We start from the raw sequence: 46662 nt of genomic DNA on the forward strand, positions 1-46662 counted from the left end.
ATTTGCCGGAATTGGCGTTTCTTATATTAGGGACTTATTTTACAGCCCCAAATAAGAAGAAAAAATTGAAGTATGTAAAACAAAAATTTGATATTGTCAATTATAATATCCGGATACTACTTCTGTACGTTAAATGCTCCCATACCCGGATAAACAGCTGCTGCGCCAAGTTCTTCTTCGATACGGAGTAACTGGTTGTATTTTGCCACACGCTCTGTTCTGCTCGGTGCACCGGTCTTGATCTGACAGGTATTTAATGCGACAGCCAGATCTGCGATTGTGGTATCTTCTGTCTCTCCGGAACGGTGCGAAGAAATGGCTGTGTATCCGGCTTTGTGTGCCATCTTGATTGCCTCTAAAGTTTCGGAAACGGAACCAATCTGGTTTAACTTGATCAGAATGGAGTTTCCGCAGCCAAGGCTGATTCCCTTTGCCAGACGCTCGGTATTGGTAACGAAAAGGTCATCACCGACAAGCTGTACTTTGTCCCCCAGCTCGGCGGTAAGCTTCTGCCATCCTTCCCAATCCTCTTCATCCAGTGCATCCTCTATGGAAATGATCGGATATTTCTCCACAAGCTTTTTCCAATGCTCAATCAGCTGTTCAGAAGTATATACGGTTCCGGCCTTTGGCAGTTTGTACTCGCCCTTCTTTCCTGTCTTCCACTCGGAAGAAGCGGCATCCATTGCAATCTTAAAGTCCTTCCCCGGCTCATATCCGGCTTTCTTTACAGCCTCAAGAATGGTCTCGATTGCTTCCTCATCCGATTTCAGTGCCGGTGCAAAACCACCCTCATCCCCAACGGATGTGGCAAGTCCTCTGTCCTTTAAAATAGAAGCCAGTGCATGGAATACTTCCGCACACCATCTGAGACATTCTTTAAAGGAAGGTGCTCCTACCGGCATGATCATGAATTCCTGTACATCCAGTCCGGAAGACAGTGCGTGGCATCCACCGTTTACGATATTCATCATTGGAACCGGAAGACGGTTCCCGGAAGTTCCGCCAAGGAAACGGTAAAGCGGAATATCCAGTGAAATTGCTGCCGCTCTGGCACATGCGCTGGAAACGGCAAGAATTGCATTTGCTCCGAGTTTGGACTTGTCCTTTGTTCCGTCCGCATCGATCATTGCCTTGTCAATTGCATAGGTATCGGATGCATCCATCCCCTGCAGTGTCCCGTTGATCACGGTGTTGATGTTTTCAACGGCTTTCTGCACACCCTTTCCAAGGTAACGGCTCTTGTCTCCGTCACGAAGTTCTAATGCTTCAAACTCACCGGTGGATGCACCGCTTGGTGCCATACCTCTTCCGATTGTACCATCTATCAATGTAACCTCTGCCTCAACAGTAGGGTTTCCTCTTGAATCCAAAATTTCTCTTCCAACTACTTTTTCAATCTCCAGATAATTCATTTTTTTGTTCTCCTTTCGATATGCGAAGAGCTCCTTCCGGAAGCGGTAATGGCGTCGTCTGTACTTCCGTTAAACACACTCAGCAGTTATGTGTTTGCGAAGGAGTCTTCAAATGATTTACACAAGGAAGTTAGTTGTATCTAACCCAAGAAAGATTATATCTGACATATTGAAAAATAGCAAGCATTTTTTCTGATAGTTTTTATCGGCTAATTTTAGTTAGTTGTATAATACAGTATGGCTTATATTTTCATATCGTGCCTGCATTGTCCTTTTCTTTTTAAATCTGGCGGATGAGATTTACCATCTCCACAGCACCCAGTGCACAATCATACCCCTTGTTTCCAGCTTTCGTTCCCGCACGCTCAATTGCCTGCTCGATATTTTCCGTTGTAACCACACCAAACATTACCGGAATTTCGCTCTCCAGGGAAACGGCAGCCACACCCTTGGATACTTCATTGCAGACATAGTCGTAGTGGCTTGTGCTTCCGCGGATCACAGCTCCCAGACAGATCACGGCATCATACTTTTTACTCATTGCCATCTTCTTTGCGATCAATGGGATTTCAAATGCCCCCGGCACCCATGCCACCGTAATGTCCTCTTCCTTCACATCATGACGCAGCAGGCCATCCATGGCACCGCCCAGCAGTTTGTTAGTGATAAATTCGTTGAACCGTGCGACGACGATTCCTACCTTCATATTGTTTGCTACTAATTTTCCTTCCAATGTACTCATAATGTTCATTCTCCTTTTCTTCATTTTAAAAGTTTAATACATGTCCCATGCGATTCTGCTTCGTTTTTAAGTAAAACAGGTCATACGGTGTGGCCTGCATCTGGATCGGCACGCGCTCTGTGATGGAAATCCCAAACTCTCCGAGCTGGTATACTTTGTCGGGATTGTTGGTTAAAAGCCGCATGCTGTGCACGCCCAGATCCTTTAAGATCTGTGCGCCGATGTAATATTCGCGCTCATCCCCGGCAAATCCTAAGGCAAGATTGGCATCTAAAGTGTCCATTCCCTGTTCCTGCAGTTCATATGCACGCAGTTTGTTGATCAATCCGATACCGCGGCCTTCCTGCCGCATATAAAGTAAAATCCCGCGGCCTTCCCTTTCAATCTGTGTCATGGCAGCGGCAAACTGCTGTCCACAGTCGCACCGCAGGGAGCCAAAGGTATCTCCGGTGAGGCACTCGGAATGTACACGGCAGAGTACATTTTCTCCGTCCCCGATTTCTCCTTTGACTAATGCCACATGATGTTCACCATTTAAACGGTTCACATAACCGTATGCCCGAAACTTTCCATACTTCGTCGGCATCTTTGTCACAGCCACACAGTCCACCAGCTTTTCATGGCATTTGCGGTATTCCTGGAGTGCGGCAATGGTAATCATTTTTATACCGTGCCTTTTTGCAAGTGCAAGCAGTTCCGTCGTGCGCATCATGGTGCCATCCTCGCGCATGATCTCACAGCAGAGTCCACATTCTTTTAAGCCTGCCAGGCGGCACAGATCCACGGTTGCTTCCGTATGCCCGTTTCTCTCCAGCACCCCGTTCTTCTTTGCCAGAAGCGGAAACATATGTCCCGGACGCCGGAAATCCTCCGGTTTTGCATCCTCTGCCACACAGCGCATGGCGGTCATGGAACGCTCGGCAGCGGAAATGCCTGTGGTTGTTTCCACATAATCCACGGAAACGGTAAATGCTGTCTCATGGTTGTCGGTATTCGTTTCGACCATCTGCGGAAAATGAAGCTTTTTTACATATTCTGCAGACATCGGCATACAAATAAGCCCTTTGGCATGCATTGCCATAAAATTGATATTTTCTGTTGTGGCAAATTCCGCAGCGCAGATAAAATCGCCTTCATTTTCACGATCTTCATCATCCGTGACTAAAATCAGTTTTCCGTTTCGTAATTCCTCAAGTGCTTCTTCAACCGTCGCAAATCCTTCCATTATTCTTTCCTCCTGTTTTCTTTGTTATAACCATTCAAAATCCATATTTTTCAAGAAACGCCTGGGTGATGTGGGTTTCCTTTTTTTCTTCCTGTGGATGAAGCAGTTTTTCCACATATTTTCCGATGATATCGGTTTCCAAATTTACCAGTTCTCCCTCTTTTTTGCTTCCAAGCGTTGTCACCTCTGCCGTATGAGGGATCATCGACACCGAAAAATCATGCGCAGTTACCGCGGCAACGGTCAGACTAATGCCATCGATGGTAATGGAACCTTTCTCCACCACATACCGAAGGACTTCCGGCGGCGCCTCCACCCGGATCCATATGGCATTGTCATCCTGCTTGCGCCCGGCCATCTGTCCGGTCGCATCCACATGTCCGGCTACAATATGCCCTCCAAAGCGTCCGTTTGCCGACATTGCACGTTCCAGATTCACAGGACTTTTTCTTTTGCACTGTGCCAGTGCCGACCGGTTTAAAGTTTCATGCATGACATCCGCAGTAAATCTTTCGTGGTCAAAGGAAGTGACCGTCAGACAGACTCCGTTTACCGCTATGCTGTCTCCGATATGCACATCCTCAAGTATCTTTCTGGCGTTAATCGTCAACACCGCAGAATGTGCGCCTTTTGCAATGTTTTCAATGGTTCCCATCTCCTCTATGATTCCTGTAAACATGATAATGGCCTCCCCTCTGTCGCCGGGTATCCCTCTATCAACCAGTCCGATCCCAACGCTGTAACTTTTGTCCGGCTTAATGTCACGGCCTCTGCAGGTTTTAAAAATCCCTGCCCCTCAACCGGGGTTTTGGCTGTTGCCCCGCCAAACAGCTTAGGCGCCACATATGCCTGCACCTTCTGTACAAGCCCAGCTTGCAGAGCCGACCAGTTTAAAGTTCCACCACCTTCGAGAATCACGCTGTCAATCTCCTGTTCTCCAAGCTGTCGCATCAGATCCCAAAGATCTACCTGCCCATCTTTTTCCGGTGTGACTAAAATCTGACATCCTGCCTCCACATATGGCATATGCATGGCTTCCTGCCGGTTACAGCTTGCTATAATCGTTGGAACTTCTTTTGCGGTACGCACAATCTGTGATTCTAATGGCGTCCGCAATGCTGTATCACAAATGATGCGCACCGGGTTTACCCCATTTTCTGTTTTTCCTAGCCGGCAGGTCAGCATCGGATCATCCGCAAGTACCGTTCCCACGCCAACCATAATGGCATGGTAACGGTTCCGCATACGGTGTACATGCGCACGCGCCGCTTCTCCTGTCACCCAGCGGGATGCCCCGGTATACGTGGCAATTTTTCCATCCAGTGTCATCGCATATTTTAAAATGACAAACGGAAGTTTTGTCTGGATATAATGAAAAAATACTTCATTCATTTCATCACATTCGTCCTGTAATACCTGTTCAGTCACTTCTACTCCATGTTCCCGCAAAATCCGGATGCCCTTTCCATGAACAAGTGGATTCGGATCTTTCGAACCAATCACTACTCTGCGAATTCCTGCGGCAAGCAGAGCATCGGTACATGGTGGTTGTTTTCCATGATGACAGCACGGCTCTAAGGTCACATAAATCGTAGCCCCTTCCGGGGATTGTATACAATTAGCCAGTGCATTCCGTTCTGCATGTGGCTGTCCGTAGTGTTCGTGATATCCCTCTCCGATAATTTTTCCATCTTTTACAATCACAGCACCTACCAGAGGATTCGGGGATACCTGTCCTTCTCCTTTTTGTGCCAGTGCTATTGCTCGGCGCATGTAATATTCATCTGTCATTTTTTCTCCTTTTTCATCAGTGATATGGCTTCGCCATACCACAAAAGCCCCAAGCAAATGCTCAGGGCTTCTTTTTACCGTGTTCTGCTGCCGGGGATATATTTTCAAATCCTTTTATTCATAGGAAATAAAAAATGCTCTGGAAATAAATTCCAGAGCAAACATTTCAATATCCACCACAACCATACACGGGTTCTTGTGTTTCTATCCTTTATCTTCTTTCATCCAGACTGTACTGTCGGCTTCGGAGTTTCACCGAATCATGCCTTGCGGCTCGTGGGCTATACCACCGGTAGGGAATTGCACCCTGCCCTGAAGATCTTTATAAAATTGTCTATGTATAAGACTATAATCTTTCTTTCCTTTTCTGTCAAGAGAATTTTTCTGGCTTTCTATACTGCCTCCACCGTATAATGGGCTTTCCAGATACCGCCCGGTGCAATCAGATTTCCCCACTCCCGATCTTTTAAATCTCCGGTAAAATCAGCACTGTCACAGCGTCCATACCATGGCTCTACACATATAAACGGTACATCTGCTCCCGCCGGTGACCAGACTCCAAACAATGGAGCATCCATCGTAACGGTCAGATAGGGATTTCCTTCCATGTCACAAAGAGAGACTTCATGCACATTCTGATTTTCAATCACAAGGGCATCATCATCAAACAGATGATCGGTAACTGTCAGATAACTATTTTTCAATTCATAATCCACAGTACCGTTTCCGACCAGACCATCCACAATCGTTGTACTTGTAAGCGGACCAGCTACATCAAAGCGGATTTTACAATTTTTCGGACGATTGAATGCCGGATGCCCGCCAATCGAAAACGGAAGTTCTTCCTCCGAAGGATTTTCCACCTGCCAGAGCACTTCCAGCTTATTTTCCTCGATGTGATATCCAATACGAAGGGTAAACGCATAAGGATATTTTGCCATGGTTTCCTCATTGGATTTTAATACAAACCAGAGCGTATCCTCCGTCTGAGAATCCAGCGTAAAATCCATATCGCGGGCAAATCCGTGCTGTCCCATGGTGTAAGTCTGTCCTTTGGTACGAAACTGTTTGTCTTTTACCGCTCCAACAAACGGAAACAGTACCGGTGAGGTGCGTCCCCAGAATTTTGGATCAGCTTTCCACATATATTCTTTTCCGGTATTTTTACGGACCAGAGATTTTAATTCTGCCCCATGTTCCTCCACTTCGATTGCAATGAGTTCATTCTCGAGCTTATGTCTTGCCATATGTTCCATCTCCTCTGATTCTATAAATTACGCGTTACCGCTTCACTTTTTCTCTCCCTGTCCATTTTATCTTATGCTATTTTACCGAGGTTTGTCAATGGACTGAATTTGCGAAGAAGTAGCAACAGATACTAAATCTTCAAGTGCAAGCACTCTGGGTTCCTCCGGATTACTGTCTCTGTTTACAATAGTGTTAATCTGCTTTGGTATATTTTTATTCACAAGCTCAGGGAAAACCACTCTGACATACATTCACTCCTTTACACTTTTGCTGATATACTTTTTCAGAATTACAGTTTATTCTATAATCTCCCAATACCCATTTTTCGGTGAACCATGACGAACCACAATATCTGATTCTTTCATTTTTTTAATATTATTTTCAACAGTCCGCCTAGATATATCTATTCTGTCTGCTATTTTTTTGACCGAAATATATTTATCTTCTGCTATACAATCTAGTATTTTCTCCTGAGTCTCCGTCAATTTCTGTGCTTTTTCTCTGATACGGACTTTATCTCCGAAATCATTTCCACCATTTACTCCACCATTTACTCCACCATTTACTCCACCATTTACTCCACCATTTACTCCACTATTTTCTCCACCATTTGCATTATGCTGCACATTCCTATATAAATTCACCCGAAACATATCATCAAATACTTCCACAGTCGGAACAGGCAGTCCATATTCTCCAGCAACACTTATAATTCTTCTGATGCCACTTCCCCACGCTTCTACCAGTCCCATCTGACCAAATATATTTGCAATCAGCTTGTTTCTAATCTTGGAATGACCTTTCATCACTTCCTCGTAGGTTAGTCCATTGTATAGTCCACCTGGAGATGTCACTTCTAAGCGATCATCATAAATTGCCACCTGTATGCAGGATTCATCTAACAGGTTTCTGTGACAATGTGCGTTGATTATCATTTCACGAATTGCTTCTACTGGGAGTTCATAGCTTTCCCGACGCACTAAGCCATCTATTGTCACTCCAAGTCTGATATTTCTCAAAACAAAATCAACCGCACTCTCTATCTGCTTGTATATCGGTCCAGTATATTCCCGTTTATCAAGAAAAACCGTTCTATCCGTTCCCTTGAATACGGCGCACTGCGTCTTTGCAAACGGAAAATAATCTGATGTTAGCAGCACATACGCATTTGATGCAAGCACATTGCCTTCGCTTTTCTTCAAAATTTTCCAATTAAACAACTGCTCTTTTCTTACATCATGCCCCGAAAGTCCTGCCTTCTTTCGGAAATCTTCAATATCCTTGCATAAAGACTGCGTTGCTTCTTCCGTCACTTCATATCCTACACAAGTAAGCTCATCCCAAGAAATACGGGCGCCTTCCATCTCCAGCTCACTTATCTTTTCCTGATGCGCATGTCTGGAAGTACCAGCCACACGAATATAGGTGCCTTTCGCCTTACCTTGGGCTTTAATATAATATGGTCGGTTTTTTCCTGCTTCCACCGTGATAACAATGACTGTCTTGCCATCAACCGTCTGCGGCCCAATGTCCGGTATGATCTGCGGTTCACAAGAATCTGATATAGCATTTGTCAAAGCGTCCATAGCTTGAAACAAACTATCATTGTCAACACCAACTACCTGATGTGTTTTATCATCAATACCTATGACCAGTCTGCCACCCTGTGTATTGGCAAAAGCCACAACTGTTTTCATATATTTTTCGCTTTTATCCGGTACAACTACCTTGTATTCAATATTCTTTGATTCGCCAGAAAACAGCTCATCTTTTGCCATAATGCTACCTCCAATTTTCTTGTTCTAATCTCTACTTTCATCTTATCAAGCAGATTATCCGCTGCATCCGGTGCCATCAGATCCTTTGAAATATAATGCACTATATCTCCGCCTTTAATTGATTAAAAGCCTCATCAACAGATACAGCATCAATTCTTTTTGCCTGTGCAAGTCCGGTCTGCATCATAGTATCAAATTCAGCTTGTGTTATAGAATCTCTCGTAGCAAGTTTATCCGGAATATCAAGTGAAAATGGTACTCGTGCTGTTACATTTGCAGTTTTTGTTGCCATAGTATGCACCTCCTATTTCCGATAGTGTTCCACCTTGTATGGCTTTTTACAACACAAATATTTTTTAACCAGCCATTTAAATGAGGAGTTTTCTCACCATCTTTGCATCAAAGGTAACAGTTTTCAGATGATCCACCTCAATCTGATACAGCGCATTTGCAGCAATATGTTCTGCCGCCTGCTCCAAATCACGGATTCCACTGGTACCCGAATACAGATCCACGATTGTATTTAATGCCTCATCTGTGATGATACATTCCTGTTCCTTTAAGCTCATGCGCTTTAATACCTTAGGCAATGCAAATTTTGAGAAGATAATCTTCTTTTCCTCAAACGTATAATCCGGGATATCAATTACCGCAAAACGGGACAGAATCGGTGCGCTGATCTGCTCCTTATCGTTTGCTGTGGCAATCGGATAAACACCGGATGTCGGGATCATACACTCGATATAGTTATCTGTAAATCCCAGATTATCCAGAAGTGTCAGTAAAACATCTGCCGGATTTCCGTTTCCTTTTCCAGAAGCTGCCTTATCCAGCTCATTGATAATAAATACCAGGCTTGACTCTCCTGCCATGGCAAATGCATCCATGATGATCCCTGGCTTTGCGTTAGCATAAATTCTCGAACTTCCGGTCAGCTGCTCCGGATCATTGATGGAACTCATATCAAGAGTTGTCCACGGAAGTTTTAAAATACGGGCAACTGCATAGGCAATCTGCGATTTTCCAGTTCCTGCCGGTCCCACCAGAAGCAGTCCGTATGCCGGAAGCGTATGTGTGCGGTTGATCTGAATGATCGTCTCAATGATTCTTTGCTTTACACGCTCCATGCCATACAGTTCCTCATCTAAAATCCGACGGGCTTCCTTTGGATCAATGGCCTCAAAATAATTGTTTTTCCACTGGATATTCATCATGATGGAAAGTGCACGCTGTGCATGACGCCGCTCTTCCGGAGACACTTCATTGGAACGTGCCACTGCTAAATTCCGGCGTGCCCACAACCGGATGTTATCCGGCATGGTCCGTCCTGCGCAGGTCATAAAATCGGTGATGCTCTGAATACTGGTGAGCTTCATATCATCGCCGTCTTCCTCCTGCTCCTCATCCACCGCTTCCTCACTCGGTGCACTGCTGGCAAACAGACGCTCCATCATAAACTGTAAAAAGCCATCTTCCGCGGAAAGCTTTTTTCCACCGCCAAAGGCAATTTCACGGATCTTATACACGGCATATCCATCCGGTGTGTTCTCTCCAGACAGCCGGACATTAATGTGGTTTTCCCCCAGCCAGCGAAGCAGATTGACAAAACGGGCATCCACCCGCAAAATATCCGCACATACAGTTCCGTCTTCCTGGGTAAACTCAAATGCTGTGCGCTTTGTCTGGTTCGTAAACACTCCGCAGGAATGATATTTCCACTGCTTTGCCGTATTATCTAAAACCAGAATCGGATATTTTGCACTTGCAGTGTTTTCATTCGACTGAAATGTTGTATAGGTACACTCACAAGCTTTCTTTTCTTCCGTTGTATTGCTGAAATCAAATACAGGCATATCTATCTCCCTTCTACATGATTTAAGGGTCAAAAACAGTTTTGACCCTTATCCTGCATAAACAATTCTGTTATTTTCTACGAAAGCAGTGCTTTATCACTTGCAAATTCCTCACCGCTTACTTTTTCAAACTGATGCAGCAGATCTCCGACCGTAAGTTTCTTTTTGTCTTCCCCTGCGATATTTAAAATAACTTTTCCTTCATGCATCATAATCAGACGGTTTCCATGGGCAATCGCATCCTTCATATTGTGTGTTACCATCATGGCCGTCAGATGATTCTCTGAAATGATCTGATCCGAAATCTCAAGTACCTTTGCGGCAGTCTTTGGATCCAGCGCAGCCGTATGCTCATCGAGAAGCAGAAGCTTCGGTTTCTGGATGGAAGCCATCAGAAGCGTGATTGCCTGACGCTGTCCACCGGATAACAGACCGACTTTTGATGTCAGGCGATCTTCCAGTCCAAGATGCAGGGTGGAAAGCATTTGGCGGTATTTTTCGCGTTCCGCTTTGGTAATTCCCCATCGCAATCCCCTGGATTTTCCACGTCTTGCTGCAATTGCCATATTTTCCTCAATGGACATTGTGGTAGCCGTACCGGTCATCGGGTCCTGGAACACACGTCCCAGATATTGTGCCCTGCGATGCTCGGATAACTTTGTCACATCCTCGCCGCCGATATAGATTTTTCCGGAATCTACCGGCCATACACCGGCTACGGCATTCAGTGTTGTCGATTTTCCTGCACCGTTTCCACCGATCACTGTGACAAATTCGCCTTCCTCAAGTGTCAGGTCGACACCGTCCAGAGCCACTTTTTCATTTATCGTACCCGGATTGAATACTTTCCGGATATTTTCAATTTTTAACATCTCACTCATCGGTTACAGCCCCCTTGTTGCTTTTTTCTTATTCTTCAGATATGGAATCGCAAGGAAAATTGCTACCACGATTGCTGAGAACAGTTTCAGATCATCCGATGGGAATTTCAGCCACAAAATGATGCTCAGCACAAGGTAGTAAATGATCGCTCCAACGATCACGGAAAACAACGTATATGCAAATGCCAGTTTCTTTCCTGCACACAGTTTTCCAAACAGTACATCTCCGATAATAACGGCAGCCAGACCGATAACGATTGCGCCTCGTCCCATATTGACATCCGCTGCACCCTGATACTGTGCATAAAGTGCACCGGACAGACCAACGAGTCCGTTGGAAATCATAAGTGCCAGTACCTTACAGAAGCTGGTATTGATTCCCTGTGCACGCGCCATCTGCGGGTTACATCCGGTTGCCCGGATGGAATGCCCCTGCTCGGTTCCGAAATACCAGTAAAGAATCGCCACGATCACTACCCCAAACAGGATACAGGTGGTAAATACTTTAATTTTTGCTGCTGTATCACCGGATACATAACGAAGCGATACCGCAAGGGAATATTTATCCACACTGATCGCCTGATTGGACTGTCCCATAATATTCAGATTGATGGAGTACAGTGCAATCTGCGTTAAAATTCCGGCAAGAATTGGAGGAATTCCCAGTTTGGTGTGCAGAAGACCTGTGACCATTCCCGCAAGCATTCCTGCTGCAAATGCAAAAATAAGGGAAACCCACGGATTCATATCACTGCGGATCAGCATAACCGCCACAGCTCCGCCGGTTGCAAAAGAACCGTCCACCGACAGATCCGCAAAATCCAGAAGTTTGTATGTAATATATACTCCCAATGCCAGAAGACCCCAGATCAGTCCCTGTGCAATGGAGCCCGGCAGTGCACGAAACAGCGCCAGCGGACTTAAGGAAGCAAAATAAGCAGATATTAACACGATACCCATCCCCCTTAATTATTCAGCCTCGATAGCCTTGTAATCATCCGGAATTTTAACGCCCAGCTGATCACAGATATCTTTGTTGTATTCTTTGGTTACGTTTGGTGCAGTCTCAATCTTCATGGTTGTAATGTCCGCACCGTTTACTAAAATGTCATATGCCATTTCACCGGCCTTTTTTCCGATATCATAATAACTGATGGAAAGCGTTGCCACTCCGCATCCTTTACAGATACCTTCCTCTCCGGCAATAATCGGAGTTCCTGCCGGAAGTGCGATATTGTTGATTGCTTCTGTGTTCTGTGCCATGGTATTGTCTGTCGGAATGTAAATGACATCTGCATACTCGGTTGCACTCTGTACCACAGAACCGATATCATTGGAATCGGAAGCGGTAAACTCTTTGTAGCTGATACCGTCCTCATCCAGGTATTTTTCAAACTCGGTTGCCTGATATTTGGAGTTTGCCTCTGCAGAGCAGTAAAGTATTGCGACATGCTTTGCATCCGGATAGAGCTCTACGAGCATATCCTCCTGCTGATCAAGCGGAGCCAGATCGGATGTACCGGAGATATTTCTTCCGGTTGTACCACTCCAGTCACTGATCTCCAAAGCCGTTGCATAATCGGTAACGGAAGTTCCCAGAATCGGAATATCGGTTGTCGCTGCTGCACATGCCTGTAAAGCAGTGGTTGCATTTGCAAGAATCAGATCCACATTGGAAGATACGAAATTATTTGCAATTGTAGAAGCATTTGCCTGCTCGTTCTGTGCATTCTGGAGATCAAATTTTACATTGTCTCCCAGCTTTTCCTTTAAGACATCCTCAAATCCCTGTGTTGCCTGATCCAGTGCCGGATGCTCCAGCTGCTGGCAGATTCCGATGTTATATACTTTACCGGATGCACCTGCACTCTGTGTCCCGTCTTTTGCTGCATCTGCGGAATTTCCACAGGCGCCCAGGGATACCATCATGGCTGCTGCCACAGCAACCGACATTGCCTTGTTTAATTTTTTCATAGTTGTTCCTCCATTTATATTTTATATAGTCAGATAGACTTTAAGCCGCTTCCCGTCCTACTGGAAAGCGGCTCGTACACTGCGTAATTACAGGAAAATATATTTGCAGATAAAAAGTACTGCAAGGATATACATCAGTGGAGTAATCTTCTTACGCTTGCCACAGATCAGATTGATCAGTACAAAAGAGATTACACCAATGGCAATACCCTCTGCGATACTGTACATTAAAGGCATCGCAATGAGGCACAGATATGCAGGAACTGCATCTGTCAGATCCTCGAAATCAACCTTTACAATTGCGGATACCATCAGGAATCCGACAAAGATCAGCGCCGGTGCTGTTGCAAAGCCCGGAATTGCCGTAAAGATTGGTGCAAAGAAAATTGCAAGCAGGAATAATAATCCTGTAACGATGGATGCAAGACCGGTTCTTGCACCAGCTCCGACACCGGCAGAGCTCTCTACGAATGTTGTAGTTGTAGACGTACCAAGGACCGCACCTGCAGAAGTAGCAATTGCATCTGCCATCAGTGCCTGCTTTACGTTCGGAAGTTTTCCATCTTCGTCTAACATGCCGGCCTTATCCGATACACCGATCAGTGTTCCGATCGTATCAAACATATCTACAAACAGGAAAGACAACATGACTACGATGAAGTTCATAATTCCGACTCCATGGAAATCTGCTGTAAAACACTGTCCGAACGTCTCACCAATCTTTGAAAAATCAGTCATGGCAAATGTCGGATACAGAGAATAAAATCCAGCGTCTGCATCGATACGGTAAACACCCGCTGCCTGACAGATCATTCCAAGAATCCAGGTAGCCAGAATACCGATCAGAATAGATCCCTTGACTTTTTTGATGTATAAAATTGCAGTAAGAAGCAGACCGATCAGTGCAAGTACTGCACAGATTCCTTCGGTATGCCAGTTATCTCTGAAATTTACATAAGATAACAATGTGGAATCGTTGTTTACAACGATATGTCCACCCTGCAATCCGATAAACGCGATGAACAAACCGATGCCGGCGCTCACACCTTTCTTTAATGTGGTCGGAATGGCATTGAAAATTGCCTCACGCACATTGGTAAGAGAAAGGATAATAAAGATAATACCTTCGAAGAATACTGCCATCAGGGCTACCTTCCAGGAATATCCCATATTTCCGCATACGGTAAATGCAAAGTATGCATTCAGTCCCATACCCGGTGCAAGTGCAAACGGATAATTTGCAAGGAGTGCCATTGCAAACGTACCGATAAAGGATGCCAGACAGGTTGCGATCAGCACTGCTGTCGGGTCCATTCCTGCCCGTGAAAGCAGGTTCGGGTTTACAGCCAGGATATAAGCCATGGTCATAAACGTCGTAATACCGGCGATCACTTCTGTTTTCGCTGTGGTATTGTTCTCTTTGAGCTTAAACATTTTCTCTAACATGTTCTCTCCTCCATATTTTATTGTTGTGTAAAAGCACCCTACTATTCTACCATAAAATAATTGAGAAATCCATTCAATTATTTATGTCTCCAGGTACTTCTTGAAAAGAGAACAAGCATCGGGAAAATTTCCAGTCTTCCGGCCAGCATGTCAAAAATCAGCACAAGTTTGGAAAACCAGGAATACACCGAAAAATTACAGGTAGGTCCCACCACATCAAATCCCGGTCCGATATTGTTAAAGCACGCAGCAACCGCAGACACATTTGTTGTCATGGACAGTCCATCAATAGAAATCAAAAGAAAACTTCCGACTAAAATCACACCGTAAGCCGCCAGGTAGGTATTTGTATTATTTAATACATCCTCCCCGATCCGGTTTCCATTCATGCGCACAACTTCCACACGCTGCGGGCTTAAAATTCTGCGGATATTTCTGCGCAGGTTTTTCAGAATCAGAAGAAGTCTTCCCATCTTAAGCCCTCCTGCCGTACTTCCTGCACAGGCACCGACAAACATCAGGCACAGCAACAGTGCTTTCGAAAATCCGGGCCACAGATCAAAGTCCGTGCTTGCAAACCCGGTCGTCGTCATGATAGAGGAAACCTGAAATGCCGCATGGCGGATGGTCTCTTCCCAGGAGCCGTACAGTCCCCGGACATTGAACGTAATTAAAAGAATACTGACTACAAATATGATGATATACAGCCGCAGTTCCTGATCTTTGAGCACTTCCTTTACATGCCGGACTAAAAGCAGATAATAACAGCTGAAGTTGATTCCAAACAAAAACATGAAGACCGTACATACATTCTGTATATATGGGCTGTATCCTGCAATACTGTCATTCCGGATTCCGAATCCACCTGTGCCGGCCGTTCCAAAAGCGGTACATACGGCATCAAAAACCGGCATTTTTCCCAACAGGAGAAACAGGAAATTGATGAATGTCAGCACCATGTATATGACGTACAAAATTCTTGCTGTTGTACGCATTTTCGGCACCAGCTTGTTCACATTCGGTCCCGGACTCTCCGCACGCAACAGATGCATGGTATACCCTTTGCCTCTCTCTCCGTTCGGAGAAAGTGCCAGAAGAAATACAAGTACCCCCATGCCTCCCAGCCAGTGGCTGAAACTCCGCCAGTACATAATTCCGGGAGAAAGTGCTTCCACATCTCCCAGAATCGAAGAACCTGTGGTTGTAAATCCCGATACAATTTCAAACAGGGCATCGACAAAGTTTGGAATTTCCCTGGAAAAAACAAATGGCAGACACCCGAAAAAACTGATTGCGATCCAGCTTCCGGCTACGCAGACCATCCCTTCCCTCGCAAAAAAACGACGGGTGGAATTTCTGCAAAAATAATACATTAAGGCACCGACTCCGGCAGTGATCAGAATGGACAGCCCAAACCCGTAAACTGCTGCCCGGCTTCCGGTATACAGACTGATTAAAAGTGCCGGAACCATAAACCCTGCTTCCACAATTAAGATCTGGGAAAGAAATTTTCCCATCATTTTATAATTCATAGCATCCTCACTCGAAAATATCATTCAGCTGCAAAAGTGTCATCCCGCCCTTTGCAACGATAATCACGGAATTTCCAGCCTCATACATGGAATCTCCGTTTGGAATCTCCGTTTTACTTCCATGGCTGATACATGCGATCAGTATATTGCGTTTCAGGCGGATATTACGCAATGGTTCCCCGATATGTTTTGTGTCGGCATCTACGACAAACTCCAATGCTTCTGCCTGTCCTTCTGCAATATTGTGCAGTGTCAGTGCTGCACCTGTTGTATTCTGCATGGCACGGACATAACGGACAATCGTATTGCAGCAGAGTTCTTTCGGGCAGATTACACTGCCAAGTCCCAGACTGTCCTGCATACTGTTATTCTCCATATGACCGACTTTCGTGATCACCTGCGGCACTCCACAGGTCTGCGCATACAGCGAAATAATCATATTCATTTCATCCATGCCGGTCATGGTCACAACGGCGTCACAATCATGGATGCCTTCACTTTCAAGCAGAAACTGGCTGCTGGCATCCCCATGTATGATACATACTTCCGGTGGAAGTTTACCGGATAGTTCTTCACAGCGCGCTTCATCCTGTTCGATCAGCTGTACACTGACGCCTTCTCTTGCCAGCCAGGTTGACAGATAATAACCGATTCTTCCGCCACCGCAGATAATTACACGCTTTGCCTTATGCGTGATAATGCTAAGATTGCGCAGAAGCTGTGTCAGCATCTCAGCAGTTGCCGTAATAAACAGATGATCACCCTCCCGGAGAATAAAATGTCCGGACGGAATCTCCACAACACCATCACGGCTCACTGCGCAGACAAGTACCTTGCATTTGACAACATTTTCCAGATTCATCAGTGCCACATCGCAGAGTTTACTGCCTTTTTGTATCCGCAGCTCCACGATTTCCACACGGCTTTTGGCAAATGTTTCCCTCTGCAGAAAGCCCGGATAGCGGATCAGCCGTTCAATCTCGCGCGCCGCCTGTTTTTCCGGATTCACCATAAGCGAAAGGGAATAGACATCCCGCATGGTAAAAATCTGCTTGCCGTATTCGGGATTACGGATTCTTGCAATGGTGTGAATTCTCGGATTCAGACCATGGGCAGTCATACCACAGAGCAGATTGACTTCATCCGAACTGGTGGCTGCAATGAGCAGATCCGCCTTTTTCACATCCGCACTCTCCAACACGCGCATGGAGGCACAGTTTCCCTGTACCCCCATAACATCGTAACGCTCCACACTCGAATCCAGCACACGCTGGTTCGAATCGATCAAAGTCAGGTCGTGTCCTGCCGCAGAAAGCTTCTGCGTCAGCGTGAGTCCGACCTTGCCATCACCGGCGATTATTATTTTCACAGATTTGTCCTCCGTTTATATTCTGTATTTAGACGTCCCACATTATAGCACATGGCATATAGAAATACAACCGAGGAGTTTTTGGTCTTTACTGCTTCTTATCCTCCTGATATTCCTCAAAACTGAGAATTACTTTAAACAGATCGCCGTCCATCTGCACCGCAAGATTTCCATGCATCAGCTCGGTCAGGCTTTTTGCGATAGAAAGCCCCAGTCCGTGTCCTTCCGTATTCCGGGAACTGTCTCCACGGACAAATCTTCCGAAAAGTTCCTCGCTGGTCATTTTCAGTCGATCCTTCGAAATATTGCGGAAGGTCATAATCACCATTCCGTGAAATTTTTCCAGCGTAACATACACACGTGTTCCCGGCTGTGCATACTTACATATATTTCCCATCAGGTTGTCAATGATCCGCCACAAATGTCTGCCATCCACATAGATTTCAACGGGTGGTTGCGGACATTCTACAACCATCTCCAGCTGATTTGCCTCTGCCTTTTCTGAAAATTCCCCGACAATCTGTGTCAGAACGACCGTTGCATCACATACTTCCGGATTCACCGGAAGATTTCCGGTAGATGCTTTGGATGCCTCCATCAGATCCTCAATAAGCTTTTTCAGACGGTTGGACTGTCGGTCAAGCACCTCAATGTACTCCCGCATTGTTTCACTCTCTGTCGGCTCCTTTTTGATCAGATCCACATAGTTGATAATGGAAGTAAGCGGTGTTTTAATATCATGGGAGACATTGGTGATCAGTTCGGTACGAAACCGCTCACTCTTCATTTTTTCTTCTACCGCCGCTGCAACTCCGGTCTGTACATTATTTAAGTTTTCCGCATGTGCACGCAGCTCATACATCATTTTTCCCGTATCAATCGGATGCGAATAATCACCTTTTGCAATCCGTTCCCCTCCGTCGAATATCTGTCGAAACTGCACCACAATCTTTAACAGTACGCCGTATTCCACAACTTTCCAGAGGAGATAGACCATGATAATTCCGCCATCCGCTCCGGCACACAGTAAAAGAAATGCTTCTATCAGGAAGACCACAAGAAATACAACTGTGACTTTTACCGTCATAGACAGACTTGCCAAAAGTGCCAGCCTGATTTCATGCAGTTCTCTTTTTATCCGGCGAAACGGGTTTAAAAGCAGACGCAAAAGCGTATAATGCCAGAATTTTCCTGCACGGATTCTTACAATGATACTGATCACATATTCATACACAATCAGCTCTGCCAATGCAAATGCAATTGCAAAAAATGAAATACAGAATACGATTCCTGCATTTTGCATAAGCAGATCTCCCATATAAAGGCATACCATACCGCAGCCCAAAAACGCAAGTCCTGAGATTCCTGTATAAATACCAAATGGTATACGATCAATCCTTCGAATCTGTACCGTATCAAACCCTTTTTTCCATCCTGCCGATACAAACAAAACGCCAAGCGAAACCAGCCATACAAGAGCGCTCAAAAGCAGCCACCACCCCGATGTCTTCCGCAGCTGTACCACAACGCCTGCAAGTGTGTGTGCTTTCTGGAAAAACTGTGTTTTCCCGGAATCAATCACGATATGGGTTTCACCTCCGACTTCCGGTGAAAACAAAGAGGATACCGTAGCTGTGCTTCCCTTCAGGGAATCCGCTGCCGTAAGATAAAGCGTATATTCCGTCGCCTCTTTCTCCTGATGTGGATTATAATAAATACGCCCCTGTTGATCTTCGTATGCAAATGAAAAATCCTGCCACTGGAATACCTTTGCTTTCGCATAGGTGTCCGCAATGGATTCCTGCCGGATCGGATAAATTCCATCCTTTTTTGACCATAAGTAACCTGCCTCTAACCCATCAAAATCAAACCGCAGTTCGGATGATTTTAAATACGGTTCGAGCTTACCTTTTTTCAGCTGTTCTCCATTTTCCGCGCAATATCTGCCACCATCGTCCGATTCCCGGTAAGTATATTCCACATACGGTTCAAGATCCGACTCCTCTGGAACCGCGGAAAAAGAAAAGGAATTGATCCGAAACAGGGTATCGCCCGCATAACAATAAATCACACCATTATCATAGATAAAATGATCCACCTGCGTATAATGCTTGACTTTTTGCATGTACTGTCCCCTGTTTCTCCCAAGCAGCATATCCCAGAAAGAACGATCATTGGTATGAAACTCATTTTCATCTGTAAATTTCAGCCAGGCAAGTGCATTTTCCTTATTTAAGGTACCGGTATTATTTCCACAGACAAGTTCGGTTTCTTTTCCTTTCGGCTTCTTTTTGACAAGTGAATAAACGATATTTCCGTCATCAAATTTTTTCAGGGCATCTGCTTCGTCCTGCTTTTTTGAAATGCCGGTAACCGCATCACCCATCCAGTACGCATAGCTTCTAAGCAGCTCTGTATCCAGTGTTTTTTCAATGTCTTTCTGTGAGCCCTGCAAATCACTGGTCATGCCTAATGTAACTGTTATCACACCGGTCACGGCCACAAAAAATCCGCTTACAATCGCAAGTACCATAGCCAGTAATCTGATGCCCTGCGATGATTTCCAGTTTTTGGACACACATTCCGGCTTTTTGGATTTTTTATCCTTTTTCTCATTCATTTTCTACATCCTCCATCTTGTATCCCCGTCCCCACACGACTTTTAAATAGCGTGGCTCCGCAGGATTATATTCCAGTTTTTCCCGAAGGTGCCGGATATGTACGGCTACCGTGTTTTCGACACCGCACGGGCTGCCTTTCCATACGGCCTCGTAAATCTGTTTCGGTGAATATACTTCCCCCGGATGTTCCATCAGAAGTTTTAAAATATCGTACTCTGTTCTGGTCAGATTCACAGGTTCTCCGTCCAGGGTGACTTCCTTTAATTTATCATCCAGCTCGATGCCGCCGGCGGACAGTTTTGTCCTCACCTTCTGTCCGCTTCCAAGCAGCATATACCGCCGGATCTGGGATTTCACTCTCGCCTGCAGTTCCACTGGATTGAATGGTTTCGTCACATAATCGTCCGCGCCCACGGTAAGTCCGAGTACCTTATCGGTATCCTCACTTTTGGCCGTCAGTAAGATCACCGGAACATTGGAAATTTCACGGATTTTGCACATCGCTTCTATCCCGTCCATTTCCGGCATCATAATATCCATCAGAACCAGCTGGATATCCTCCCGGTTTATAATTTTTAAGGCTTCCTTTCCGTTATAAGCCGAAAACACCTGGTATCCTTCACTTTTTAAATAAATCTGCAAAGCAGAAACAATATCCTTTTCATCGTCACAAACTAAAACATTATACATAAAAAAACCGCCACCTCGTATTCATGATTAATCATAGATACATTGTAGCGGTTTTTTTCTTAATTTCCAATGGGGCAAACCTTTAAGGTTTGCTTAAAATCAGGAATTATTCTTATTTTGATATCTTTTCTTCTTTCAGCCATGCATCAACGCTCTCATACAGACGCTGCATTCCATCTTCAACAACCAGCTTGGAGGTAGCCACATTCACGCGCAAAAATCCTTCGCCTCCCTTGCCATACTGATTGCCTCCGCTGACATACAGACCGCTGGTTTTGCGGATAAATTTTGCAAACTGCCGGCCACTCTCCGTGATTTTGCGGCAGTCCAGCCACATGAGGTAAGTAGCATCTCCTGCAACCGGATGGATGAGTGGAATTTTCTCCTGCAGAAATTCTGTCACATACTGCTTGTTCTTTTCCACATATTCCCGCAGCTCATCGAGCCATTCTTCCCCGTATTGAAAAGCTGCAATCGTTGCCTGAATTGCAAAAGCGTTCGGTTCTGCTACTTCGTCGGTGTTGAGCTGTCTCCACATTCTGTGATGCAGAATCGAGTTTTCTGCATAGACGGCAGCCGTCTGCAGCCCTGCCAGATTAAATGTCTTCGTCGGCGCAATGCAGGTAACACTGATGTCCCTGCAGGTATCATCCACAGAGGCAAACGGAATGTATTCTGTACCGGGTTTTGTCAGATCACAGTGAATTTCATCCGAGACAACAATGACATCATACTGCTTACATAATGCCCCAATCCTCGCCAGCGTCTCACGATCCCAGATGTTTCCTGCCGGATTCTGCGGATTACACAAAATCATAAGCGTCGTCTGCGGATCTGCCAGCTGCTGTTCAAGTTTTTCCCAGTCTATGCGGTATTCTTTTCCATCATAAAGCAGTTCATTTTCCACGACATTTCTTCCGTTATTACGAATGGAATTGAAGAAATTATTATAGACAGGTGTCTGAATCAGCACATTTTCTGCCGGTGTCGTCAGTTTTCGGACAGCAGAAGAAAGTGCAGGGATTACTCCCGTTGTAAAGATCAACTTCTTTGGGTCCATCCGAAAATGATGACGCTTTTCCCACCAGTTTACATAGCTGTCCGCCCATTCGTCCGGGATGACAGAATATCCATATACCCCGTGTGCTACGCGCTGTACCAGTGCCTCCTGCACTTCCGGCACCGTCTCAAAATCCATATCTGCCACCCACATCGGGAGTTCTTTGCGATCCACATCCCACTTGAGGGAATTTGTGCCTCTGCGGTTTGGTATTTTATCAAAATTATATTTCATAGTCATCAGGTCTCCTTTTTTCTGTCTCTCTATAATGCCTAATCATACCACTTCTGCATCATTTCTTCAATCATTGCCGTATCATCCGAAACAGAAAAAGAAGGGAAAAAACACCTCTTTTTCCGGTATTTTTTCCCTTCTTTTGTAAACAATCACCGGGCTGCAACAGTCTGTTTTCAGCCTTCGGTCTTTGTTGTGCTCTCTTTGGACTTATAATAATCCTCAAACTTCTGATTTGCAGCATCCAGGGTCTTCTGGCAGATGTCCGGAAGGTCTTTGCCCCATGCACCGGTTGCCTGTTTGAATCCCTTCTGCATGGCAGTCTGCATCTTCTTCATCTTTTCCACATCATCCCCGGCAAGGGCACTTGCAAAATCAAATAATCTCTCTGATGTCTGCTTTATACCGTAGTAACCATCCTCAGAAATATCCTTCTGTGCCTGTGCCTTGGTTGCTGCATCTACCGTGAAATCTCCTTTTGCAAGGAACTTCCATATATCATCACTGTTTGTTCCGTTTGCAACAGAAGCAGTAGCTGCCTGACCAGTCATCATTTTCTGCACGATGCTGATCAGCTGCTGCTGTCTGGACTGTGTATCCGCTTTCATCTGCTGTACGAGTGCTGCACGATCCTCAGCGCTCATCTTATTAATCGAATAGGTTGCTTTCTTATTGTCCTTGCTGCTGTCTGATTTATCATAGACTACACCGCTCTCATTTTTTTCTTCCGTCTTTGCCGTGGTGTCCTTCTTCGCAGACGTCTCATTTTTGTTCACCGCATCGTTTTTATAGGATGCATATACCTCTGCTTGCGCGTTTAACAAACCTGTTGTGTTTACACCCATACTCTCATCCTCCCTGAATTCTACCGGTCAATTCCATTTGTTTCCGGTTAAACTATTTTGGTATCTACTATAGGTATCGGTTCTTTTCACAGAATCTTTATAGTTTGCTTTATTTTTGTTTCACAGTGACACGATAGGTCTTTCCAACGGCAGATTTTGTTCTGGCCTTCACCATCACATAGAGTTTCTGCCCCTTTGCAGCTTTTACGGTAAACTTCTGTCCGGTCTGTGCATAATCTTCCTGTTTGACCAGCTTCTTTTTCTGATTATATACACACACATTCCAGTATCCGCTGTCAGGAAGGCTTACCTGTATGGTCACCTTTCCCTTCTTTGCAGCCTTATATACAAAATAATCTTTATCCTTTACCGCATAATTATTCGCACTACAGGTCTTATTCTTTTTTACAGTTGTAGCTGTGGCAAAAGAATCATTGTATTCCTGTTCCCAGTTATCAGCCTTGTACGGATTGACTGTCACCGTGTATTCGTGTCCGCACGCATAATCATTGATATTCCGTTCTACCTTCAGGTAAATCTCTTTGCCTTTCCGGAAACTGAGCTTTGCAGTGGAAATCTGCAGATCCTCCTCTGTTTCCACGGTCTGAAGCAGCTTCTTTTTCTCATCATATACGGAAAGTTTCCAGTACTGATTGTTTCCACCGTCCGCATTTGTAAATTTGAAATTGAAATATCCACTGCCCGTGGCAACGTAGCGGTAGTAATCCACATCTTTTTTGCTGTTGATACTTCCATGCAGTGTCTTTCCGACGGTAAGATCCGTGGCAAGTGCCATGGTATCGTTGGATTCCTTTTCCCAGCCTTCCGTTGCATAGTAATTGGAACGGATCTTGTACTGGTTTCCAACGCCGTAGCAGGTGACTTTCACATACACTTTTGCTCCCACCGGAAGGACATATTTACCGGAGGATACGGTTCTTGTATTGGTATCTTTCTGCAGTTCATTCATATTTTCATCATACAGATACAGATTCCAGAGTGCGGAAGATCCCTCCCCCTGAAAATCATATGTGAAATATCCGTTTTCCGGAATGGTATACTCATACCAGTCCACATCCGAAGCTTTGTAGGAACTTCCATTGATCCAGGTGCCGTTCTGCAGACTTGTCGCTGCCGCCGGTGTATCGTTGTCTTCCTGTTCCCACTGTGCACTCTCCGTTGTTTTCACCTGAAGGGAATACTGATAATCCTGTGTCAGCTGATAATCTAAAATGGTAATATCCGTAGACTGCACACGCTCAACTTTGATATATACGCTTTTGCCCGGTCTTAGGTTATAAATTCTGGATGTATAATTGGATGCCAGAGATTTTGTTTCCAGTTCCTGATTTCCATTGTCCGCATCATATACGGAAAAATTCCACTTTCCTTTTCCGCTTGTCTGTGCAAGATTTACAGTAAAATATCCGGCTTTTTCCGCAGTATACTTATAAAAGTGAACATTATTGGAAGTAGACAGCGTATCATACACCACCGTATCTGACTTCAGCACCTCTGCTTTGGTGTAGCTGCTGTATGTGCCGGTCGGTGTCTGATTGGTGGAAATGGATACATTGTCCGCTTTTACCGCCACCGGTGCCGCTGTAAAAACACAGCAGCATGCCAGCAGCAATGCCAGACCTCTTTTTTTCATGTTATGATTCATACGCATATTCCCTCTTTTACAGAGCTTTGATACGCTCCAGTGCCTTTACGGTGTTTTCATAATTTCCAAATGCAGTCAGTCGGAAATATCCTTCTCCGCTCGGTCCGAAACCGGATCCCGGAGTACCAACAACATTTGCATTCTCCAGCAGATAATCAAAGAACTCCCAGGAAGTCATCTGATCCGGAGTCTTTAACCAGATGTATGGTGCATTTACACCACCAAATACGGTATATCCGGCATCCTTTAATCCTTCCTTAATGGTCTTTGCATTCTTCATATAGTAAGCAACCTGCTCCTTTAACTGTGCTTTTCCTTCCTCAGAATATACAGCCTCACCGGCACGCTGCACAATGTACGGAGCACCGTTGAATTTGGTTCCGTGACGTCTTGCCCACATGTCGTGCAAAGAAACTTCCCCGCACTTTAAATCCTTCGGAACTACGGTATATCCAAGACGAACACCGGTAAATCCTGCATTCTTTGAGAAACTGTGCAGCTCAATGGCGCAGGTTCTTGCACCCTTGCACTCATAAATGGAATGTGCCACATTGTCCTCACTGATATAAGCTTCATAAGCGGCATCATAAATGATTACGGCGCCAACTTTATTGGCATAGTCCACCCATTCCTGCAGCTGATCCTTTGTAAGCGTTGTTCCGGTCGGGTTATTCGGCAGACACAGATAGATCATGTCCGGTGTCTTCTTAGGAAACTCCGGTACGAAATGATTTTCTGCTGTACATGGCATGTAAATGACATCGCTCCATGTGCCGGTCTCCTTGTCGTAAGTACCGGTTCTTCCAGCCATAACGTTGGAATCCACATAAACCGGGTATACCGGATCACAGACCGCAATCTTGTTGTCCTGTCCGAAAATCTCCTGAATATTTCCGGAGTCACTCTTTGCCCCGTCAGACACAAAAATTTCATCTGCTGCAACCTCACAGCCTCTTGCTGCATAATCGTTCTCTGCGATTGCCTTGCGCAAAAATTCATATCCCAGATCCGGTGCATAGCCGTGGAATGTCTCGGCATGTCCCATCTCATCTACCGCTTTATGCATAGCCTCAATGATTGCAGGAGCCAGTGGCTGTGTAACATCACCGATTCCCAGACGGATAATGTTCTTGTCCGGATTTGCCTCCTGATATGCATTTACTTTTTTTGCAATTGTGCTGAATAAATAGCTGCCCGGCAGCTTCTGATAATTCTCATTTACATGAAACATAATTTCGTTCTCCTTCTCTAATTTTCCATCAGTATCACTTTAACATTTTCTTCTTTTAATGTAAAGACCAGCCAAAAAAGCCAGATAAGATCCCTACCCTTCCTGCAGAAGACTTAAGATCATCTGTGCCACCTCGACCAGACCGGTTCCGTTGTCCATACTTCTTTTCTGAATATATTTATGTGCTTCCTCTTCCGTAAAAGAGTTTCGTGCCATAAGGAGTTCCTTTGCCTTGCGAATGATCTGCTGATCCTCCTGCGAACGGTGTTTCGGCTGCTGCCGCATTCTCCTTCTGCGCCTCTGGATATCTCCCTCCATCATTTCAATTGTCTGCAACAGTTCATGCACTTTCATTGGCATGGAAAGACAGACCAGATTGCTTACCTCTCTCTCCTGAATGGAAGCCGGGGAAGCGATCAGAAGCATCTGAAACTCCGGTGGCAGATAATCGTGAATTTCCATATACATCATATCCATAAACCGGCATCCGCAGACCAGTATTCCACACTCCAGATTGTTTACGCTTGCCAGTGCCTGTGCGCCGGTGGTACAGACTGCCTGCACGGAATACCCACTCTGTGTCAATATTTTTTTTATGCCCGCTGCCACTTCCGGTTTCGAAAAGGCAATTACAATGTTACTCACGATCCGATCTCCCGTTAAATCTTATACAGATACTCTTCGATCTCCCAACCGGTTACCTGTGTACGGTACTGCATCCATTCTGCCTCTTTTGCCTCGATCAGTTTGCTGCTGATATGTTCTCCAAGCACTTCTTTTATAAAAGCATCTTTCTGCAATTCACAGATGGCCGCATGAAGATCGGCCGGAAGCGACTCGATTCCTCTGCTTGCTTTTTCTTCCTCCTTCAGTTCATAGACATTTTCCGGCACTTCTTCCGGTGGCTCAATTTTATTTCTGATACCGTCAATTCCGGCTGCAAGACATACCGCAAGGGCCAGATACGGATTGGCTGCCGGGTCCGGGCTGCGCAGTTCCACACGGGTTTCCTCTCCCCGGGAAGCAGGAATACGGATGAGCGGGCTGCGGTTTGTCGCAGACCATGCAATATAACATGGTGCCTCATATCCAGGTACCAGCCGCTTATAGGAATTTACCAGCGGATTCATGATAAGAGTCACACCTTTCATGTGCTTCATGATACCGCCAATAAAATAATAGGCTTCTTTACTCAGCCCCATTTTTCCATCCGGATCGTGGAAAATATTATGTCCGTCTTTGGACAGGGACATATTGATATGCATTCCGGAACCATTAATCCCGTATTTCGGCTTCGGCATAAAGCTTGCAAACAGACCGTGCCGCTTGGCAATTGTCTTAACCGCCAGTTTGAATGTCATGATATTATCTGCCGTCTGCAGTGCCTCATCATACTTAAAGTCAATCTCATGCTGTGCGGGTGCTACCTCATGGTGGGAAGCTTCGATCTCATACCCCATATCTTCAAGTGTCAGCACCATATCACGTCTGGCATTTTCTCCCAGGTCTACCGGACCGAGATCAAAATATCCGGCTTTTTCGTGGGAAAGTGTTGTCGGCTGGCCATTCTCATCCTGATGAAACAGGAAAAACTCACACTCCGGTCCTACATTAAATGTATATCCAAGTTTTTTTGCTTCCTCAATCTGACGTTTTAAGATATAACGGGAGTCCCCCGTAAACGGTGTTTTGTCTGCACAGTAAATATCACAGATAATACGTGCTACTTTTCCCTGCTGCGGGCGCCATGGGAAAATGGTAAATGTGTCCAGATCCGGATACAGATACATGTCTGACTCCTCAATCCGTACAAATCCCTCAATGGAAGAACCGTCAAACATACACTTGTTATTCAATGCTTTCTCCAGCTGACTGGATGTAATTGCTACATTCTTTAATGTTCCGAAAATATCCGTAAACTGCAGACGGATGAATTCCACATCCTCTTCTTCCACAATTCTGAAAATATCTTCCTTGGTATATCTGCTCATATACTTTTCTCCTTTTCTGCGTTACATTTGCTGATATATGTTAATACCTGTTCATAAAACATCGGACCGCCAAACAGATCCAGCGCACTTCCAATGGTGACGTTCAGCCGGTTTCTTCCAAGCTGTGAAAGTTCTTCCAGATCTTCAAAACTGTGAACGCCTCCGGCATAGGTGATCGGAATTTTTCCCCAGTCTCCCAGAAACTGTGCCAGGGGTTTTTCAATTCCACCGGATTTTCCTTCCACATCCACGGCATGCACCAGAAACTCGCTGCACCGGGAACTCAGTTTTTCCAGAAGTTCATTCGTCACACGCTCTGTGGTAAATTTCTGCCACCGGTCGGTTACAATGTAATAGCCTGGTTCCTCTGCATCTGCCCGGTATCTGCACGACAGATCAAGTACCAGATGCTCCTTTCCCACGGCCTGTTCCAGCCGGTTCAGACGATCATAGTCAATCCGTCCGTCCCGGAAAACAAACGAAGTCACAATCACTGCAGATGCGCCAGCTTCCAGAAATTCGGACGCATTGGCATCAGTAATTCCTCCGCCGACCTGCAATCCCCCCGGATAGGCACGCAGAGCCGCCAGCGCCTGATTTTTGGTTTCCTCATAATAAGGGCTGTCTTTTGCATTCAGTAAAATGATATGTCCTCCACAGATCCCCCGGCTCTGATACATCCGTGCATAAAACGCTGCATCCTGCCCGGAAACAAAATTTTCACTTGCCTGATCTCCGGCATCCCGCAGACTGCTTCCGACAATCTGTTTTACCTTTCCGTTGTGAATATCAATACATGGTCTGAATTCCATCCGATTTTGTCCTCTTTTCAAAAAATGGGCATAGAAAGACCCTGTCCGGACTCCCTTGCCCTTATTAAATAATACATCTTCACTTTTTATGCTGTTTCTCCGCTATCATAACATAATTTTTACTTGACAGCAATCCATTATTTTGCTATCATCATTAAAATTGTTATTGTACATAATAGGTGTTTTGGACGATAACAGACGTTACACAAAATTACATACAAACTACATATAATAGAAGAAAGCGAGGATTTTAGAAAATGGGAACTATTATCGGCGAAGGAATTACATTTGATGACGTTCTTCTGGTTCCTCAGTATTCTGAGGTTACACCAAACCTGATCGATCTGAAGACACATCTGACAAAGAAGATCGTACTGAACATTCCTATGATGAGTGCAGCCATGGATACCGTTACGGAGTCAAAAATGGCGATTGCAATGGCAAGACAGGGTGGTATCGGAATCATTCATAAAAACATGTCCATTGAAGCACAGGCAGATGAGGTCGATAAGGTAAAGCGTTCGGAAAACGGTGTTATCACAGACCCATTTTTCTTATCTCCAGACAATACATTACAGGATGCTGACAACCTGATGGCAAAGTTCCGTATCTCCGGTGTTCCGATCACAGAGAACGGTCGTCTGGTCGGCATCATCACGAACCGTGATTTAAAGTTCGAAACCGATTTCACAAAGAAAATCAGTGAATCTATGACCTCCGAGGGTCTGATCACCGCTCCGGAAGGAATTACCTTAGAAGAAGCCAAAAAGATTCTTGCAAAAGCCAGAAAAGAAAAACTTCCGATTGTTGACAAGGATTTCAACTTAAAAGGTCTGATCACCATCAAAGATATTGAAAAACAGATCAAGTATCCGCTTTCTGCAAAGGATGATCAGGGACGTCTTCTCTGCGGTGCCGGTGTCGGTATCACCGGAAACATGATGGAGCGTGTCGATGCCCTGGTTGCTGCCCATGTCGATGTCATCGTTGTCGATTCCGCACACGGTCATTCCAAAAACATTCTGGAAGCCGTAAAGAAGATCAAGGCAAAATACCCAGATCTGCAGGTTATCGCCGGAAACATTGCAACCGGTGCTGCTGCACAGGCACTGATTGATGCCGGAGCTGATGCAGTTAAAGTTGGTATCGGACCTGGTTCTATCTGTACCACACGTATCGTTGCCGGTATCGGTGTTCCACAGATCTCCGCAATCATGGACTGCTATGAAGTTGCAAAACAGAGCGGCATCCCTGTCATCGCCGATGGTGGTATCAAATACTCCGGTGATATGACAAAGGCTATCGCAGCCGGTGCAAACGTATGTATGATGGGTTCCATGTTTGCAGGATGTGACGAAGCACCTGGTACATTTGAGCTCTTCCAGGGAAGAAAATACAAAGTATACCGTGGTATGGGTTCCATCGCTGCCATGGAAAACGGAAGCAAAGACCGTTACTTCCAGGAAGGTGCAAAGAAACTTGTTCCGGAAGGCGTAGAAGGCCGTGTTGCTTACAAGGGAACACTTGAAGATACCGTCTTCCAGCTGATCGGTGGTATCCGTTCCGGTATGGGTTACTGCGGATGTCCTACCATTGAGGATCTCAAGGAAAGAGGTAAATTTGTCAAGATTTCCGCTGCTTCCTTACGTGAGAGCCATCCACACGATATTCACATTACAAAAGAAGCTCCAAACTACAGTACCGATGACAATAAATAAATCATAATAAATATAATTTGAGGTGAATTTTATTGGGCCCCAGTGAGACAGGTCAATTAATTGCAATAATTATCCTGCTGTGTCTGTCAGCGTTTTTTTCGTCGTCAGAGACAGCTCTTACAACCGTAAACCAGATTCGTATGCGTACCCTTGCAGACAATGGCGATAAACGCGCTGCACGGGTATTGCATGTAACCGGAAATCCGGGAAAAATGTTATCTGCCATTCTGATCGGAAACAATATTGTAAATCTTTCGGCATCTTCCATTTCAACATCCCTTGCCATCCATCTTTTTGGAAACACGGGTGCGGGAATTGCCACAGGTATTCTTACATTTCTGATACTGATCTTCGGTGAAGTAACACCAAAAACCATGGCAACCATCAAAGCCGATTCCATGTCTTTGACAGTAGCCGCTCCAATAGGACTTCTGATGAAAATACTTACTCCTGTTATTTTTATCATCAACAAGCTCTCTCTCGGACTGATGTTTCTGCTGCATGTCAATATCAAAGATGCACAGAAAAAGATGACAGAAGAAGAGCTCCGCACCATTGTTGACGTAAGTCAGGAAAATGGTGTCATCGAACATGAAGAACGGGATATGATTCATAATCTCTTTGATTTCGGTGATGCAGAAGCCAAGGAGATCATGGTTCCGCGAATTGACATGACTTTTGTTCAGGCAGATGCCACCTATCAGGAAGTACTTGATATCTTCCGTCAGGATATGTTTACACGCCTTCCTGTTTATGAAGACTCGACCGACAATGTAATCGGAATCATCAACATGAAAGACTTCCTGTTACAGAATGATACCCCGGAATTTTCCGTACGAAACCTTCTGCGGGAGCCATATTTTACATATGAGCACAAAAATACTGCAGATCTGTTTCTGGAAATGCGTAAATCCTCCATTTCCCTTGCGATTGTGCTGGACGAATACGGAGTAACCGCAGGACTCATTACTTTAGAAGACCTGTTGGAAGAAATTGTAGGGGAAATCCGTGATGAATATGATGCCGATGAAGAAGACGATATCACCCGGATCAGTGACCGCGAATTTTATGTACTTGGTTCCGCCAATCTAGATGATGTCAGTGAAGCGCTTTCCCTGCACTTTACTTCGGATGATTATGACACCATAGGAGGATATTGTCTTGGTCTTCTCGATCATCTGCCGGAAAAAAATGAAATTATTTTAACAGATAATAATATTCTTATCCGCATTGACCGGATGGAAAAAAACAGAATCGAACGGATTTACATCCGGCTTCCGGAACCTCTGGAGGAAACCGGTTCCGAACCAAAATCCGAAGAATAATCCGTAAATTCTGAGGGCTGCTTTGCAGCCCTCATTTTCATGCCAGTAACTGCCGAAGCCACACACGAAGAGAATCCTCCATGATCCATTTCGAATCTCCGGCAAGCCCTCCCCTTTCTTTTGGAATCAGATTCCGTCCGGCATCCTCAAAATATTTTTTGCTGATAAACCGGCAGTGAAACGAAATAATCTTTCCCCTCGGAAAATCTTCATCCGGATCTTTCGGTTTTACCGGATCGGGATCTCCGGAATCCGGTTTCGGATCTTCCCTGTCAGTCCCCGGAGTTTCCGGATCAGGGTCTGTCGGGTCAGGTCCTGTCGGGTCAGGTCCTGTCGGATCAGGGTCTGTCGGATCAGGGTCTGTCAGATCATCTGTGTTCTCCGTCTTCCACACTCCATAAAGATCAATTTTCGGACTGTATCTGATTATCCAGCTGTCCTTTACCACTGCCCCACATTTTAAGTCTGCTTTTTTTGCATCCGGCTTCATTGCCCATCCAACCAGTTTTTTTCCTTTCGTTTTCCACCCGATATTTTCCAAAGGCACTTTTCCATAACCATACGTCATTGTCTGCACATCCATTTCCGTATCATCTTTTGAACTGTTCCGGTGAAAGAAAATCTGCAGTTTCTTTTTCTGTCCATAGGCCACACACCGCACATCATTTGTCACATAAAATTCCTGTCTCTCTCTATCCCCGTAACAATCTCCTCTCCATTCTGCAAAATCATATCCTTTCTTTGCTTTTGCTTTTAAACATGCCGTGTATCCATAACAATACTCTCCACCACCGGAAACCGATGCAATCCCTTCCCCTGCAATCGCATCCACCCAGAAAAACAATCCCTGAATTTCTTTGTGGAAATAATTGTGAAAGGAAGTGTATGACTCTCTGCTCCAGCTTTCCGCACCGGAAATTCCCTGATAAGTCGTATATACTTTTCCAGAAACCGGTCCCTGATCATTCATGGTTCCCTGCGCTTTTCCTTTTCTTACCACAATCATACAGGCATCCATCACCATAGACGCTTTGCCTTTATTTAATGCCTGACTTGCCTTTGCATTCAACCGGTCCTTCAGGTCTCCCAGTGTCAGCGCATACAGATTATATTCTGCACCACCTTTTCTGACACGATGCACCGCATACATATAGTTTCCGCCAAGTTTAAAATACATCGTCTGCAGTTTTTTCCCGGAAGAATCCTTTACCGACAACTTCCATCCGATTGTCCGGTAGCGGATATCCGAACTTGCCAGATTTGCTTTGGTTGCATAATAGATCATCCCATCGGTTTCCGAGAACGGGAAAAAGCATACATTATTTCCATACTCCTGATAATAACCGTATGCATTTTCTGATATTCCAGCATAAATGTCTGTCTGTCTGAACGGAAGAAATGTCACCAGCAATGCCACGACCATCCCGAACACCACAATTTTTATCTTTTTTTCCATTAACCGATTGCCACCTCCCAGTATTCACATAATAACCTTCCGTTTTCATCCTGCTGTCCCCCGGTATATACCCCGATAAACTGATATATCTTCTCTCTTTTTGCAAGTGTTTTTGTATAATCCGGAAGTTCCTTTTCCGACGGAAATACACACACCGCTTTCTCAAGCATGGTGATTTTCCTGACCGGACAGTCCTTCTTTTGTAAAAACTCTTTTATCAGCCTGTCCAATTCCTTTCCCCCGAGCTTTCCCTTGGTCCACTTACGCATCAGAACATCCATTTCCTTTTTGATGTTACAGTCAGTCACACTTCCATTGCTCTGATAATACAGCCATTGCGGTGTCAGCAGGTCGGTCTCCTGCCTCTGGCTTCCTGCCATGATGCCCGGATGTGTATCATTTTGTGTATGCGCCGCAGAAGATACATGTTTTCCGTCACACAGCACGGAAAGTAACAGGGAAAACAGCATTGCAGCCACACATGCCACAATTGTCAGTGTCAGGATCACTGCATGTTTTCCTTTGGTTGTCAGTTTTCCTTTTCTATTCATACCTCCTCCTCTTGCGGCCATATTTCTTCCGTCTCTGTTTCCTCTTCGATTACTTCCGTCTCTACCAGTATCGTTTTATCGCATGCTATGGACTTATGAAATCCTCCCGGAAGTACAAAATCCTCTGTTACCCGTGCTGAAATAACACCCGAAACCATATCACAGCTTTTTACATCAATGGAAACCCTTGATGCCGTATGCAGCTGCTGCCGGATTTCCTGCCGGACAAATGCTTCAACCTCCGTGTCCGACACTCCAGTCGCATAATACCGGTTCAGATGATATTTAAGTACCTGCGAAATACAGTTTTCCATTTCATTTTTTCTTGTGGAAATACTGTAGATACTCAGACAGGAAACTATCGTATAAACTGCGATCATACAGCCCAGTATTCCTAATATTATGTTTTTCATCGACTCCTCCAGTACCCTTCAAACGCTCCCGTGTCTGTTTCACACAGTGCGCCACTCTTTGGAATTCCCTTTTCCACAACCACGCTCATTTCCGACACCAGCGCAATCAATACCAGTGCCGTCACAACCGCGATTGCCGTGCCTGCGTATTGTCTGATCAGTTCTTTCATCAACAGCCTCCGTTTCCCCAAACCTCGATCATCTGCATAATCAATCCCTGTCTGGACAGCAAAAACTGTCCCAGCGTGCCCAAAAAAACAACTCCTCCCACCGCAGCCAGTACCGCACTGCCGTATTCTTTTACCACTGCTGCCATATTCTATACCCCCGCAATCAATTGCAGAACTTTTCCGAGCCCTGCCACAACCCCTGTACCAATCACAAATAAAATTCCACCAATTCCATATTCTTCTATGATCTGTTCCATCCCATCTTCCTCCTTTTACTTTGCATAGCTTACAAATGTATGCTGTCTGTTAATTCCCAGAAAAGCAACCTGAAATGGAAACTGCATTTCAATTTTTGCCATATCAACCCCATCCATTCCATATGGTATCTGACTGACCTGCGAAACGGTTGCCACTGTGGAATTTTCATTAAAAAATGTTACTTTCAGCTGATATCCGGCTTCCTCACTCTGCAAAAAACACTGTTGTACCACGCCGGTATTAAAATCACTGTTTTCGATCTCATCAACAATCCGTGCCTGCATATCCTGTGCATTCATCACTTCCATATAGGCTGCCAGAATTCCCATTGCTGTCACCGCCATAAAAAGAGTCAGGAATACTCCCATGAATGCCTTTATGATCTGGCTCATTTTGTATCCTCCTCCCTTTTATCCAAGTCCTGCCCCTGACAGAAATGTCATCATAAACACTGCCATATCCACAAGAAGTTTTAATGACGCTGTCAATACCGGTGCAAGAAACAACAGATACATTCCACTGCTCAGATTTTTAAGCCGTCCCTTTTCTGCGACATCCAGCATCTCCAGATTCCGGTCAATCAGTTCCCCGATCTGCCGGTCTGCCCTGCCACTGTTTCCCATGGAAACGGAAAAGAGCATGCTCATGGCAGAATGTACTTCCGGAATCTGAAAACTTTTCAAAAACCGATGGTAGGGAAGCACGGACTCCGGTTCCATTTCCAGCTGACCAACCAGTATATCCAGATCCCGCCGCAGCACCGGCGGAACATGCTCCTGTGATTTCTGCAAAGCAACCTGAACGTTTTCACTCTGCAAAAGCAGAACAATATCCATCAGCCATCCCGGAAATGCACACTTGATACTGCGTACCAGCGTTTTTTTGGCAACCGCCCGTCCTACCCGGTGCTGATTTGCCATCAGAGCAACCAGAAGTAGTGCCGCCGCTGTCATCAGCTGATGTCCAAAATAATATGCAGCTGCTGCACCTGCCGCCGTCACAACAGCCAGAACTACCGACAAACGTTTCTCTTTCCGCTCATCATACCGGTAATATTCTTCTATTTTCTTTGCATCTGCCTCATCGGTATGTCCATCCAGGGTCAGCCAGTCGATGGCGAGATATTTCTGCGCTCTCGTAAAAATCAGATCATCAAGGATCACAACTACAATCGTAAGCACCTGAGAAATCAAATTTTTACTGATATCAATTTCCATAACCGGCAGATATAAAATCATCCCGCATATCAACAATGACGCAGCAATTGACATTACAATATCCACAAACATTTTCCTGCGTTCCTTCATAGAACCACAAATCCGCTGCTCCCATCTCTTTTTATCTGCCAGAAGCAATTCCACCGGTCTTTCTATTGCTCCTCCGTAAATCTCTACATGTACAATAAAATCATGTACATTTTTTATCCGGCTGCAGGCATATTCCCGTTCGATCATCTGCAGGGAATCCCGCATGACATCAGTTTCATCAAATGTCATATGCATATGATCAATGGCGTTTTGGAGAACTCCGCGCATCGGACCATCCACCATCGCCGCATCTACATTCACCAGTGCTCTCTCCACTTTTTCTTCTTTGACGAAAGCATACAACAGCATATCCAGGTACTCGGATACCTCCTCAAATTTTCTCTCGTATACGATCTTTTTTTTGTACCATTTCCGGTGTCCGGAAATCCGAAGCAGCAGAAAACCGCCAATGACAACCGTCGTAATCCAGTGAAGTTTTAAGAGCAGATGCAGCGCATACAGTGCCGACAGGACAACCAGATAAATCATGTTTCCACCTCCCTGTCTGCATCCTTTCCAAGCTGCTGGTTCAAAAGACTGCAAAGCAGCGGGTTGTCAACTCCCTCTCTTTTAAACCGCCGCAACAGCGATTCCGGAAATTCTTTCAGCACCAGTTTTCCATCGGTCACTGCCATAATAATTTTGTTTTTTTGGCCTTCTCTGTCAAAAAAACATACCTGGTCAATATAACGGTACACCTGACCGGCCCCGTTCTTTTTCTTTCGGATCAAAACCCCGACATCCATTGCCTGATAGATATCGTTTTCCAGACGGTCCGCATCCACACGCGTTTCAAGCATATTTAAAATCCGGTCCGGGATATTCCGGACATCGTCCGTATGCAGGGTGGTCATTCCCCGTACTCCCGTTGACCACCCTTCCAAAAGGTATTTCACCTCCTTGGAACGCGCCTCCGAGAGCATGATCCATTTAGGATTTAACCGCAGGCTTGCCTTGATCGCATCCGCATAATCAAACCGGTCATTGACCCGCATCTCAATACAGTCTTTCCCCGGATTCGTTACGGAATACCGGATCTCCATGGTATCTTCGATTGTGATGACACGCTCATTTCCCGGAACATACTGGGAAAAAAATTTTACACACTCCGTCTTTCCAATTCCCGGCATCCCGCAAAAAATCAGATTCATTTTCGTCAGCACGCAATTGACCAGTACTGCAAGAATATCCCTGCTGCAATACTGTTCCTGCAGTGCCTTTTCTGCTGTCAGCCGAATGACCGGCGGTGTTTTCCGGATGCTGATACTGCGCCCGGAACGTGCGATCGACTCATGCAGAACTGTCACCCGCAGCTCACTGGTTTCTGCCTCCAGCTCCGGATTCTGCTTGTTAAACTGCTGACTGACCACATTTGCAATCCGCTGGGTAAACTGTTCTACAAATGCCAAAGTCATATTCTCATCCACATACGCCTGATTCACCCGGTAACGTTCGTTATAGATATTGGTCAGCCATATCTCCCGCCCATTGTAATCAACATCTGTGATCTCTTCGTTCGCAATATATTTCCACAATGGACCGAAATACTCTTTTCCAAGTTCCATACAGCCTCCTTAGGGTGTCGGCAGACCGGTATTTTTGTTCGCCTGGTCAATAAAATTTTTCACCAGTGTCTGAAACGCACTTCCGATCGGTCCGCTTGTATCCGTTCCCACAACTGCTGTAATGACAAGGATCACTGCAAGAATCGCTACCACGGTAATTAAAATACCGCCATATTCCTGAAATATTTCTTTCATATTTTCATTTTCCTCCTGTATGAAGGACGTTCTTATGGGAAACCACAGAAGAATATCTGTGGGCACAAAAAATGCGGCGATTGCATCACATGCATTGCCGTACTGAAAAAAGATATTTTTACTATACCGTTTTTTGGGTTTTTGTAAATAGTTCTTTGGTACTAAAAAAGGACTTCCGCACCGGGAAGCCCTTCTTTTTGCTTTTACCTTAGTCATCCACTCTATTTTTCTGCCAGAAATTTTTCTGCTGCAGCCATGCGTACCACAACAACAAATACATTTGCTGCCTGCTCAAGTTCGGCAAGCGACGGATACGTCGGTGCAATACGGATGACAGAATCCTTCGGATCTTTTTTGTAAGGGAACGGGGAACCCGCACCGGTCAGTACCACCCCTGCCTCTTTACACTTTGAAACAATCTCCTTTGCGCATCCTTCCGGTGCCTCGAAGGAAATAAAATATCCTCCAAGCGGATGCATCCATGTACCGATTCCGCGGGATGCCAGTTCATCGGAAAAAATCTTCTCAACAAGCTCAAATTTCGGACGAATCAGATCTGCCTGTTTTTCCATATGTGCCTTGATGCCATCAACATTCTTAAAAAACTTCACATGACGCAGCTGGTTAATCTTATCATGGCCAATGGTCTGAATCGTCAGACGTTTCTTGATATCCGCAATGTTTGCCTCTGAGGAAGCGATTGCTGCAATACCGGAACCCGGGAAGCTGACTTTGCTGGTAGAACAGAATTCAAATACCATATCCGGATTTCCTGCCTTTTTGCACTCCTCTAAAATATCCAGAATCTGTGCCTGGTCCTCTTTGTAGAGATGATGTACCACATAGGCATTATCCCAGAAAATACGGAAATCTGCGGCTGCCGGCTTTAAGGCTGCAAATCTGCGGACCGTCTCATCCGAATAGACCACACCCTGTGGATTGGAATATTTCGGCACACACCAGATTCCTTTTACCGTCTCATCGTTATTCACATATTTTTCTACCAGATCCATATCCGGTCCATTCTCTGTCATTGGGATGTTGATCATCTCGATACCGAATGTCTCTGTGATGGCAAAATGTCTGTCATATCCCGGAACCGGGCAGAGGAATTTTACCTTATCGAGCTTACACCATGGAGTGTTGCCACAAATACCAAACATTTCTGCACGGGCAACCTGATCATACATGATATTCAGGCTGGAGTTACCATAAACAATCACATTTTCCGGCTTTGTCCCGATCACATCCGCCATCAGTTTTTTAGCTTCCGGAATACCATCAAGGACACCATAGTTTCGCAGATCAGTGCCGTTTTCACTCTTTAATGCAGTCTTGGAATCAAGCACATCAAGCATTCCCATGCTTAAATCAAGCTGGTCTGCTCCCGGCTTTCCTCTGGACATATCCAGTGCAAGACCCATGCCTTTTATTTTTTCATATTCGGCTTTGAGTGCGGTCAGCTCCTGTGTGAGTTCCTCTTTGCTCATCTCCTGATAGGTTTTCATGGTAAGTTTTCCTCCTTATTATTCCTCTGGATTTTCTTTGATTTTTTTATAATAGGCGCGAATCTGCTGCTCATATCCGTTTTCCGACGGCTCATAAAAAACCTCACCGGTCAGTCCGTCCGGCAGATACTGCTGCTTCACGTAGTGGTTTTTATAATCATGGGCATATTTGTAACCTTTTCCGTGCCCAAGCTTTCCTGCCGATTTGTAGTGGGCATCCTGCAAATGCACCGGTACCGGCGGTGTCTTTGTCTCCTGCACTACACGCATGGCCTTATCAATGGCATTGATCGCGGAATTACTCTTTGGCGCACTTGCCATATAAGTAACTGCCTGTGCCAGTACAATCCGTGCTTCCGGCATTCCGAGCCGCTCCACCGCCTGTGCCGCGGCTACTGCAACCTGCAATGCCTGCGGATCAGCATTCCCGATATCCTCAGATGCCAGAATCATGATTCTTCTGGCAATAAATTTCACATCTTCCCCCGCATAAAGCATCCGAGCCAGATAATACACCGCGGCATCCGGATCTGATCCACGCATGCTCTTGATAAAAGCAGAGATCGTATCATAGTGATTATCTCCCGTCTTATCGTAGTTTATGACCCGCTTCTGAATGCACTCACTGGCCACATCCAGTGTAATGTGAATGATCCCATCCTCACTCCGGTCCGTGGTCAGAATTCCAAGTTCAATGGCGGTCAGCGCTGCACGCGCATCTCCGTTTGCCATGTCAGCTAAAAACTCCAGCGCATCATCATCCATCTGTGCATGGTAAGAACCCATGCCCTTTTCCGTATCATTGACCGCCCGAAGCAGCAATGTACGGATATCCTCCGTGGAAAGTTTCTTTAACTCAAAAATGACGGAGCGCGACAAAAGCGCAGGATTCACTTCGAAATACGGATTTTCCGTTGTGGCTCCGATCAGAATGATCGTGCCGTCCTCGACAAACGGAAGCAGATAGTCCTGCTGTCCCTTGTTGAAACGATGGATCTCATCGATAAACAGGATCGTTTTCTTTCCATACATGCCCTGATTGTTTTTTGCCGCGGCAACCACTTCTTCCATGTCTTTCTTGCCCGCCGAAGTCGCATTGATCTGCATGAACTCTGCACTTGTGGTATTGGCAATCACTTTCGCCAGCGTCGTCTTTCCCGTACCGGGCGGTCCGTAAAAGATGATGGAGCTGAGTTTATCCGCTTTGATCGCACGGTACAGCAGTTTGTCTTTCCCGACGATGTGCTGCTGCCCGACAACCTCATCAAGTGTGGTCGGACGCAGCCGTGAGGCAAGCGGTGACTCATCCTTCATATTCTGTTGTCTCATATACTCAAATAAATCCATTCGTATCCAATCCCCATATGAATATCATTCAAGATCTTTTTGAATAATTTTTGTGTGTATCCTGCATTTTTATTCTTTGCAGGAATTTTCCCACAAACTTCTTTACGCTTTGTTCTTTGCGATATTTCTATGTAATTTCTATTATTCTTTCATTTCCCGCTTATCTCATTTTGAAAGAAAAAGCGTCAGGAAATTCATTTCATCCTTATAAGGATACATGATTTCCTGACGCTTGACAAGTTATTATTGAGATTTTTTTACATAAATATTGCTTTTATTTTTGTACAGATGCTGTAAGTGCACCATCCTTCACGTCAATGAGGATCGTATCTCCCTGCCGTACCTGATCTTCGAGAATCAGTTTTGCAGAGAGGGTCTCTACATGCTTTTGCAGGAACCGCTTCAATGGTCTTGCACCATAAACCGGATCGTAACCATGTTCAACCACAAAGTGTTCCGCTTCCGGTGACAATGCCACCCTGATCTCACGATCAGAAAGACGTTTGTTCAGATCATCCATCAGCAGACGGATGATGCCACCAATATTTTCTTTTGACAGTGGCTTAAACATAATAATCTCATCCAGACGGTTCAAAAATTCCGGTCGGAAATGTCCCTGCAGATCTTCCATGACTTCTTTTTCTGCCTCCGGCGAAATGTTGCCGTCTGCATCAATGCCATCCAGCAGATACTGCGATCCAAGGTTACTGGTCATAATAATGATCGTGTTCTTGAAATCTACGGTACGTCCCTGTGAATCTGTGATCCGCCCGTCATCAAGTACCTGTAACAGTACGTTAAAGACATCCGGATGTGCCTTTTCCACCTCATCAAACAGGACAACAGAATACGGTTTTCTCCGCACAGCTTCTGTCAACTGGCCGCCTTCATCGTATCCGACATATCCTGGAGGCGCTCCGATCAGCCGGGACACGGAGTATTTCTCCATGTATTCACTCATATCAAGACGCACCATGTTGGATTCATCGTCAAACAGACTGGCAGCAAGTGCTTTTGCAAGCTCGGTCTTGCCGACACCGGTCGGTCCCAAAAACAGGAACGAACCAATTGGTTTGGTCGGATCTTTGATTCCGGCTTTGGAACGGATAATCGCCTCGGTCACTTTGGTAACACCATCGTCCTGGCCTACCACACGTTTGTGGAGTTCCTCATCCAGGTGCAGTGTCTTGTTCCGCTCGCTTTCGCTTAACTTCGCAACCGGGATTCCCGTCCAGCGGGAAATGATCTTTGCAATCTCTTCATCGGTGACATTTTCGTGTACCAGAGACAGATCACGGTCTTTGAGTTTATCTTCCTCAATTTCCAGTTCTTTCTGTAATCCAGGCAGTTTACTGTACTGCAATTCCGCAGCTTTTTCATAATCTGCGTCACGCTGTGCTGCCTCGATCTCCTTCTTTGTGCTCTCAATCTGCTCTCTGACCTTGCTGACATTGTCAACTGCATCCTTTTCGGTGCTCCACTGCGCTTTTCTGGTATTAAACTCATCACGCAATTCTGCAAGTTCTTTCTGCAGATCTGCCAGACGCTCCTGACTCAGATGATCGGTTTCTTTCTTTAATGCCGTCTCCTCGATCTGCATCTGCATGATCTTCCGGTTCATCTCGTCAAGCTCTGCCGGCATGGAATCCAGCTCGGTCTTTATCATCGCACAGGCCTCATCGACCAGATCAATTGCTTTATCCGGCAGGAACCGGTCTGTGATATAACGGTTGGAAAGAACTGCTGCCGTAACAAGCGCAGAGTCCGTAATCTTAACGCCGTGGAACACTTCGTAACGTTCCTTTAAGCCACGCAGGATGGAAATGGTATCTTCCACCGTTGGCTCATCTACCATAACCGGCTGGAAACGCCGCTCCAGGGCAGCATCTTTTTCGATATACTCCCGGTATTCGTTTAAGGTTGTGGCACCGACACAGTGCAGCTCCCCTCTGGCAAGCATTGGTTTTAACAGCTGTCCGGCATCCATGGCACCATCGGTTTTTCCGGCACCGACGATTGTGTGCAGTTCATCGATAAACAGAATGATCTGTCCATCCGAATTTTTGACATCGTCAAGAACTGCTTTCAAACGTTCCTCAAATTCACCACGATACTTTGCACCGGCAACCAGTGCGCCCATATCCAGGGCAAACAGCTTCTTGTCTTTTAAGCCTTCCGGTACATCGCCTTTTACGATACGCTGTGCCAGACCCTCGACAACGGCAGTCTTACCTACACCGGGTTCACCGATCAGCACCGGGTTATTTTTGGTCTTACGGGAAAGAATCCGGACCACATTCCGGATCTCCTCATCACGGCCGATCACCGGGTCCATCTTCTGCTGTCTTGCACGCTCCACCATATCATAACCGTACTTTTCCAGTGTATCATATGTTGCTTCCGGATTATCGGAAGTGACACGCTGATTGCCGCGGACGGTAGACAATGCCTGCAGAAACCGTTCCCTTGTCAGCCCATATTCTTTCATCAGTGCTTTCATCGCCGGATTTGGATATTTGAGCATTGCAAGGAAAATATGCTCGACAGAGACATATTCATCTCCCATTGCCTTTGCCTCATCCTCTGCATGGATCAGCACATTGTTTAAATCTTTTCCGACATAGACATTGCTGTTGCTGCCGGATACTTTGACGCGCGCATCCAGTTTGCTGATCGCATTCTGGGTGAAATGCTGTACGTCAATTTCCATTTTCTCTATCAGTTTCGGGATCAGTCCCTCTTCCTGCTGTAACAGGGCAACTAACAGGTGCTCCTGCTCAATCTCCTGATTTCCATAGTCGTAGGCAAGCTTTTCGCAGTTATTGATCGCTTCTACCGACTTTTGTGTGAATTTCTGTATGTTCATAGCAAGCCCTCCTCTTAACTATCATCATGTAACTGTGCTGTTTTTTGCATCCCAGTTACTATTTTTCTCGATTACGATATTGTTATACACCCGTTTTTAGCACTCGTCAAGTAGGAGTGCTAACAAAAATTCTAAAGATTTTATAAACATTGGAATATATTGTCGAATTGTCTGAAAATTGTTTTAGACATAAGTTTTTTCGATATGACGAAAGAAGGGGAATATTCTCTTTCTCCAGAAACATCCGTTATTAATTGTAACGGATGTTTTGCCGATATAATAGACAACACAAACGATGATCTATTACAGAAAGGAACTTTTCATGCAGATTTATTTATCACTGATGTCCCAGAAGAATCCCTCATCCTATGATCTTTCTTCTCCTCAGGGACGCATGCTCTATGTGAGAGAAACAACCAATGCCGCATTTTCTTCCTGGACTTCTCCCCTGCAAAGACAGGATCCTGATACGCAGGAAGAAAAAAAACAGGAAATGCTCTCCCGCATTATAGGAAAATTAAAAAGTGGGAAGAAACTTTCTGCCAAAGAGCTGGATTTTCTGCGGCGTACCGATCCAATTCTGTATGCCCACGCCCTGCGCGTCCAACGAATGGCGGAGGCTTTAAAACAGCAGCTCTCCCATGCAAAAAGCAAACAGGAAGCAAATGATATGATTACATCCGCGATTGCCGGGGTCTCGGACAAAGATCTGGACAAAGAATATCTGCTGGCTGCTTACAATGAAGTTTCCAAAAATTTTCATAAATCACCGGCTTATCAGCGTCTGCCAAACACTCCGGAAGATGCCAAAAAAAGAAAAACGAACAATCCGAATGCTCATTTTACCGATGATGAGGACACGAATGACGATACGGATGATCTCCTGTCATGGACTCCGCTTCAGGAAATTATTGATGCGGCTCCAACGCTTGAATGTCAGGGCTAGGCTTATATAGCTGGAACATTATTATTTCAGGTAGTGTTCCAGCTTTTCATTTACACACAGACGGATTTCCTCTGCAACACGTTCACAGTATGTCTTTTTCATACCCGCCTGCACACCAACTGCTACTAATTCCTTTTTCCCCGGATTTTTGCCATTTCCATCTACAGTGGTTGTGTGCTCACCATAATACGTATTACTGTATGTGAGATCATAGGCAGGACTTAAACGCCACATATCATCCTTTTCATTATAAATGTAGGTAAAGTTTTTAGAATGATCATCACGATTATGTGCGAATACATTAAAACACATACGACGATACATATTTTCCACATCCTCTGTACAATCCCTTGTCAGAATTTTTGTCAACTTCATCAATTCATGATAGTCCAGACTTGGTTGATTAAAATCTAACTCCAATAAGGCAGCCGCAGTTAACATATGTGCCCTTTTTATTTCATTCTTTTCTATTCTTCGATCAAATCTCTTTGTTCCAAAATATCCCGGACATATATCTGATGAAAAAAGCCGTGTTTCACTCATTACAATTCCACAGGCTTTTGCACACAGAGAATAATCGTATTCCATTTTTCCCACATCTTTTTTGTCCACATGTGCCGGAAATTTAATAATCCAGTTTTCTCCATCTATTTCCGTCATAATCTTAGGTCTTGCACCACCACTGGTTCCTCCCAGCCGGTACAATTCATCTAATTTCTCCGAATATTGCGTGCTTAATATTTTCTGGCAATGCACAGATAGTTCGTCCAGATCATCCATCTGTTGTCCCATCCCAATCTCCTTCTGCGGATGATAGGTCAAAGCTCCCATTCCAGATTTTCCCACGATGGCAAGACGATCCAATACCGAATATTGTGCTTCCTTTTTTCCACGTTCTTTCAGCAAACGCTCCAATAAAAGCTGTCCCCATGCATCCGGTAAACTATCTGCAAATACTCCGAACAATCCGTCAAAATAATCTTTTTTGGGCACAAACACTTCATTTTTTAGCGGAAGCGAAAATGGACTGACTGAAAATCCATGCTCCAGCCATTCTTCACTATAAGAAAATGCCACCTTATGATTCGCGGTCAATGCAAGCGTTCCCACAAGCCGGTCATCCATCCGAACCTCAAGACTTTCCCTTTGACTCATTGATTACCTCCTGAATATTTCGATATGGTACCTGTGTAAAAAGATCCCGCAGTTCATCTGCAAGTTCCAACGCCATAGCAAGTTTTGTCAGTGACAAAAGCGAAATCTGTCCTGTTGTCTCAAATCGTTTAATAGAACCGTAACTTACTCCGCTCATATCCGAAAGTTTCTGTTGCGAAACTTTCCGCCGTCTGCGAATACGGCGCATACGTTCTGCCAGTTTTTTATCCAGTTCTTCTGCTGTTTCCCATACCAGTGCTTCCATATCATGCCCCATCTTGTCAGATAATATTTTATCCATTTCACGCGATTTTACTTATTTTTATATAATATATTATCTAATATTTTAGCATATCTCTTCGGGTACCGCAACGTCTCCCTGACTATTTTTCCTATCATACAGTTTTTCCAAAACTGCTCCAATATCCGCTTCCACGCAAATGGATTTCTTTCGGATTTCCTCCGGCGCACAGGCTTCCTTCTTATTTATGCAGGCATAAACTGCATCCGGCCAGGTTGCATATAGATATATCGGCTCCAGTACGCCCAATATTCTTCCAATGTTTTATAAGGGAAAAAGCCCCCGGAATACATATCCGAAAATCCATGCACCTGTCGGAAATCGCCAAACCACTTTTCAAAACGTTCCCCGGAATAGGTAAATCCTGCAGAAGTGGATAATCCCGCACCCGCGCCAATGATCACGGCCTCCGCTTTCTGCAGTGCCTGTTTCAGACGCTCTGTTTGTACACTTTTGCAGTTTGATGTTTTTATACTGCAAAATGGTGGATTATTGCCCCTACACTTTGCTCCCATACATGGGCACCACGATACACTTTTCGTCATATTTACTTCCATCGGTTCTCTTATCCATTCCATTTCATCACCTCCTTTACACTTCCTTCGTTTCTTCATATTCCAAAATGTCACCCGGCTGACACTGTAATACTCTACAAATCGCTTCCAATGTAGAAAACCGAATCGCCCTAACCTTTCCAGTTTTTATATTCGACAAATTTACATTCGATATTCCCACTTCTTCTGCAAGTTCTTGCAGGGAAATTTTTCTATCGGCCATCACCCGATCTAACCGTAATACAATTGGCATCTTATATTTCCTTTACTTTATCTATATTATTTCATCAACCTCTTTCTGCAATTCGTACCCATGTTGAAAAGAAACACCAATGAAATAAATACAGATTTCTACTATAACAGCTGCTCCAATAAAATGATCCGTTCCTTTCCATTCTACCCCTTTTATAATCTGGCATGCTGCTAAACTTAAATATTTCAGGCATTTAATAACCGGATATCCGATTACAAAACATAAGGCTATCCCCCTACATTTTCAAATTGTTTTTTTACTTTATTTCCGTTCTTTCTTTCAAACATTTTTTATTCTCCTTTCTTGTATATCATAATTTAGGCGTTTGCGAAACGCCAAACACCGCATAAATACGGTATTTTTTGTTGTT

42 protein-coding genes, 1 pseudogene and 1 riboswitch are annotated in these 46662 nt (G+C 45.0%); of the genes and pseudogenes, 3 read left to right on the forward strand and 40 right to left on the reverse strand.

The annotated features are described in order from the left end of the window. Nucleotides 1-116 precede the first annotated feature (116 nt). The 24 genes from eno to hisA form a co-directional block, all read right to left on the reverse strand. Nucleotides 117-1415 (reverse strand): phosphopyruvate hydratase, encoded by a 1299-nt coding sequence (gene eno / locus DXD06_RS15375; RefSeq protein ID WP_117832952.1) that lies wholly within the window; start codon nt 1413-1415, stop codon nt 117-119. A 280-nt stretch (nt 1416-1695) separates the two neighbouring features. Next, entirely contained in the window at nt 1696-2157 is a 462-nt protein-coding gene (gene ribH, locus DXD06_RS15380) for a 6,7-dimethyl-8-ribityllumazine synthase (protein ID WP_022046020.1), read from the reverse strand. 25 nt (nt 2158-2182) lie between these two features. Further along, nucleotides 2183-3382 (reverse strand): bifunctional 3,4-dihydroxy-2-butanone-4-phosphate synthase/GTP cyclohydrolase II, encoded by a 1200-nt coding sequence (locus tag DXD06_RS15385; RefSeq protein ID WP_117832954.1) that lies wholly within the window; start codon nt 3380-3382, stop codon nt 2183-2185. 34 nt (nt 3383-3416) lie between these two features. After that, nucleotides 3417-4061, reverse strand: coding sequence for a riboflavin synthase (gene ribE / locus DXD06_RS15390; RefSeq protein WP_117832956.1), 645 nt, complete (start codon nt 4059-4061; stop codon nt 3417-3419). Continuing rightward, nucleotides 4043-5173 carry a bifunctional diaminohydroxyphosphoribosylaminopyrimidine deaminase/5-amino-6-(5-phosphoribosylamino)uracil reductase RibD gene (gene ribD, locus DXD06_RS15395; protein WP_117832958.1) on the reverse strand — a complete coding sequence of 377 codons (1131 nt, stop codon included), beginning with the start codon at nt 5171-5173 and terminating at the stop codon, nt 4043-4045. Before ribD ends, ribE begins: the two co-directional genes overlap by 19 nt. Before the next feature lie 209 nt (nt 5174-5382). Next, nucleotides 5383-5497: riboswitch (FMN riboswitch) on the reverse strand. A 68-nt stretch (nt 5498-5565) separates the two neighbouring features. Beyond that, nucleotides 5566-6420: an aldose 1-epimerase family protein gene (locus tag DXD06_RS15400; RefSeq protein WP_117832961.1), complete on the reverse strand. Its 855-nt coding sequence runs from the start codon at nt 6418-6420 to the stop codon at nt 5566-5568. Nucleotides 6421-6717: 297 nt separating this feature from the next. After that, a complete protein-coding gene (locus DXD06_RS15405) occupies nt 6718-8199 on the reverse strand; it encodes an RNA-binding domain-containing protein (RefSeq protein ID WP_117832963.1) in 1482 nt (493 codons plus the stop codon). Nucleotides 8200-8299: 100 nt separating this feature from the next. Next, nucleotides 8300-8491 (reverse strand): hypothetical protein, encoded by a 192-nt coding sequence (locus DXD06_RS15410; RefSeq protein WP_117832966.1) that lies wholly within the window; start codon nt 8489-8491, stop codon nt 8300-8302. A 76-nt stretch (nt 8492-8567) separates the two neighbouring features. Continuing rightward, nucleotides 8568-10052, reverse strand: a complete 1485-nt coding sequence (locus DXD06_RS15415) for an AAA family ATPase (RefSeq protein WP_117832968.1) — start codon at nt 10050-10052, stop codon at nt 8568-8570. A 77-nt stretch (nt 10053-10129) separates the two neighbouring features. Continuing rightward, the gene (locus DXD06_RS15420; RefSeq protein ID WP_195275252.1) at nt 10130-10924 is read right to left on the reverse strand and encodes an ABC transporter ATP-binding protein; all 795 of its coding nucleotides are present in this window, start codon (nt 10922-10924) and stop codon (nt 10130-10132) included. A gap of 12 nt (nt 10925-10936) precedes the next feature. After that, entirely contained in the window at nt 10937-11878 is a 942-nt protein-coding gene (locus DXD06_RS15425) for an ABC transporter permease (protein ID WP_243001141.1), read from the reverse strand. A gap of 24 nt (nt 11879-11902) precedes the next feature. Beyond that, a complete protein-coding gene (locus tag DXD06_RS15430; RefSeq protein ID WP_117832972.1) occupies nt 11903-12907 on the reverse strand; it encodes an ABC transporter substrate-binding protein in 1005 nt (334 codons plus the stop codon). 87 nt (nt 12908-12994) lie between these two features. Beyond that, nucleotides 12995-14353 (reverse strand): NCS2 family permease, encoded by a 1359-nt coding sequence (locus DXD06_RS15435; RefSeq protein ID WP_117832974.1) that lies wholly within the window; start codon nt 14351-14353, stop codon nt 12995-12997. Between the two features lie 77 nt (nt 14354-14430). Beyond that, a complete protein-coding gene (locus DXD06_RS15440; RefSeq protein WP_055066893.1) occupies nt 14431-15885 on the reverse strand; it encodes a TrkH family potassium uptake protein in 1455 nt (484 codons plus the stop codon). A 7-nt stretch (nt 15886-15892) separates the two neighbouring features. Next, nucleotides 15893-17254 (reverse strand): Trk system potassium transporter TrkA, encoded by a 1362-nt coding sequence (gene trkA / locus DXD06_RS15445; RefSeq protein ID WP_117832976.1) that lies wholly within the window; start codon nt 17252-17254, stop codon nt 15893-15895. 88 nt (nt 17255-17342) lie between these two features. Further along, the gene (locus DXD06_RS15450) at nt 17343-19874 is read right to left on the reverse strand and encodes a sensor histidine kinase (RefSeq protein ID WP_117832979.1); all 2532 of its coding nucleotides are present in this window, start codon (nt 19872-19874) and stop codon (nt 17343-17345) included. Then, on the reverse strand, nt 19867-20565 hold the full coding sequence (locus DXD06_RS15455) for a response regulator transcription factor (RefSeq protein ID WP_022045676.1): 699 nt from the start codon (nt 20563-20565) through the stop codon (nt 19867-19869). Before DXD06_RS15455 ends, DXD06_RS15450 begins: the two co-directional genes overlap by 8 nt. 112 nt (nt 20566-20677) lie before the next feature. Then, nucleotides 20678-21859: a MalY/PatB family protein gene (locus DXD06_RS15460; protein WP_117832981.1), complete on the reverse strand. Its 1182-nt coding sequence runs from the start codon at nt 21857-21859 to the stop codon at nt 20678-20680. Nucleotides 21860-22035: 176 nt separating this feature from the next. Next, on the reverse strand, nt 22036-22704 hold the full coding sequence (locus DXD06_RS15465; RefSeq protein WP_117832983.1) for a hypothetical protein: 669 nt from the start codon (nt 22702-22704) through the stop codon (nt 22036-22038). 109 nt (nt 22705-22813) lie between these two features. Beyond that, on the reverse strand, nt 22814-24370 hold the full coding sequence (locus DXD06_RS15470) for a hypothetical protein (protein ID WP_117832985.1): 1557 nt from the start codon (nt 24368-24370) through the stop codon (nt 22814-22816). Between the two features lie 16 nt (nt 24371-24386). Then, nucleotides 24387-25601 (reverse strand): LL-diaminopimelate aminotransferase, encoded by a 1215-nt coding sequence (locus DXD06_RS15475; RefSeq protein ID WP_055066898.1) that lies wholly within the window; start codon nt 25599-25601, stop codon nt 24387-24389. A 93-nt stretch (nt 25602-25694) separates the two neighbouring features. Further along, nucleotides 25695-26246, reverse strand: a complete 552-nt coding sequence (locus DXD06_RS15480) for an ANTAR domain-containing response regulator (protein WP_117832987.1) — start codon at nt 26244-26246, stop codon at nt 25695-25697. Between the two features lie 14 nt (nt 26247-26260). Beyond that, nucleotides 26261-27592: a type I glutamate--ammonia ligase gene (gene glnA / locus DXD06_RS15485; RefSeq protein WP_117832989.1), complete on the reverse strand. Its 1332-nt coding sequence runs from the start codon at nt 27590-27592 to the stop codon at nt 26261-26263. Beyond that, nucleotides 27589-28404 (reverse strand): phosphoribosylformimino-5-aminoimidazole carboxamide ribotide isomerase, encoded by an 816-nt coding sequence (gene hisA / locus DXD06_RS15490; RefSeq protein ID WP_117832991.1) that lies wholly within the window; start codon nt 28402-28404, stop codon nt 27589-27591. The genes glnA and hisA overlap by 4 nt, the downstream gene beginning before the upstream one ends. Nucleotides 28405-28661: 257 nt before the next feature. Between hisA and guaB the strand changes: the two genes are divergently transcribed. Both guaB and DXD06_RS15500 read left to right on the forward strand, forming a co-directional pair. Next, the gene (gene guaB, locus DXD06_RS15495) at nt 28662-30122 is read left to right on the forward strand and encodes an IMP dehydrogenase (protein ID WP_022045684.1); all 1461 of its coding nucleotides are present in this window, start codon (nt 28662-28664) and stop codon (nt 30120-30122) included. Between the two features lie 32 nt (nt 30123-30154). After that, nucleotides 30155-31447, forward strand: a complete 1293-nt coding sequence (locus tag DXD06_RS15500; RefSeq protein ID WP_117832993.1) for an HlyC/CorC family transporter — start codon at nt 30155-30157, stop codon at nt 31445-31447. Between the two features lie 37 nt (nt 31448-31484). Here DXD06_RS15500 and DXD06_RS15505 read toward each other — a convergent pair whose 3' ends face one another. The 12 genes from DXD06_RS15505 to clpB form a co-directional block, all read right to left on the reverse strand. Next, on the reverse strand, nt 31485-32903 hold the full coding sequence (locus tag DXD06_RS15505) for an InlB B-repeat-containing protein (protein ID WP_117832995.1): 1419 nt from the start codon (nt 32901-32903) through the stop codon (nt 31485-31487). After that, nucleotides 32903-33454 (reverse strand): hypothetical protein, encoded by a 552-nt coding sequence (locus DXD06_RS15510; RefSeq protein WP_117832997.1) that lies wholly within the window; start codon nt 33452-33454, stop codon nt 32903-32905. Before DXD06_RS15510 ends, DXD06_RS15505 begins: the two co-directional genes overlap by 1 nt. Continuing rightward, nucleotides 33451-33867 (reverse strand): hypothetical protein, encoded by a 417-nt coding sequence (locus DXD06_RS15515; protein WP_117833000.1) that lies wholly within the window; start codon nt 33865-33867, stop codon nt 33451-33453. The genes DXD06_RS15510 and DXD06_RS15515 overlap by 4 nt, the downstream gene beginning before the upstream one ends. Continuing rightward, entirely contained in the window at nt 33864-34037 is a 174-nt protein-coding gene (locus DXD06_RS17170; RefSeq protein WP_158569558.1) for a hypothetical protein, read from the reverse strand. The genes DXD06_RS15515 and DXD06_RS17170 overlap by 4 nt, the downstream gene beginning before the upstream one ends. Beyond that, nucleotides 34037-34183 (reverse strand): hypothetical protein, encoded by a 147-nt coding sequence (locus tag DXD06_RS17175; protein WP_155175113.1) that lies wholly within the window; start codon nt 34181-34183, stop codon nt 34037-34039. The genes DXD06_RS17170 and DXD06_RS17175 overlap by 1 nt, the downstream gene beginning before the upstream one ends. A gap of 126 nt (nt 34184-34309) precedes the next feature. After that, nucleotides 34310-34687 carry a hypothetical protein gene (locus tag DXD06_RS15520; RefSeq protein ID WP_117833002.1) on the reverse strand — a complete coding sequence of 126 codons (378 nt, stop codon included), beginning with the start codon at nt 34685-34687 and terminating at the stop codon, nt 34310-34312. Nucleotides 34688-34705: 18 nt separating this feature from the next. After that, a complete protein-coding gene (locus tag DXD06_RS15525; RefSeq protein WP_117833004.1) occupies nt 34706-36091 on the reverse strand; it encodes a hypothetical protein in 1386 nt (461 codons plus the stop codon). Further along, nucleotides 36088-37167, reverse strand: coding sequence for an ATPase, T2SS/T4P/T4SS family (locus DXD06_RS15530; RefSeq protein ID WP_117833006.1), 1080 nt, complete (start codon nt 37165-37167; stop codon nt 36088-36090). Before DXD06_RS15530 ends, DXD06_RS15525 begins: the two co-directional genes overlap by 4 nt. Nucleotides 37168-37176: 9 nt before the next feature. Then, nucleotides 37177-37362: a hypothetical protein gene (locus DXD06_RS15535; protein ID WP_055067122.1), complete on the reverse strand. Its 186-nt coding sequence runs from the start codon at nt 37360-37362 to the stop codon at nt 37177-37179. A gap of 221 nt (nt 37363-37583) precedes the next feature. Next, nucleotides 37584-38870 carry an aminotransferase class I/II-fold pyridoxal phosphate-dependent enzyme gene (locus tag DXD06_RS15540; protein WP_117833008.1) on the reverse strand — a complete coding sequence of 429 codons (1287 nt, stop codon included), beginning with the start codon at nt 38868-38870 and terminating at the stop codon, nt 37584-37586. Between the two features lie 18 nt (nt 38871-38888). Continuing rightward, entirely contained in the window at nt 38889-40217 is a 1329-nt protein-coding gene (locus DXD06_RS15545) for a replication-associated recombination protein A (RefSeq protein WP_022045697.1), read from the reverse strand. 274 nt (nt 40218-40491) lie between these two features. Then, on the reverse strand, nt 40492-43083 hold the full coding sequence (gene clpB / locus DXD06_RS15550; RefSeq protein WP_117833010.1) for an ATP-dependent chaperone ClpB: 2592 nt from the start codon (nt 43081-43083) through the stop codon (nt 40492-40494). Between the two features lie 322 nt (nt 43084-43405). On the opposite strand from clpB, the gene DXD06_RS15555 reads away from it, so the two are divergent. Further along, on the forward strand, nt 43406-44029 hold the full coding sequence (locus DXD06_RS15555) for a hypothetical protein (RefSeq protein ID WP_147343646.1): 624 nt from the start codon (nt 43406-43408) through the stop codon (nt 44027-44029). A gap of 21 nt (nt 44030-44050) precedes the next feature. On the opposite strand, the gene DXD06_RS15560 is transcribed toward DXD06_RS15555, so the two are convergent. The 4 genes and pseudogenes from DXD06_RS15560 to DXD06_RS15575 form a co-directional block, all read right to left on the reverse strand. Further along, nucleotides 44051-45184 carry a type II toxin-antitoxin system HipA family toxin gene (locus DXD06_RS15560; RefSeq protein WP_022045700.1) on the reverse strand — a complete coding sequence of 378 codons (1134 nt, stop codon included), beginning with the start codon at nt 45182-45184 and terminating at the stop codon, nt 44051-44053. Beyond that, nucleotides 45162-45449 carry a helix-turn-helix domain-containing protein gene (locus DXD06_RS15565; RefSeq protein WP_055263392.1) on the reverse strand — a complete coding sequence of 96 codons (288 nt, stop codon included), beginning with the start codon at nt 45447-45449 and terminating at the stop codon, nt 45162-45164. Before DXD06_RS15565 ends, DXD06_RS15560 begins: the two co-directional genes overlap by 23 nt. A gap of 254 nt (nt 45450-45703) precedes the next feature. Then, nucleotides 45704-46000: pseudogene (locus DXD06_RS17325) on the reverse strand (hypothetical protein); the annotation flags it as partial. Nucleotides 46001-46076: 76 nt separating this feature from the next. Beyond that, a complete protein-coding gene (locus DXD06_RS15575; protein WP_022046901.1) occupies nt 46077-46292 on the reverse strand; it encodes a helix-turn-helix domain-containing protein in 216 nt (71 codons plus the stop codon). Nucleotides 46293-46662 lie beyond the last annotated feature (370 nt).

The organism is Roseburia sp. TF10-5, from assembly GCF_003462365.1.
Classification (GTDB): Bacteria; Bacillota; Clostridia; order Lachnospirales; family Lachnospiraceae; genus Roseburia; species Roseburia faecis.

Excerpts from the sequence above, each read along its gene's own strand:
- eno (WP_117832952.1), bottom strand. The coding sequence starts at position 1,415 with ATGAATTATCTGGAGATTGAAAAAGTAGTTGGAAGAGAAATTTTGGAT.
- ribH (WP_022046020.1), bottom strand. The coding sequence starts at position 2,157 with ATGAGTACATTGGAAGGAAAATTAGTAGCAAACAATATGAAGGTAGGA.
- DXD06_RS15385 (WP_117832954.1), bottom strand. The coding sequence starts at position 3,382 with ATGGAAGGATTTGCGACGGTTGAAGAAGCACTTGAGGAATTACGAAAC.
- ribE (WP_117832956.1), bottom strand. The coding sequence starts at position 4,061 with ATGTTTACAGGAATCATAGAGGAGATGGGAACCATTGAAAACATTGCA.
- ribD (WP_117832958.1), bottom strand. The coding sequence starts at position 5,173 with ATGACAGATGAATATTACATGCGCCGAGCAATAGCACTGGCACAAAAA.
- DXD06_RS15400 (WP_117832961.1), bottom strand. The coding sequence starts at position 6,420 with ATGGCAAGACATAAGCTCGAGAATGAACTCATTGCAATCGAAGTGGAG.
- DXD06_RS15405 (WP_117832963.1), bottom strand. The coding sequence starts at position 8,199 with ATGGCAAAAGATGAGCTGTTTTCTGGCGAATCAAAGAATATTGAATAC.
- DXD06_RS15410 (WP_117832966.1), bottom strand. The coding sequence starts at position 8,491 with ATGGCAACAAAAACTGCAAATGTAACAGCACGAGTACCATTTTCACTT.
- DXD06_RS15415 (WP_117832968.1), bottom strand. The coding sequence starts at position 10,052 with ATGCCTGTATTTGATTTCAGCAATACAACGGAAGAAAAGAAAGCTTGT.
- DXD06_RS15420 (WP_195275252.1), bottom strand. The coding sequence starts at position 10,924 with ATGTTAAAAATTGAAAATATCCGGAAAGTATTCAATCCGGGTACGATA.
- DXD06_RS15430 (WP_117832972.1), bottom strand. The coding sequence starts at position 12,907 with ATGAAAAAATTAAACAAGGCAATGTCGGTTGCTGTGGCAGCAGCCATG.
- DXD06_RS15435 (WP_117832974.1), bottom strand. The coding sequence starts at position 14,353 with ATGTTAGAGAAAATGTTTAAGCTCAAAGAGAACAATACCACAGCGAAA.
- DXD06_RS15440 (WP_055066893.1), bottom strand. The coding sequence starts at position 15,885 with ATGAATTATAAAATGATGGGAAAATTTCTTTCCCAGATCTTAATTGTG.
- DXD06_RS15450 (WP_117832979.1), bottom strand. The coding sequence starts at position 19,874 with ATGAATGAGAAAAAGGATAAAAAATCCAAAAAGCCGGAATGTGTGTCC.
- DXD06_RS15455 (WP_022045676.1), bottom strand. The coding sequence starts at position 20,565 with ATGTATAATGTTTTAGTTTGTGACGATGAAAAGGATATTGTTTCTGCT.
- DXD06_RS15460 (WP_117832981.1), bottom strand. The coding sequence starts at position 21,859 with ATGAAATATAATTTTGATAAAATACCAAACCGCAGAGGCACAAATTCC.
- DXD06_RS15465 (WP_117832983.1), bottom strand. The coding sequence starts at position 22,704 with ATGGGTGTAAACACAACAGGTTTGTTAAACGCGCAAGCAGAGGTATAT.
- DXD06_RS15470 (WP_117832985.1), bottom strand. The coding sequence starts at position 24,370 with ATGAATCATAACATGAAAAAAAGAGGTCTGGCATTGCTGCTGGCATGC.
- DXD06_RS15475 (WP_055066898.1), bottom strand. The coding sequence starts at position 25,601 with ATGTTTCATGTAAATGAGAATTATCAGAAGCTGCCGGGCAGCTATTTA.
- glnA (WP_117832989.1), bottom strand. The coding sequence starts at position 27,592 with ATGAGCAGATATACCAAGGAAGATATTTTCAGAATTGTGGAAGAAGAG.
- hisA (WP_117832991.1), bottom strand. The coding sequence starts at position 28,404 with ATGGAATTCAGACCATGTATTGATATTCACAACGGAAAGGTAAAACAG.
- guaB (WP_022045684.1), top strand. The coding sequence starts at position 28,662 with ATGGGAACTATTATCGGCGAAGGAATTACATTTGATGACGTTCTTCTG.
- DXD06_RS15505 (WP_117832995.1), bottom strand. The coding sequence starts at position 32,903 with ATGGAAAAAAAGATAAAAATTGTGGTGTTCGGGATGGTCGTGGCATTG.
- DXD06_RS15510 (WP_117832997.1), bottom strand. The coding sequence starts at position 33,454 with ATGAATAGAAAAGGAAAACTGACAACCAAAGGAAAACATGCAGTGATC.
- DXD06_RS15515 (WP_117833000.1), bottom strand. The coding sequence starts at position 33,867 with ATGAAAAACATAATATTAGGAATACTGGGCTGTATGATCGCAGTTTAT.
- DXD06_RS17170 (WP_158569558.1), bottom strand. The coding sequence starts at position 34,037 with ATGAAAGAACTGATCAGACAATACGCAGGCACGGCAATCGCGGTTGTG.
- DXD06_RS17175 (WP_155175113.1), bottom strand. The coding sequence starts at position 34,183 with ATGGCAGCAGTGGTAAAAGAATACGGCAGTGCGGTACTGGCTGCGGTG.
- DXD06_RS15520 (WP_117833002.1), bottom strand. The coding sequence starts at position 34,687 with ATGAGCCAGATCATAAAGGCATTCATGGGAGTATTCCTGACTCTTTTT.
- DXD06_RS15525 (WP_117833004.1), bottom strand. The coding sequence starts at position 36,091 with ATGATTTATCTGGTTGTCCTGTCGGCACTGTATGCGCTGCATCTGCTC.
- DXD06_RS15530 (WP_117833006.1), bottom strand. The coding sequence starts at position 37,167 with ATGGAACTTGGAAAAGAGTATTTCGGTCCATTGTGGAAATATATTGCG.
- DXD06_RS15535 (WP_055067122.1), bottom strand. The coding sequence starts at position 37,362 with ATGAAAGAAATATTTCAGGAATATGGCGGTATTTTAATTACCGTGGTA.
- DXD06_RS15540 (WP_117833008.1), bottom strand. The coding sequence starts at position 38,870 with ATGAAAACCTATCAGGAGATGAGCAAAGAGGAACTCACACAGGAGCTG.
- DXD06_RS15545 (WP_022045697.1), bottom strand. The coding sequence starts at position 40,217 with ATGGATTTATTTGAGTATATGAGACAACAGAATATGAAGGATGAGTCA.
- clpB (WP_117833010.1), bottom strand. The coding sequence starts at position 43,083 with ATGAACATACAGAAATTCACACAAAAGTCGGTAGAAGCGATCAATAAC.
- DXD06_RS15555 (WP_147343646.1), top strand. The coding sequence starts at position 43,406 with ATGCAGATTTATTTATCACTGATGTCCCAGAAGAATCCCTCATCCTAT.
- DXD06_RS15560 (WP_022045700.1), bottom strand. The coding sequence starts at position 45,184 with ATGAGTCAAAGGGAAAGTCTTGAGGTTCGGATGGATGACCGGCTTGTG.
- DXD06_RS15565 (WP_055263392.1), bottom strand. The coding sequence starts at position 45,449 with ATGGAAGCACTGGTATGGGAAACAGCAGAAGAACTGGATAAAAAACTG.
- DXD06_RS15575 (WP_022046901.1), bottom strand. The coding sequence starts at position 46,292 with ATGCCAATTGTATTACGGTTAGATCGGGTGATGGCCGATAGAAAAATT.